52 protein-coding genes and 1 pseudogene (1 of these 53 running past the window's edge) are annotated in these 57,671 nt (G+C 53.4%); 36 read left to right on the top strand and 17 right to left on the bottom strand.

Annotation, left to right across the window (positions count from 1 at the left end; translation table 11 throughout):
• The 14 genes from mnmG to glmS form a co-directional block, all read left to right on the top strand.
• A protein-coding gene (mnmG, locus tag NA389_RS20945) for a tRNA uridine-5-carboxymethylaminomethyl(34) synthesis enzyme MnmG (RefSeq protein WP_079917071.1) crosses the window boundary here: on the top strand, nucleotides 1-43 show its end. The gene continues 1,847 nt to the left of window position 1, outside the view; the window shows 43 of its 1,890 coding nt (coding positions 1,848-1,890); its start codon lies beyond the left edge, outside the window; its stop codon occupies nucleotides 41-43.
• Nucleotides 44-145: 102 nt separating this feature from the next.
• On the top strand, nucleotides 146-769 hold the full coding sequence (rsmG, locus tag NA389_RS20940) for a 16S rRNA (guanine(527)-N(7))-methyltransferase RsmG (RefSeq protein WP_001519938.1): 624 nt from the start codon (nucleotides 146-148) through the stop codon (nucleotides 767-769).
• 615 nt (nucleotides 770-1,384) lie between these two features.
• On the top strand, nucleotides 1,385-1,765 hold the full coding sequence (gene atpI / locus NA389_RS20935; RefSeq protein ID WP_000116685.1) for a F0F1 ATP synthase subunit I: 381 nt from the start codon (nucleotides 1,385-1,387) through the stop codon (nucleotides 1,763-1,765).
• A gap of 8 nt (nucleotides 1,766-1,773) precedes the next feature.
• Entirely contained in the window at nucleotides 1,774-2,589 is an 816-nt protein-coding gene (atpB, locus tag NA389_RS20930; protein WP_000135632.1) for a F0F1 ATP synthase subunit A, read from the top strand.
• Between the two features lie 46 nt (nucleotides 2,590-2,635).
• On the top strand, nucleotides 2,636-2,875 hold the full coding sequence (atpE, locus tag NA389_RS20925; protein WP_000429386.1) for a F0F1 ATP synthase subunit C: 240 nt from the start codon (nucleotides 2,636-2,638) through the stop codon (nucleotides 2,873-2,875).
• A 59-nt stretch (nucleotides 2,876-2,934) separates the two neighbouring features.
• Complete coding sequence (gene atpF / locus NA389_RS20920; protein ID WP_001052212.1) at nucleotides 2,935-3,405, top strand: F0F1 ATP synthase subunit B; 471 nt, start codon at nucleotides 2,935-2,937, stop codon at nucleotides 3,403-3,405.
• Between the two features lie 14 nt (nucleotides 3,406-3,419).
• The gene (atpH, locus tag NA389_RS20915; RefSeq protein WP_001288957.1) at nucleotides 3,420-3,953 is read left to right on the top strand and encodes a F0F1 ATP synthase subunit delta; all 534 of its coding nucleotides are present in this window, start codon (nucleotides 3,420-3,422) and stop codon (nucleotides 3,951-3,953) included.
• Between the two features lie 12 nt (nucleotides 3,954-3,965).
• Nucleotides 3,966-5,507 (top strand): F0F1 ATP synthase subunit alpha, encoded by a 1,542-nt coding sequence (gene atpA / locus NA389_RS20910; RefSeq protein ID WP_001176751.1) that lies wholly within the window; start codon nucleotides 3,966-3,968, stop codon nucleotides 5,505-5,507.
• 50 nt (nucleotides 5,508-5,557) lie between these two features.
• Nucleotides 5,558-6,421, top strand: coding sequence for a F0F1 ATP synthase subunit gamma (gene atpG / locus NA389_RS20905; protein WP_000896506.1), 864 nt, complete (start codon nucleotides 5,558-5,560; stop codon nucleotides 6,419-6,421).
• Between the two features lie 26 nt (nucleotides 6,422-6,447).
• A complete protein-coding gene (gene atpD, locus NA389_RS20900) occupies nucleotides 6,448-7,830 on the top strand; it encodes a F0F1 ATP synthase subunit beta (RefSeq protein WP_000190499.1) in 1,383 nt (460 codons plus the stop codon).
• A gap of 20 nt (nucleotides 7,831-7,850) precedes the next feature.
• Nucleotides 7,851-8,270, top strand: coding sequence for a F0F1 ATP synthase subunit epsilon (locus NA389_RS20895; protein WP_001251971.1), 420 nt, complete (start codon nucleotides 7,851-7,853; stop codon nucleotides 8,268-8,270).
• Between the two features lie 229 nt (nucleotides 8,271-8,499).
• Complete coding sequence (locus tag NA389_RS20890) at nucleotides 8,500-9,198, top strand: Bax inhibitor-1/YccA family protein (RefSeq protein ID WP_000009907.1); 699 nt, start codon at nucleotides 8,500-8,502, stop codon at nucleotides 9,196-9,198.
• 320 nt (nucleotides 9,199-9,518) lie between these two features.
• Complete coding sequence (gene glmU / locus NA389_RS20885; RefSeq protein WP_000934839.1) at nucleotides 9,519-10,889, top strand: bifunctional UDP-N-acetylglucosamine diphosphorylase/glucosamine-1-phosphate N-acetyltransferase GlmU; 1,371 nt, start codon at nucleotides 9,519-9,521, stop codon at nucleotides 10,887-10,889.
• A 188-nt stretch (nucleotides 10,890-11,077) separates the two neighbouring features.
• Nucleotides 11,078-12,907 (top strand): glutamine--fructose-6-phosphate transaminase (isomerizing), encoded by a 1,830-nt coding sequence (gene glmS / locus NA389_RS20880; protein ID WP_000334059.1) that lies wholly within the window; start codon nucleotides 11,078-11,080, stop codon nucleotides 12,905-12,907.
• 150 nt (nucleotides 12,908-13,057) lie between these two features.
• Here glmS and NA389_RS20875 read toward each other — a convergent pair whose 3' ends face one another.
• Entirely contained in the window at nucleotides 13,058-14,815 is a 1,758-nt protein-coding gene (locus NA389_RS20875) for an SgrR family transcriptional regulator (RefSeq protein ID WP_000213178.1), read from the bottom strand.
• 94 nt (nucleotides 14,816-14,909) lie between these two features.
• Here NA389_RS20875 and NA389_RS20870 point away from each other — a divergent pair, with 94 nt between their 5' ends.
• From NA389_RS20870 to phoU, 7 genes are all read left to right on the top strand, one after another.
• Complete coding sequence (locus tag NA389_RS20870; protein ID WP_000166707.1) at nucleotides 14,910-15,728, top strand: shikimate 5-dehydrogenase; 819 nt, start codon at nucleotides 14,910-14,912, stop codon at nucleotides 15,726-15,728.
• A gap of 48 nt (nucleotides 15,729-15,776) precedes the next feature.
• Nucleotides 15,777-17,150, top strand: coding sequence for a fructose-specific PTS transporter subunit EIIC (locus NA389_RS20865; protein ID WP_000162540.1), 1,374 nt, complete (start codon nucleotides 15,777-15,779; stop codon nucleotides 17,148-17,150).
• Between the two features lie 165 nt (nucleotides 17,151-17,315).
• Entirely contained in the window at nucleotides 17,316-18,356 is a 1,041-nt protein-coding gene (pstS, locus tag NA389_RS20860; RefSeq protein ID WP_000867131.1) for a phosphate ABC transporter substrate-binding protein PstS, read from the top strand.
• Nucleotides 18,357-18,491: 135 nt separating this feature from the next.
• Nucleotides 18,492-19,451 (top strand): phosphate ABC transporter permease PstC, encoded by a 960-nt coding sequence (pstC, locus tag NA389_RS20855; RefSeq protein WP_000741630.1) that lies wholly within the window; start codon nucleotides 18,492-18,494, stop codon nucleotides 19,449-19,451.
• The gene (pstA, locus tag NA389_RS20850; RefSeq protein WP_000212196.1) at nucleotides 19,451-20,341 is read left to right on the top strand and encodes a phosphate ABC transporter permease PstA; all 891 of its coding nucleotides are present in this window, start codon (nucleotides 19,451-19,453) and stop codon (nucleotides 20,339-20,341) included. The genes pstC and pstA overlap by 1 nt, the downstream gene beginning before the upstream one ends.
• 110 nt (nucleotides 20,342-20,451) lie before the next feature.
• Entirely contained in the window at nucleotides 20,452-21,225 is a 774-nt protein-coding gene (gene pstB, locus NA389_RS20845; protein ID WP_000063118.1) for a phosphate ABC transporter ATP-binding protein PstB, read from the top strand.
• A 14-nt stretch (nucleotides 21,226-21,239) separates the two neighbouring features.
• Nucleotides 21,240-21,965: a phosphate signaling complex protein PhoU gene (gene phoU / locus NA389_RS20840; protein WP_000377800.1), complete on the top strand. Its 726-nt coding sequence runs from the start codon at nucleotides 21,240-21,242 to the stop codon at nucleotides 21,963-21,965.
• A gap of 94 nt (nucleotides 21,966-22,059) precedes the next feature.
• Here phoU and yieH read toward each other — a convergent pair whose 3' ends face one another.
• Nucleotides 22,060-22,725 (bottom strand): 6-phosphogluconate phosphatase, encoded by a 666-nt coding sequence (yieH, locus tag NA389_RS20835; protein ID WP_000078085.1) that lies wholly within the window; start codon nucleotides 22,723-22,725, stop codon nucleotides 22,060-22,062.
• 168 nt (nucleotides 22,726-22,893) lie between these two features.
• Here yieH and adeP point away from each other — a divergent pair, with 168 nt between their 5' ends.
• Complete coding sequence (gene adeP / locus NA389_RS20830) at nucleotides 22,894-24,231, top strand: adenine permease AdeP (RefSeq protein ID WP_001521829.1); 1,338 nt, start codon at nucleotides 22,894-22,896, stop codon at nucleotides 24,229-24,231.
• Between the two features lie 44 nt (nucleotides 24,232-24,275).
• Here adeP and NA389_RS20825 read toward each other — a convergent pair whose 3' ends face one another.
• From NA389_RS20825 to NA389_RS20780, 10 genes are all read right to left on the bottom strand, one after another.
• Nucleotides 24,276-24,842 carry an NADPH-dependent FMN reductase gene (locus NA389_RS20825; RefSeq protein ID WP_000005226.1) on the bottom strand — a complete coding sequence of 189 codons (567 nt, stop codon included), beginning with the start codon at nucleotides 24,840-24,842 and terminating at the stop codon, nucleotides 24,276-24,278.
• A 16-nt stretch (nucleotides 24,843-24,858) separates the two neighbouring features.
• Nucleotides 24,859-25,614: a 4'-phosphopantetheinyl transferase family protein gene (locus NA389_RS20820; RefSeq protein WP_000190678.1), complete on the bottom strand. Its 756-nt coding sequence runs from the start codon at nucleotides 25,612-25,614 to the stop codon at nucleotides 24,859-24,861.
• A 157-nt stretch (nucleotides 25,615-25,771) separates the two neighbouring features.
• Complete coding sequence (yidZ, locus tag NA389_RS20815; RefSeq protein WP_000749365.1) at nucleotides 25,772-26,731, bottom strand: HTH-type transcriptional regulator YidZ; 960 nt, start codon at nucleotides 26,729-26,731, stop codon at nucleotides 25,772-25,774.
• Nucleotides 26,700-27,887 (bottom strand): MFS transporter, encoded by a 1,188-nt coding sequence (locus tag NA389_RS20810; protein WP_000819620.1) that lies wholly within the window; start codon nucleotides 27,885-27,887, stop codon nucleotides 26,700-26,702. The genes yidZ and NA389_RS20810 overlap by 32 nt, the downstream gene beginning before the upstream one ends.
• Before the next feature lie 182 nt (nucleotides 27,888-28,069).
• On the bottom strand, nucleotides 28,070-29,434 hold the full coding sequence (gene mnmE / locus NA389_RS20805; RefSeq protein ID WP_000019072.1) for a tRNA uridine-5-carboxymethylaminomethyl(34) synthesis GTPase MnmE: 1,365 nt from the start codon (nucleotides 29,432-29,434) through the stop codon (nucleotides 28,070-28,072).
• 141 nt (nucleotides 29,435-29,575) lie between these two features.
• Nucleotides 29,576-31,222: a membrane protein insertase YidC gene (gene yidC, locus NA389_RS20800; RefSeq protein ID WP_000378283.1), complete on the bottom strand. Its 1,647-nt coding sequence runs from the start codon at nucleotides 31,220-31,222 to the stop codon at nucleotides 29,576-29,578.
• A gap of 2 nt (nucleotides 31,223-31,224) precedes the next feature.
• Nucleotides 31,225-31,482, bottom strand: coding sequence for a membrane protein insertion efficiency factor YidD (gene yidD, locus NA389_RS20795; RefSeq protein WP_001307474.1), 258 nt, complete (start codon nucleotides 31,480-31,482; stop codon nucleotides 31,225-31,227).
• Nucleotides 31,446-31,805: a ribonuclease P protein component gene (gene rnpA, locus NA389_RS20790; protein ID WP_000239725.1), complete on the bottom strand. Its 360-nt coding sequence runs from the start codon at nucleotides 31,803-31,805 to the stop codon at nucleotides 31,446-31,448. The genes yidD and rnpA overlap by 37 nt, the downstream gene beginning before the upstream one ends.
• A 16-nt stretch (nucleotides 31,806-31,821) precedes the next feature.
• A complete protein-coding gene (gene rpmH, locus NA389_RS20785) occupies nucleotides 31,822-31,962 on the bottom strand; it encodes a 50S ribosomal protein L34 (protein WP_000831330.1) in 141 nt (46 codons plus the stop codon).
• Between the two features lie 228 nt (nucleotides 31,963-32,190).
• Nucleotides 32,191-32,283: a hypothetical protein gene (locus NA389_RS20780; protein ID WP_418142141.1), complete on the bottom strand. Its 93-nt coding sequence runs from the start codon at nucleotides 32,281-32,283 to the stop codon at nucleotides 32,191-32,193.
• 339 nt (nucleotides 32,284-32,622) lie between these two features.
• On the opposite strand from NA389_RS20780, the gene dnaA reads away from it, so the two are divergent.
• From dnaA to gyrB, 4 genes are all read left to right on the top strand, one after another.
• The gene (gene dnaA, locus NA389_RS20775; protein WP_000059093.1) at nucleotides 32,623-34,023 is read left to right on the top strand and encodes a chromosomal replication initiator protein DnaA; all 1,401 of its coding nucleotides are present in this window, start codon (nucleotides 32,623-32,625) and stop codon (nucleotides 34,021-34,023) included.
• Between the two features lie 4 nt (nucleotides 34,024-34,027).
• Entirely contained in the window at nucleotides 34,028-35,128 is a 1,101-nt protein-coding gene (gene dnaN / locus NA389_RS20770; RefSeq protein ID WP_000673474.1) for a DNA polymerase III subunit beta, read from the top strand.
• A 147-nt stretch (nucleotides 35,129-35,275) separates the two neighbouring features.
• Nucleotides 35,276-36,349, top strand: a complete 1,074-nt coding sequence (recF, locus tag NA389_RS20765; protein ID WP_000060081.1) for a DNA replication/repair protein RecF — start codon at nucleotides 35,276-35,278, stop codon at nucleotides 36,347-36,349.
• Nucleotides 36,350-36,377: 28 nt separating this feature from the next.
• Nucleotides 36,378-38,792 carry a DNA topoisomerase (ATP-hydrolyzing) subunit B gene (gene gyrB, locus NA389_RS20760; protein WP_000072047.1) on the top strand — a complete coding sequence of 805 codons (2,415 nt, stop codon included), beginning with the start codon at nucleotides 36,378-36,380 and terminating at the stop codon, nucleotides 38,790-38,792.
• An 18-nt stretch (nucleotides 38,793-38,810) separates the two neighbouring features.
• Here the strand turns inward: gyrB and NA389_RS20755 are convergent, their stop codons facing one another.
• The 3 genes from NA389_RS20755 to NA389_RS20745 all read right to left on the bottom strand — a co-directional run bounded on the left by NA389_RS20755 (nucleotide 38,811) and on the right by NA389_RS20745 (nucleotide 42,291).
• A complete protein-coding gene (locus tag NA389_RS20755; protein ID WP_001054603.1) occupies nucleotides 38,811-39,707 on the bottom strand; it encodes a LysR family transcriptional regulator in 897 nt (298 codons plus the stop codon).
• A 114-nt stretch (nucleotides 39,708-39,821) separates the two neighbouring features.
• Nucleotides 39,822-41,015 carry a mandelate racemase/muconate lactonizing enzyme family protein gene (locus NA389_RS20750; RefSeq protein WP_000975837.1) on the bottom strand — a complete coding sequence of 398 codons (1,194 nt, stop codon included), beginning with the start codon at nucleotides 41,013-41,015 and terminating at the stop codon, nucleotides 39,822-39,824.
• Between the two features lie 13 nt (nucleotides 41,016-41,028).
• A complete protein-coding gene (locus tag NA389_RS20745; protein ID WP_000061255.1) occupies nucleotides 41,029-42,291 on the bottom strand; it encodes an MFS transporter in 1,263 nt (420 codons plus the stop codon).
• Between the two features lie 305 nt (nucleotides 42,292-42,596).
• Between NA389_RS20745 and yidA the strand changes: the two genes are divergently transcribed.
• From yidA to NA389_RS20725, 4 genes are all read left to right on the top strand, one after another.
• A complete protein-coding gene (gene yidA, locus NA389_RS20740) occupies nucleotides 42,597-43,409 on the top strand; it encodes a sugar-phosphatase (protein WP_000985571.1) in 813 nt (270 codons plus the stop codon).
• A gap of 201 nt (nucleotides 43,410-43,610) precedes the next feature.
• Nucleotides 43,611-44,633 carry a hypothetical protein gene (locus tag NA389_RS20735; protein WP_000747395.1) on the top strand — a complete coding sequence of 341 codons (1,023 nt, stop codon included), beginning with the start codon at nucleotides 43,611-43,613 and terminating at the stop codon, nucleotides 44,631-44,633.
• Nucleotides 44,630-45,769 (top strand): BamA/TamA family outer membrane protein, encoded by a 1,140-nt coding sequence (locus tag NA389_RS20730; RefSeq protein ID WP_001078029.1) that lies wholly within the window; start codon nucleotides 44,630-44,632, stop codon nucleotides 45,767-45,769. The genes NA389_RS20735 and NA389_RS20730 overlap by 4 nt, the downstream gene beginning before the upstream one ends.
• Nucleotides 45,766-46,893 (top strand): DUF4056 domain-containing protein, encoded by a 1,128-nt coding sequence (locus NA389_RS20725; protein WP_001258176.1) that lies wholly within the window; start codon nucleotides 45,766-45,768, stop codon nucleotides 46,891-46,893. Before NA389_RS20730 ends, NA389_RS20725 begins: the two co-directional genes overlap by 4 nt.
• 104 nt (nucleotides 46,894-46,997) lie before the next feature.
• Here NA389_RS20725 and torS read toward each other — a convergent pair whose 3' ends face one another.
• Nucleotides 46,998-49,733 carry a TMAO reductase system sensor histidine kinase/response regulator TorS gene (torS, locus tag NA389_RS20720; RefSeq protein WP_000106951.1) on the bottom strand — a complete coding sequence of 912 codons (2,736 nt, stop codon included), beginning with the start codon at nucleotides 49,731-49,733 and terminating at the stop codon, nucleotides 46,998-47,000.
• A 79-nt stretch (nucleotides 49,734-49,812) separates the two neighbouring features.
• Here torS and torT point away from each other — a divergent pair, with 79 nt between their 5' ends.
• A complete protein-coding gene (gene torT / locus NA389_RS20715; RefSeq protein ID WP_001202031.1) occupies nucleotides 49,813-50,853 on the top strand; it encodes a TMAO reductase system periplasmic protein TorT in 1,041 nt (346 codons plus the stop codon).
• Here torT and torR read toward each other — a convergent pair.
• Entirely contained in the window at nucleotides 50,826-51,518 is a 693-nt protein-coding gene (torR, locus tag NA389_RS20710) for a two-component system response regulator TorR (protein WP_001562512.1), read from the bottom strand. The genes torT and torR overlap by 28 nt on opposite strands.
• 129 nt (nucleotides 51,519-51,647) lie before the next feature.
• On the opposite strand from torR, the gene torC reads away from it, so the two are divergent.
• The 5 genes and pseudogenes from torC to NA389_RS20685 form a co-directional block, all read left to right on the top strand.
• Nucleotides 51,648-52,832, top strand: a complete 1,185-nt coding sequence (torC, locus tag NA389_RS20705; RefSeq protein ID WP_001230254.1) for a pentaheme c-type cytochrome TorC — start codon at nucleotides 51,648-51,650, stop codon at nucleotides 52,830-52,832.
• A complete protein-coding gene (torA, locus tag NA389_RS20700) occupies nucleotides 52,822-55,374 on the top strand; it encodes a trimethylamine-N-oxide reductase TorA (protein ID WP_000790676.1) in 2,553 nt (850 codons plus the stop codon). Before torC ends, torA begins: the two co-directional genes overlap by 11 nt.
• Entirely contained in the window at nucleotides 55,367-55,999 is a 633-nt protein-coding gene (torD, locus tag NA389_RS20695; RefSeq protein WP_000595421.1) for a molecular chaperone TorD, read from the top strand. The genes torA and torD overlap by 8 nt, the downstream gene beginning before the upstream one ends.
• A 189-nt stretch (nucleotides 56,000-56,188) precedes the next feature.
• Complete coding sequence (locus tag NA389_RS20690) at nucleotides 56,189-57,589, top strand: cytochrome-c peroxidase (RefSeq protein ID WP_000724469.1); 1,401 nt, start codon at nucleotides 56,189-56,191, stop codon at nucleotides 57,587-57,589.
• A gap of 5 nt (nucleotides 57,590-57,594) precedes the next feature.
• Nucleotides 57,595-57,671 (top strand): annotated as a pseudogene (locus NA389_RS20685) (cytochrome c biogenesis heme-transporting ATPase CcmA); the annotation flags it as partial.

Raw genomic sequence — 57,671 nt, 5'->3', positions numbered from 1 at the left:
GGTATGGCTGAAAAAACAAGGTATGCTGCGTCGTAGCGCTTGATAACACTAATTTGGCGGGGGCGCTTCGCTTGCCCGCCCTACAAATTTGTAGGCCCGATAAGCGAAAGCGCATCGGGCATTTGATTATTAACAGGTAATGACCGTGCTCAACAAACTCTCTCGTCTGCTGGCTGATGCCGGTATTTCTCTTACCGATCACCAGAAAACGCTGCTGGTCGCCTACGTTGATATGCTGCATAAATGGAACAAAGCATACAACCTGACGTCAGTGCGGGATCCCAACGAAATGTTGGTACGCCATATTCTCGACAGCATAGTCGTTGCGCCGTATCTTCAGGGACAGCGTTTTATCGATGTAGGAACAGGACCGGGGCTGCCGGGCATCCCGCTGGCTATTGTTCTCCCTGACGCGCATTTCACCTTACTCGACAGCCTGGGCAAGCGGGTACGTTTTCTGCGTCAGGTCCAGCACGAACTGAAACTGGAAAACATCACGCCGGTTCAAAGCCGCGTTGAAGCCTATCCCTCCGAACCGCCGTTTGATGGCGTTATCAGCCGCGCTTTCGCATCGTTGAATGATATGGTGAGCTGGTGTCACCATCTGCCGGGAGAGAAAGGGCGTTTTTATGCCTTAAAAGGGCAATTGCCAGGGGATGAAATTGCCTCACTACCTGACAATTTTAGCGTCGAATCTGTTGAAAAATTACGCGTTCCGCAACTGGAAGGCGAGCGGCATCTGGTGATTATTAAGTCAAACAAAGTTTAATTTTTATCAAAAAAAATAGAAAAAAAACGACGCGGCTTGTGTTAAAAATCGACAGGTATAACGCATTTCAGCGTTGTTGCATTTAACTCTGGATTTACGGTTTCGTTTCAACATGACAACGTCGCTTCTTTTGTTAAAACAGAGAGTAATCAACTTTGTAAATATCAGTCTGCTAAAAATCGAATCGAAAAATCACTTTTGCTTGTTAAATTTTTATTATAAATGTCAATGGGGCGTTTTTAAGGTGTAAGCTGGTATTTTTAAAACAGTACCTGGTTTTACGCTTAAATATCAAAAAGATGAAAAGGCATGAATTGACACGTAAATGAATTGCGTAAGCATGAATATGTTTAATGTGTGATCTGGTGCACGCTTTATCGCCAGTGTTTTCGCGCTATTTGCAGTTTTGTACGATCGTTCACACTTTGGCTAAAAGTTAAAAATGCGGGCCAGAGAAAAATATTTAAACATTTATTCACCTTTTGGCTACTTATTGTTTGAAATCACGGGTGCGCACCGTATAATTTGACCGCTTTTTGATGCTTGACTCTAAGTCTTAAAGAACGTTTTATACGACACGCGGCATACCTCGAAGTGAGCAGGAGTAAAAACGTGATGTCTGTGTCGCTCGTGAGTCGAAACGTTGCTCGTAAGCTTCTGTTCATTCAGTTTCTGGCGGTAATAGCAAGTGGATTGCTGTTTTGCCTCAAAGACCCCTTCTGGGGCATCTCCGCAGTATGTGGGGGATTGGCAGTGGCACTGCCTAATATGTTGTTTATGATATTTGCCTGGCGTCACCAGGCGCATACACCTGCTAAGGGCCGCGTGTCCTGGACTTTCGCCTTCGGTGAAGCCTTCAAGGTGTTAGCGATGCTGGTTTTACTGGTGGTGGCGTTGGCGGTTTTAAAGGCGGTGTTTTTGCCGCTGATCGTTACGTGGGTTTTGGTGCTGGTGGTTCAGATACTGGCGCCGGCTGTAATTAACAACAAAGGGTAAAAGGCATCATGGCTTCAGAAAATATGACGCCGCAGGAATACATAGGACACCATCTGAATAACCTTCAGCTGGACCTGCGTACTTTCTCGCTGGTGGATCCGCAGAACCCCCCAGCCACCTTCTGGACGCTCAATATTGACTCCATGTTCTTCTCGGTGGTGCTGGGTCTGTTGTTTCTGGTGATGTTCCGTAGCGTTGCTAAAAAAGCGACCAGCGGCGTGCCAGGCAAGTTTCAGACCGCGATTGAGCTGATAGTCGGCTTTGTGCATGGCAGCGTCAAAGACATGTACCATGGCAAAAGCAAGCTGATTGCGCCGCTGGCCCTGACGATTTTCGTCTGGGTATTCCTTATGAACCTGATGGACTTACTGCCTATCGACCTGCTGCCGTATATCGCTGAGCATTGGCTGGGTCTGCCAGCAACGCGCGTGGTGCCGTCTGCTGACGTCAACATCACCCTGTCGATGGCGCTGGGCGTATTCATCCTTATTCTGTTCTACAGCATCAAAATGAAAGGCATCGGCGGCTTCGCTAAAGAGTTGACGCTGCAGCCGTTCAATCACTGGGCGTTCATTCCTGTCAACTTAATCCTTGAAGGGGTAAGTCTGCTGTCCAAACCGGTTTCTCTCGGTCTGCGACTGTTCGGCAACATGTATGCCGGTGAGCTGATTTTCATTCTGATTGCTGGTCTGTTGCCGTGGTGGTCACAGTGGATTCTGAATGTGCCGTGGGCCATTTTCCACATCCTGATTATTACGCTGCAAGCCTTCATTTTCATGGTTCTGACGATTGTCTATCTGTCGATGGCGTCCGAAGAGCATTAATTTACCAACACTACTACGTTTTAACTGAAACAAACTGGAGACTGTCATGGAAAACCTGAATATGGATCTGCTGTACATGGCTGCCGCTGTGATGATGGGTCTGGCGGCAATCGGTGCTGCGATCGGTATCGGCATCCTCGGGGGTAAATTCCTGGAAGGCGCGGCGCGTCAACCTGATCTGATTCCTCTGCTGCGTACTCAGTTCTTTATCGTTATGGGTCTGGTGGATGCTATCCCGATGATCGCTGTAGGTCTGGGTCTGTACGTGATGTTCGCTGTCGCGTAGTAAGCGTTGCTTGAATTAAGAGCAATATCAGAAGGTTAACTAGATAGAGGCATTGTGCTGTGAATCTTAACGCAACAATCCTCGGCCAGGCCATCGCGTTTATTCTCTTTGTCTGGTTTTGCATGAAGTACGTATGGCCGCCGTTAATGGCAGCCATCGAGAAACGTCAGAAAGAAATTGCTGACGGTCTCGCTTCTGCTGAACGAGCACATAAGGATCTTGACCTTGCAAAGGCCAGCGCGACCGACCAGCTGAAAAAAGCGAAAGCGGAAGCTCAGGTAATCATCGAGCAGGCAAACAAACGCCGCGCTCAGATCCTGGACGAAGCCAAAACTGAAGCAGAGCAGGAACGTACTAAAATCGTGGCGCAGGCGCAGGCGGAAATTGAAGCCGAGCGTAAACGCGCCCGTGAAGAGCTGCGTAAGCAAGTTGCTATCCTGGCTGTTGCTGGCGCCGAGAAGATCATCGAACGTTCCGTGGATGAAGCTGCTAACAGCGACATCGTGGATAAACTTGTCGCTGAACTGTAAGGAGGGAGGGGCTGATGTCTGAATTTGTTACGGTAGCTCGCCCCTACGCCAAAGCAGCTTTTGACTTTGCCGTTGAACACCAAAGTGTAGAGCGCTGGCAGGATATGCTGGCGTTTGCCGCCGAGGTAACCAAGAACGAACAAATGGCAGAGCTTCTCTCTGGCGCGCTGGCGCCGGAAACGCTCGCTGAGTCGTTTATCGCAGTCTGCGGTGAGCAGTTAGACGAAAACGGTCAGAACCTGATTCGGGTGATGGCTGAAAATAATCGTCTGAACGCGCTCCCGGATGTTCTGGAGCAGTTTATTCATCTGCGTGCCGCCAGTGAAGCTACCTCCGAGGTAGAAGTTACGTCGGCAACCGCATTGAGTGAAGAGCAGCTTTCGAAAATCAGCGCCGCGATGGAAAAACGTCTGTCACGCAAAGTGAAGCTGAATTGCAAAATCGATAAGTCTGTAATGGCAGGCGTTATCATCCGGGCGGGTGATATGGTCATTGATGGCAGCGTACGCGGCCGTCTTGAGCGCCTTGCAGACGTCTTGCAGTCTTAAGGGGACTGGAGCATGCAACTGAATTCCACCGAAATCAGCGAACTGATCAAGCAGCGCATTGCTCAGTTCAATGTGGTGAGCGAAGCTCACAACGAAGGTACTATTGTTTCTGTCAGTGACGGTGTTATCCGCATTCACGGCCTGGCCGATTGTATGCAGGGTGAAATGATCTCCCTGCCGGGTAACCGTTACGCTATCGCACTGAACCTGGAGCGCGACTCCGTGGGTGCGGTAGTCATGGGTCCATACGCTGACCTTGCCGAAGGCATGAAGGTTAAATGTACGGGTCGTATTCTGGAAGTTCCGGTTGGCCGCGGCCTGCTGGGACGTGTGGTAAACACCCTGGGTGCGCCAATCGACGGTAAAGGTCCGGTTGATAATGACGGCTTCTCTGCCGTTGAAGCGATTGCGCCGGGCGTTATCGATCGTCAGTCTGTCGATCAGCCGGTGCAGACCGGCTATAAAGCCGTTGACTCCATGATCCCAATCGGTCGTGGTCAGCGTGAACTGATCATCGGTGACCGTCAGACCGGTAAAACCGCGCTGGCTATCGACGCCATCATCAACCAGCGCGATTCCGGCATTAAATGTATCTATGTCGCTATCGGCCAGAAAGCGTCCACCATTTCTAACGTGGTACGTAAACTGGAAGAACACGGCGCGCTGGCTAACACCATTGTTGTGGTGGCGACCGCGTCCGAATCCGCTGCTCTGCAATATCTGGCGCCGTATGCCGGTTGCGCAATGGGCGAATACTTCCGCGACCGCGGCGAAGATGCGCTGATCATTTACGATGACCTGTCTAAACAGGCTGTTGCTTACCGTCAGATCTCCCTGCTGCTCCGTCGTCCGCCAGGACGTGAAGCATTCCCGGGCGACGTATTCTACCTCCACTCTCGTCTGCTGGAGCGTGCTGCGCGTGTTAACGCCGACTACGTCGAAGCCTTCACCAAAGGTGAAGTGAAAGGGAAAACCGGCTCTCTGACCGCGCTGCCGATTATCGAAACGCAGGCAGGTGACGTTTCCGCGTTCGTTCCGACCAACGTAATTTCGATTACCGATGGTCAGATCTTCCTGGAATCTAACCTGTTTAACGCCGGTATTCGTCCTGCGGTTAACCCGGGTATCTCGGTATCCCGTGTAGGTGGTGCAGCCCAGACCAAGATCATGAAAAAACTGTCCGGTGGTATTCGTACCGCGCTGGCGCAGTATCGTGAACTGGCGGCGTTCTCTCAGTTTGCATCCGACCTTGACGATGCCACCCGTAAACAGCTTGACCACGGTCAGAAAGTGACCGAACTGCTGAAACAGAAACAGTATGCGCCGATGTCCGTCGCGCAGCAGTCTCTGGTTCTGTTCGCAGCAGAACGTGGTTATCTGGCGGATGTCGAACTGGCGAAAATCGGTAGCTTCGAAGCCGCACTGCTGGCTTACGTCGACCGTGATCACGCTCCGCTGATGCAAGAGATCAACCAGTCCGGTGGCTATAACGACGAAATCGAAGGCAAGCTGAAAGGCATCCTCGATTCCTTCAAAGCAACCCAGTCCTGGTAACGTCTGGCGGCTTGCCTTAGGGCAGGCCGTAAGGCATTGAGGAGAAGCTCATGGCCGGCGCAAAAGAGATACGTAGTAAGATCGCAAGCGTCCAGAACACGCAGAAGATCACTAAAGCGATGGAGATGGTCGCCGCTTCCAAAATGCGTAAATCGCAGGATCGCATGGCGGCCAGCCGTCCTTATGCAGAGACCATGCGCAAAGTGATTGGTCACCTTGCGAACGGTAATCTGGAATATAAGCACCCCTACCTGGAAGAGCGCGACGTTAAACGCGTGGGCTACCTGGTAGTGTCGACCGACCGTGGTTTGTGCGGTGGCTTGAACATTAACCTGTTCAAAAAGCTGCTGGCGGATATGAAGGCATGGTCCGATAAAGGCGTTCAGTGCGAACTCGCAATGATCGGCTCTAAGGGCGTGTCATTCTTTAATTCCGTAGGCGGCAACGTTGTCGCTCAGGTGACAGGTATGGGGGATAACCCTTCTCTGTCCGAACTGATCGGTCCGGTTAAAGTGATGTTGCAGGCCTACGACGAAGGCCGTCTGGACAAGCTTTACATTGTCAGCAACAAATTTATTAACACCATGTCTCAGGTGCCGACGATCACTCAACTGCTGCCGCTGCCGGCGTCAGAAGATGATGATCTGAAGCGTAAAGCCTGGGATTACCTGTATGAACCAGACCCGAAAGCGCTGCTGGATACTCTCCTGCGTCGTTATGTGGAGTCTCAGGTTTATCAGGGCGTGGTAGAAAACCTGGCCAGCGAGCAGGCCGCACGAATGGTGGCGATGAAAGCCGCAACCGATAATGGCGGCAGCCTGATTAAAGAGCTGCAGTTGGTATACAACAAAGCTCGTCAGGCCAGCATTACTCAGGAACTCACCGAGATCGTCTCGGGGGCCGCCGCGGTTTAACCAGGTTATTTCGTAGAGGATTTAAGATGGCTACTGGAAAGATTGTCCAGGTAATCGGCGCCGTGGTCGACGTCGAGTTCCCTCAGGATGCCGTACCACGCGTGTACGATGCCCTTGAGGTGCAGAATGGTAATGAGAAGCTGGTGCTGGAAGTTCAGCAGCAGCTTGGCGGCGGTATCGTGCGTACCATCGCGATGGGGTCTTCTGACGGTCTGCGTCGCGGTCTGGATGTAAAAGATCTCGAACACCCGATCGAAGTCCCGGTAGGTAAAGCCACGCTGGGTCGTATCATGAACGTCCTAGGCGAACCGGTCGACATGAAAGGCGAGATCGGCGAAGAAGAGCGTTGGGCGATTCACCGCGCAGCGCCTTCCTACGAAGAGTTGTCAAACTCTCAGGAACTGCTGGAAACCGGTATCAAAGTTATCGACCTGATGTGTCCGTTCGCGAAGGGCGGTAAAGTCGGTCTGTTCGGTGGTGCGGGTGTAGGTAAAACCGTAAACATGATGGAGCTTATCCGTAACATCGCGATCGAGCACTCCGGTTACTCTGTGTTTGCGGGCGTAGGTGAACGTACTCGTGAGGGTAACGACTTCTACCACGAAATGACCGACTCCAACGTTATCGATAAAGTATCCCTGGTGTATGGCCAGATGAACGAGCCGCCGGGAAACCGTCTGCGTGTTGCACTGACCGGCCTGACCATGGCGGAGAAATTCCGTGACGAAGGTCGTGACGTACTGCTGTTCGTCGATAACATCTATCGTTACACCCTGGCCGGTACGGAAGTATCCGCACTGCTGGGCCGTATGCCTTCCGCGGTAGGTTACCAGCCGACTCTGGCGGAAGAGATGGGCGTTCTGCAGGAACGTATCACCTCCACCAAAACCGGTTCTATCACCTCCGTACAGGCGGTATACGTACCGGCGGATGACTTGACTGACCCGTCTCCAGCCACCACCTTTGCGCACTTAGATGCAACCGTGGTACTGAGCCGTCAGATCGCATCTCTGGGTATCTACCCGGCCGTTGACCCGCTGGACTCCACCAGCCGTCAGCTGGATCCGCTGGTTGTTGGTCAGGAACACTACGACACCGCGCGTGGCGTTCAGTCCATCCTGCAGCGTTATCAGGAACTGAAAGACATCATCGCCATCCTCGGTATGGATGAACTGTCTGAAGAAGATAAACTGGTGGTAGCTCGCGCGCGTAAAATTCAGCGCTTCCTGTCCCAGCCGTTCTTCGTGGCGGAAGTATTTACCGGTTCTCCGGGCAAATACGTCTCCCTGAAAGACACCATCCGTGGCTTTAAAGGCATCATGGAAGGCGAATACGATCACCTGCCGGAGCAGGCGTTCTACATGGTCGGTTCCATCGACGAAGCCGTGGAAAAAGCCAAAAAACTTTAACGCCTTAATCGGAGGGTGATATGGCAATGACTTACCACCTGGATGTCGTCAGCGCGGAGCAACAAATGTTCTCCGGTCTGGTCGAGAAAATCCAGGTTACGGGTAGCGAAGGCGAACTGGGGATTTACCCGGGGCACGCGCCGCTGCTCACCGCCATTAAGCCTGGTATGATTCGCATCGTTAAGCAGCACGGTCATGAAGAGTTTATCTATCTGTCCGGCGGCATTCTGGAAGTGCAGCCTGGCAGCGTGACCGTTCTGGCGGATACCGCGATTCGCGGTCAGGATCTCGACGAAGCGCGAGCCCTGGAAGCGAAGCGTAAAGCCGAAGAGCACATTAAGAGCTCGCACGGTGACGTGGATTACGCTCAGGCGTCTGCGGAACTGGCCAAAGCGATCGCTAAACTGCGCGTTATCGAGTTGACCAAAAAAGCGATGTAACACCGGCTTGAAAGCATAAAACCAGTCTGATTGCGGACTGGTTTTTTTTTATCCTCTCAATTTTTATTCGATAAACTAGCAACGACAAAAACAAGCGGCTGAAGGCGATGCGTTTTCAGCGACAGCGCTGTTTTCATTAAATCCTTCTTTCTGGCATTTGCATCTGCACATTGTGCGAAGAAGGAAGGAATGGATGCGTTTTTATTGCATAAAATGAGGGATTATTACTATGTCATTTCAGCCATCCTTTGCGGGTCCACAACCCGACTCAAGGATTGATCGTACTACCTTTATTCGTCGCGCTTATCTTCATCTCGCCGTCGCCATCGTCGGTTTTATCGTGTTGAGCGCAGCGTGGAGTTTTATAGGGGTCGGGGAGTATGCGCTTGATGTGCTGCTGGCTGGTGGAAGATATAGCTGGTTGGTTGTTCTCGGCGCTTTTATGCTGGTGGGAATGCTGGCGACCCGTCTGGCGGATAATGCGGGGACTAATCAAACGCAACTTATCGGGCTGGGGATTTATGTGTTGGCAGAATCCCTGATTTTTGCCCCCCTGTTAACGCTGGCGGCTTATATTAATCCGTCGAGCATTGGCGCGGCGGCAATAACGACCCTGTTGCTGGTTGGCGGTCTGACGTTTACCGCTTTTTCCATAAAAAAAGACTTTTCTTTTCTGCGCTCGTTTCTGACTATGGCTGGGTTCATTGCTTTTGGCGCGATTATTGCCAGCGTCATCTGCGGCTTCTCGCTGGGTGTCTGGTTTTCTGCGCTAATGGTACTGCTGTGCGCCGGGTTTATACTTTACGATACTTCTAACATTATTCACCATTACCCTACCGATCGCCCTGCTGGCGCGGCATTACATCTGTTCGCTTCTATCGCGACCATGTTCTGGTATATTTTGCGGATTTTTATGTCGCGTAATTAAGTAAAAAAATACGCGCAACGGAAAACCAGCGGCCTCTGTCGCTGGTTTTTGCTTTTCTGGCTCCCCTGCGCTTTATTACGTTATCTTCTTTATTTATGGAGTAAAAAAACAGCAAAAACATCGGGCTACGTTGCCAATACGCGGGTGTTTTTACTTTTCAGGAGACAAGAGGCGCGGTAATGAACGAAAATGATTCATTAGCAGGCGGGGATGTTATCCCGGTGAGCGTTTTATCCTTCTTCCATTTTACGATGAAAAAAATGTAGTATTTTCAACGTGAAACAGTATAAATTCGTTCTCAAATTACAGTCAGGACGCGTATGTTAAATAGTGCTATGAGCGTAGTGATCCTTGCCGCAGGTAAAGGCACGCGCATGTATTCCGATATTCCTAAAGTGCTGCACACGCTGGCGGGTAAACCCATGGTGCAGCATGTCATTGATGCAGCAACTAAATTAGGGGCCGCACAGGTTCATCTGGTCTATGGCCATGGTGGCGAGTTGTTAAAAAAGACCCTGAAAGATGACAAGCTGAACTGGGTGCTTCAGGCGGAACAGTTGGGAACAGGTCACGCAATGCAGCAGGCCGCGCCCTTCTTTAGCGACGATGAAGATATTTTAATGCTTTACGGCGACGTGCCGCTGATTTCGGTTGAAACCTTACAGCGCCTGTGCGATGCCAAACCGCAGGGTGGTATTGGGTTATTAACCGTGAAGCTGGACGATCCGAGCGGCTATGGCCGTATTACGCGTGAAAACGGTAAAGTGACCGGCATCGTTGAACATAAAGACGCCACTGATGAACAGCGTCAGATCCAGGAAATTAATACCGGTATTCTGATCGCCAACGGCGCGGACCTGAAACGCTGGTTGTCTAAGCTGACTAACAATAATGCGCAGGGTGAATATTACATCACAGATATCATTGCGCTGGCTTATCAGGAAGGACGGGAAATCGCCGCGGTGCATCCGGCTCGCATCAGCGAAACGGACGGCGTGAATAACCGTCTACAGCTTTCTCGTCTGGAGCGTATTTATCAGGCCGAACAGGCGGAGAAACTGCTGTTATCCGGCGTTATGTTGCGCGATCCGGCTCGTTTTGATCTGCGCGGTAATCTGGCTCACGGGCTTGATGTGGAAATTGACGCTAACGTTATCATCGAAGGTAACGTGACGCTCGGTCACCGCGTGAAGATCGGCGCGGGGTGCATTATTAAAAACAGCGTTATTGGCGATGACTGCGAAATTAGCCCATACAGCGTGGTGGAAGATGCGCATCTGGAAGCGGCCTGCACCATCGGTCCGTTTGCTCGCCTGCGTCCCGGCGCGGAGCTGTTAGCGGGCGCTCATGTCGGCAATTTCGTTGAAATGAAAAAAGCGCGTCTGGGTAAAGGTTCTAAAGCCGGTCATCTGACCTATCTGGGCGATGCGGAAATTGGCGACAACGTGAATATCGGCGCGGGGACCATCACCTGTAACTATGATGGCGCGAACAAATTCAAAACGGTTATTGGCGACGATGTGTTTGTCGGCTCCGATACCCAACTGGTGGCGCCGGTTACTGTTGGTAAAGGGGCTACCATCGCCGCAGGGACTACCGTCACTCGTAATGTAGCCGACAATGAACTGGTATTAAGCCGCGTGCCGCAGGTACATAAGCAAGGCTGGCAGCGTCCGGTGAAGAAAAAGTGATTTTGTAAGCCGGATAAGCGTCAGTGCCATCCGGCAGACCGGAGATGAGAGGATAAAATAATCCTCCGCTCCATGAGCAGTACTTATAAAAATAACCCCACTCTCTACAAGGCTCGGGGCGCCCGCAACGACGGGCATACAGGTCAGCGACAACGCATGGCGTAATGCCATAATCAGGAAATAAAACTATGTGTGGAATTGTTGGCGCTATCGCGCAGCGTGATGTAGCTGAAATCCTTCTCGAAGGTTTACGTCGTCTGGAATACCGCGGATATGACTCTGCCGGTCTGGCCGTGGTTGATGCAGAAGGTCATATGACCCGTCTGCGTCGCCTCGGTAAAGTCCAGATGCTGGCTCAGGCAGCGGAAGAACATCCTCTGCATGGCGGCACCGGTATTGCTCACACGCGTTGGGCGACGCACGGTGAACCTTCAGAAGCTAACGCGCATCCGCATGTTTCTGAACACATTGTGGTGGTGCATAACGGCATCATCGAAAACCATGAACCGCTGCGTGAAGCATTAAAAGCGCGTGGCTATACCTTCGTTTCTGAAACCGACACCGAAGTGATTGCACACCTGGTAAACTGGGAACTGAAACAGGGAGGTACTCTGCGTGAGGCTGTTCTACGTGCTATCCCGCAACTGCGTGGTGCGTACGGTACAGTGATCATGGATACCCGTCACCCGGATACCCTACTGGCGGCACGTTCTGGCAGCCCGCTGGTGATTGGCCTGGGTATGGGCGAAAACTTTATCGCTTCTGACCAGCTGGCGCTGTTGCCAGTGACTCGTCGCTTTATCTTCCTTGAAGAGGGCGATATCGCTGAAATCACTCGCCGTTCGGTAAATATCTTCGATAACACCGGCGCGGAAGTAAAACGTCAGGATATCGAATCTAATCTGCAATATGACGCGGGCGATAAAGGTATTTACCGCCACTACATGCAGAAAGAAATCTACGAACAGCCGAACGCGATCAAAAACACCCTTACCGGGCGCATCAGCCACGGTCAGGTGGATTTAAGCGAGCTGGGACCGAACGCCGACGAACTGCTGTCAAAGGTTGAGCATATTCAGATCCTCGCCTGCGGTACGTCTTACAACTCCGGTATGGTTTCCCGTTACTGGTTTGAATCGCTGGCAGGTATTCCGTGCGACGTTGAAATCGCCTCTGAATTCCGCTATCGCAAATCTGCCGTGCGTCGTAACAGCCTGATGATTACCCTGTCACAGTCTGGCGAAACGGCAGATACCCTGGCTGGCCTGCGTCTGTCGAAAGAGCTGGGATATTTGGGCTCTCTGGCCATTTGTAACGTGCCGGGATCTTCGCTGGTGCGTGAATCCGATCTGGCGCTGATGACCAACGCGGGTACGGAAATTGGCGTAGCATCTACCAAAGCCTTCACCACCCAGTTAACCGTGCTGTTGATGCTGGTGGCGAAACTGGCGCGTCTGAAAGGTCTGGATGCGTCCATTGAGCATGATATCGTTCATGGCCTACAGGCGCTGCCGAGCCGTATTGAGCAGATGCTGTCGCAGGACAAACGTATCGAAGCCCTGGCGGAAGATTTCTCTGACAAACACCATGCGCTGTTCCTGGGGCGTGGCGATCAATATCCGATTGCGCTCGAAGGCGCGCTGAAGCTGAAAGAGATCTCTTACATTCACGCGGAAGCCTATGCTGCAGGCGAGCTGAAACACGGGCCGTTGGCGCTGATTGACGCCGATATGCCGGTGATTGTGGTGGCGCCGAACAACGAACTGCTGGAGAAACTGAAATCCAACATCGAAGAAGTTCGCGCTCGTGGCGGTCAGTTGTACGTCTTCGCCGACCAGGATGCGGGTTTCGTCAGCAGCGACAACATGCACATCATTGAGATGCCGCATGTGGAAGAGGTCATTGCGCCTATCTTCTACACCGTTCCGCTGCAACTGCTGGCGTATCACGTGGCGCTGATTAAAGGCACCGACGTTGACCAGCCGCGTAACCTGGCGAAATCGGTTACCGTAGAGTAAGTACAAATGTAGTACCAGGCAGAAGGCCGTCGATAGACGGCCTTTTTTTGTGCGCCGTGACAGGCGCTGTTCTTTCTCTATGGTGGCTGAAGAGCGACTAAGAGGTGCTACGCCTGCCTGCGCTACGGGCACCCGGTCACATTCTCTTCTTTAAGGCCCTGGCTCAATCCAGGTGGATCGGAAATCAAACCACCCCAGGTTATTCAGGTGGATCCCCCTGGCCCGGTCGGGGCCTTTGAGTCGCATCCAGTGGTGAAAAAGCGGTTGTAGCCAGCCTGAACGGGTGGTTTCCCTGACCAGTTGTTCCGCGCTGATTGTTTCGGCATGCCACTGGGTTTCCCATTGGGCCAGCAGCGCATCATCCCCACCGCTGATGGCGTGGCGCAGTAAAGGGGAGCCCAGCAGCCATGTACCGACGTTCCACTCTTCGGGAATGGGGAAATTGACCGTCCCCAGCCAGAGATCCACATTGGCTTTGCCATTCGCCCAGTCATCATAATTCAGCTCCACGCCCTCAAGTAAAATGCCCTGCTGGCGCATGATCTCTTGCATGATATCCAGGAGCATCGGAAATTCAGGGTGCTGATCGTGATAGGCCAGACGCAGTTTTGCGTAGGGCGACGACGAGATAAAAGGTGAACAGGCTGGGCCCGCCTCAATAGTATGAAACCAGGAGGACAGTAGGCTGCCGCCCGGTACCCAGAAGGGGCGAATTGCCTCACTCAGATGCTGGAGTAAGGCGTAAGGGCTGAGTGTTTCCCGCAGCCAGCGGCGATGTTCGGCGGTATGCCAGTGCGGGGAGCGGCTGTCGCATAATAAAAAATATCCTCCACGCTCAAGAAACATCTCGCGCAGGTTGTCAGAAGGTTTGCCCGCTACCTGGCTAAGCCGTCCGGAAACGTAATCCTCATCGCTCAGGCTGGAGCTGAGCCAGGCTGCCGTGTCGTTATCCGACAGCGATTCCGCCAGGTTGTCTGTCTCCGTTAAATTCGGCCAGATAAAGACCTCCACTTCATCCAGCAGCCCGCGCAGACCGAAATAGTGGTCAAAGGCCTTCATTTGCAGATGAAAGCCATTGTTTTCCACCACCTCATAAGGGCCAGTCCCCACAGGGTGTGCCGGGAAATCAGCGCGTTGTGTATGGTCAGGCGGTAGGATCATGGCATCAATATGGCTGAGCAGCAGCGGCAGTCGGTTATCCGGGTGCGCCAGCGTAATTTCAAGGCTCAGCGGCCCGGTGGCCTGAATGGTCTGCAAGTGCGAGAACAACGGCAGCTTAGCGCTGCGGGTCAGTGAAGCGATAACCGCGTCGATCGTCAGCTCCTGACCATCATGCCAGAGGACGGCGGGGCGCAGATAAAAACGCCAGCGCAGTGGATCAATCTGCCGCCAGTGGTGGGCAAGATCGGCTTCGACTTCACCTTTTTCCTCATTTATGCGCGTCAGGCCGCTAAAAATCTGCCTGACCAGATGCTGTTCAGATCGACGCAGCGGCGTGCCGGGGCACAGCGACGGCATTGTCCGGTAATAGGGGATGCACAGCCGCTGATAGTCTGCCCGCACGCTATAGCCCAGCTTTGAACGCAGCAGTTGCGCCACCTGGTGCTTATTTTTACCCAGCAGCTGAATGGCCTGATCAACATGACCAGACTCCAGTAACTGCTCCGCCTTTTCGCTTAACAGCTGTTCTGGTTTATAGCGCAGGTGAAGCCGGGCGCGATGCCCACGTCCGGCCTGTGATTTCCAGATGAGCCACTTTGCCTCCTGCATCTGAAGCAACAGATTACGCATATGCCGCCGGGTGCAGAACAACACATCCGCCAGCTCCTGTAGCGTCACGCTAACGGGCTTGTCGCCATAGCGCTGGAGTAGCTTTAAGTATTTTTGTTCAGTGTGCCGGGTTGTCATAAAAGGTGAAATTTTCCGAACGGGAATGAGCAATTTTTAATATCCCCTTTTTAGCCGATGATTTTCTCTATCGCAACTTCTATGAGGATTCATCATGACAAAGCGCATTAATAAAGACACTCAGGTCTGCATGTCCCTGGCGGCACGCCCAAGTAACTTCGGTACACGCTTTCACAACTATCTGTACGAAGCGCTGGATCTCAATTATCTCTACAAAGCCTTTTCGCCGACCGATCTTACGCAGGCCATTAGCGGCGTGCGCGGTCTGGGGATCCGTGGGTGCGCGATCTCTATGCCATTTAAAGAAGCCTGCATTCCGCTGGTGGATGAACTGGATGCTTCCGCTCAGGCCATTCACTCAGTTAATACCATTGTGAATACCAATGGCCATCTGAAGGCGTACAACACCGATTACATTGCAATAGCTCGCTTGCTGGCGAATTACAAGGTCTCTCCCGACCTGGTGTTTGCTTTGCGTGGCAGCGGTGGTATGGCAAAGGCGGTGGCCTGCGCGCTGAAGGATGCGGGGTTTACCCGTGGTTATATTGTCGCGATTGATGAAGCGTCAGGTAAACAACTGGCCGAACTCTATGGCTATGAATGGCGCCCGGATACCGACGGTATTGAAGCCGATTTGTTAATTAACGCCACGCCTATCGGAATGGCTGGCGGTAATGATGCCGACAAACTCTCTTATTCCGAACAAGAAGTGGATAAGGCGAGCGTTATCTTTGATGTGGTGGCGCTACCGCCCGTCACGCCGCTAATCCGCTACGCCCGTGAATGCGGTAAAACCGTGATTACCGGTTCCGAAGTGTTTGCTATTCAGGCCGTGGAGCAATTTGTCCTTTATACCGGGATTCGCCCGGATGACGCACTGTTCCAGAAAGCCGCGGCCTGGTCACGTCTGTAACATTTTTTCCCGCTTTTTCTTTAAATTAAAAGAACAGGGTACCCTACTATGACTAAAAAAATTGTTGCTGTGACGGCCTGTCCGACGGGCGTCGCCCATACCTTTATGGCGGCAGAAGCGTTGGAAATTGAAGCCCGCAAGCGTTGTGACTGGATCAAGGTTGAAACCCGCGGTTCCGTCGGGGCGAAGAACACGCTGACTGCGGAAGAGATAGCGCAAGCGGATGTGGTGATTATCGCGGCGGATATTGAACTGGATATGTCAGGCTTTGTTGGCAAAAGACTCTATCGCACCAGTACCGGCGCGGCGCTAAAAAAGAGTGCGCAGGAAATGGATAATGCTTTCAATAGCGCCGAGGTCTATCAGGGGAGTGCCGGGCGCTCTTCTTCAGCTGGTAAAACAGAGCTACCCGGCGTTTATAAGCATTTAATGACCGGCGTATCCCATATGCTTCCTTTGGTGGTGGCGGGAGGGTTGTGTATCGCGCTCTCTTTTGTCTTCGGTATCCAGGCCTTCAATGAGCCGGGCACGCTGGCGGCTGCGTTATTTCAAATCGGCGGTAAGGCGGCCTTTGCGCTGATGGTGCCGGTACTGGCTGGGTTTATTGCCTTCTCAATTGCCGATCGTCCGGGTCTGGCCCCGGGGCTTATTGGCGGGATGTTGGCCAGCCTGTGCGGCGCTGGTTTCCTGGGTGGGATTGTGGCCGGTTTTCTGGCCGGTTACAGCGTACGGTTTCTGGCGCAAAATATTAAGCTGCCGGCGTCGATGGAAGCGCTTAAACCTGTGCTGGTTCTGCCGCTACTGTCTACGCTGATTACCGGCCTAATCATGATTTACGTGGTGGGTGGCCCCGTTTCTGCGGTGATGGAAGGGTTGACGACGTTCCTGGGGAATATGACCTCTACGAATGCTATCTTGCTGGGAATGTTGCTGGGCGCAATGCAAGGTTTTGACCTTGGCGGGCCGGTGAATAAAGCTGCGTATACCTTCGGCGTCGGTTTACTGGCTTCTCATTCTTATATGCCAATGGCGGCCATTATGGCGGCAGGGATGGTACCGGCATTAGGAATGGGCGTCGCAACCTGGGCGGCCAGAGCGAAATTCAATGCCGCTGAGCATGAAGCGGGTAACGCATCCTTTATCCTGGGGCTGTGCTTTATCTCTGAAGGGGCGATTCCCTTCGCCGCGCGTGACCCGATGCGCGTCATCCCTTCCACGATGGTCGGTGGCGCAATCGCCGGGGGACTATCCATGTATTTCGGTTGTACACTGATGGCGCCACACGGCGGCCTCTTTGTCCTGGCGATCCCACATGCGGTAGAACATGTGATGCAATATCTGCTCTCTATTGCCCTGGGCACTATTGCCTGCGGCCTGATGTACGCGCTGTTGAAACCGTCTGCGGTTGCGCAAACAGTCTAATTCATCTCCCCCTGCAGGCTGGTCTGGTGTCTCCCCGGGCCAGCTTTTTTATTTCCATTGTCATCAAACCGTCATAATCAAGACATATAACTGTCATCAATTTGTCCTATTTTGCTCATCGTAGCAACTCAAACAATGATTTACCGAAACCGTGCAGGAGACATTATGAAAGTTATGCGTACCACTGTCGCAACTGTTGTCGCCGCGACCTTATCGATGAGCGCGTTCTCTGCCTTTGCAGCAGCAAGCCTGACAGGTGCCGGTGCAACGTTTCCTGCGCCGGTGTATGCCAAATGGGCGGATACCTACCAGAAAGAAACCGGTAACAAAGTTAATTACCAGGGGATAGGCTCTTCCGGCGGCGTGAAACAAATCACCGCGAATACCGTTGATTTTGGCGCTTCCGATGCGCCGCTGTCTGACGAAAAACTGAATCAGGAAGGCCTGTTCCAGTTTCCGACTGTGATCGGCGGCGTGGTGCTGGCGGTGAATATTCCAGGCCTCAAATCCGGCGAACTGGTGCTGGATGGTAAAACGCTGGGTGACATCTACCTCGGTAAAATCAAGAAGTGGGATGATGAAGCCATCACCAAATTGAACCCAGGCGTGAAGCTGCCTTCTCAGAACATCGCTGTGGTGCGTCGCGCTGACGGTTCCGGTACCTCCTTCGTGTTCACCAGTTACCTGGCGAAAGTCAACGACGAGTGGAAATCGAAAGTGGGCGCGGGTTCTACCGTGAACTGGCCAACCGGCCTGGGCGGTAAAGGTAACGACGGCATCGCGGCATTTGTACAGCGTCTGCCAGGCGCTATTGGCTACGTTGAGTATGCGTATGCCAAGCAGAACAACCTGGCCTACACCAAACTGGTTTCTGCCGACGGCAAACCGGTAAGCCCGACGGAAGAGAGCTTCTCTAATGCGGCGAAAGGCGCAGACTGGAGCAAAACCTTCGCGCAGGATCTGACCAACCAGAAAGGTGACGATGTGTGGCCAATCACCTCCACCACCTTTATCCTGGTCCACAAAGCGCAGAAGAAACCTGAGCAGGGTGCTGAAGTGTTGAAGTTCTTCGACTGGGCCTACAAAAATGGCGCTAAGCAGGCGAATGATCTGGACTACGCCAGCCTGCCGGATAACGTTGTTGAGCAGGTTCGTACCGCCTGGAAGACCAGTATAAAAGACAGCAACGGTAAGGCGCTGTATTAATTAACGAATTGGCGGATGGCGCTACGCTTATCCGCCCTACGGTTTCGACCGTAGGCCCACGTTGTAGGCCGGATAAGCGTAGCGCCATCCGGCAGGGGCAACGTCGTAAAACGCGTTTAATGGAAAGAGTAATTTATGGCTGCAACCAAGCCTGCTTTTAACCCGCCGGGTAAAAAAGGCGACATGATTTTCAGCGCGCTGGTAAAACTGGCTGCGCTGATTGTGCTATTGATGTTGGGCGGTATTATCGTCTCATTGATCATCTCCTCCTGGCCAAGTATCCAGAAATTTGGTTTCTCATTTCTTTGGACTAAGGAGTGGGACGCGCCAAACGATATCTACGGCGCGCTGGTGCCCATTTACGGCACGCTGGTGACCTCCTTTATCGCCCTGCTGATCGCCGTTCCGGTCAGTTTCGGCATTGCCCTGTTTTTAACCGAGCTGGCGCCAGGCTGGCTAAAACGTCCGCTCGGCATCGCCATTGAGCTGCTGGCGGCGATCCCCAGTATCGTGTACGGCATGTGGGGGCTGTTTATCTTCGCGCCGCTGTTTGCGACGTACTTCCAGGAGCCGGTCGGCAATATTCTTTCCAACATTCCGTTTGTCGGCGCGCTGTTCTCCGGCCCGGCGTTTGGTATCGGCATTCTGGCGGCGGGCGTCATCCTCGCCATCATGATCATCCCCTACATTGCGGCGGTTATGCGCGACGTCTTCGAGCAAACGCCGGTAATGATGAAAGAGTCCGCTTACGGTATCGGCTGCACTACCTGGGAAGTTATCTGGCGCATCGTGCTACCGTTCACCAAAAATGGCGTGATCGGCGGCATTATGCTGGGGCTGGGCCGTGCTCTGGGTGAAACGATGGCGGTCACTTTTATCATCGGCAACACCTACCAGCTCGACAGCGCGTCGCTGTATATGCCGGGCAACAGCATCACTTCCGCGCTGGCGAACGAATTCGCTGAGGCGGAATCGGGTCTGCACGTGGCAGCGTTGATGGAACTGGGGCTGATTCTGTTTGTGATCACCTTTATCGTCCTGGCGGCGTCTAAGTTCATGATTATGCGTCTGGCGAAGAACGAGGGAGCACGTTAATGGCTACGCTTGATATGCAGAACACCGCGCAGCTCGCGGAATCCCGTCGCAAGATGCAGGCGCGTCGCCGCATGAAGAACCGTATCGCACTAACGCTCTCAATGGCGACGATGGCATTTGGCCTGTTCTGGCTGATCTGGATTTTGATGTCCACCATCACGCGCGGCATTGATGGTATGTCGCTGGCGCTGTTTACCGAAATGACACCGCCGCCGAACACCGCGGGCGGCGGGCTGGCGAACGCCCTGGCAGGGAGTGGATTATTGATTCTCTGGGCTACCGTATTGGGTACCCCGCTGGGGATTATGGCCGGGATCTATCTGGCGGAATATGGCCGTAAATCCTGGCTGGCGGAAATCATTCGTTTTATTAACGACATTCTGCTTTCCGCGCCGTCAATTGTTGTGGGGCTGTTTGTTTACACCATCGTGGTGGCGCAGATGCAGCACTTCTCCGGTTGGGCAGGGGTGATTGCGCTGGCGCTGTTGCAGGTACCGATCGTTATCCGTACCACTGAAAACATGCTCAAGCTGGTGCCGGATAGCCTGCGTGAAGCCGCTTATGCGCTGGGTACGCCGAAGTGGAAGATGATCTCCGCGATTACGCTGAAAGCCTCTATCTCCGGCATTATGACCGGTATTCTGCTGGCCATTGCCCGTATCGCCGGGGAAACGGCGCCATTGTTGTTTACCGCGCTCTCGAACCAGTTCTGGAGCACCGACATGATGCAGCCGATCGCCAACCTGCCGGTGACCATCTTTAAATTCGCGATGAGCCCGTTTGCCGAATGGCAACAATTAGCCTGGGCGGGCGTGCTGATTATTACCCTGTGCGTACTGCTGCTGAATATTCTGGCGCGCGTGATTTTCGCCAAGAAGAAACACGGTTAAGTTTAATACCTTGCCGGATGGCGGCGTAAACGCCTTATCCGGCCTACGGTTGACATATATGTAGGCCTGATAAGCGAAGCGCCATCAGGCATGATGAGGAAAAGAGTGAAATGAGTATGGTTGAAACTGCCCCGAGTAAGATTCAGGTTCGTGATTTGAACTTCTACTACGGCAAATTCCATGCCCTGAAGAACATTAATCTGGATATCGCGAAGAATCAGGTAACGGCATTTATCGGGCCATCCGGCTGCGGTAAATCAACGCTACTGCGTACCTTCAATAAAATGTATTCGCTTTATCCGGAGCAGCGCGCGGAAGGTGAAATTCTGCTGGATGGCGACAATATTCTCACCAACACCCAGGATATCGCGCTGCTGCGCGCAAAAGTGGGGATGGTATTCCAGAAGCCGACGCCGTTCCCGATGTCCATCTATGACAATATCGCCTTTGGCGTGCGTCTGTTTGAGAAGCTGTCTCGTGCCGATATGGACGAGCGCGTGCAGTGGGCGTTGACCAAAGCCGCATTATGGAACGAAACCAAAGATAAATTGCACCAGAGCGGGTACTCTCTCTCCGGTGGTCAGCAGCAGCGTCTGTGCATTGCGCGCGGTATCGCCATTCGCCCGGAAGTGTTGCTGCTGGATGAGCCATGTTCAGCTCTGGACCCGATCTCTACCGGGCGTATTGAAGAGCTGATCACCGAGCTGAAACAGGATTACACCGTGGTGATCGTGACCCACAACATGCAGCAGGCGGCACGTTGTTCCGATCATACGGCGTTTATGTACCTGGGCGAGTTGATTGAGTTCAGCAACACGGACGATCTGTTCACCAAGCCCGCGAAGAAACAAACAGAAGACTATATCACCGGTCGTTACGGTTAATTCAGGAGTGCGTAATGGACAGTCTGAACCTTAATAAACATATTTCCGGCCAGTTCAATGCCGAACTGGAAAGCATCCGCACTCAGGTAATGACCATGGGCGGCATGGTGGAGCAGCAGCTTTCTGACGCTATCACCGCCATGCACAACCAGGACAGCGAGCTGGCGAAGCGCGTGGTAGAAGGCGATCATCAGGTTAATATGATGGAAGTCGCCATCGATGAAGCCTGTGTGCGTATTATCGCCAAGCGCCAGCCGACGGCGAGCGATCTGCGTCTGGTAATGGCGATTATCAAAACCATCGCCGAACTGGAGCGCATTGGCGACGTGGCGGATAAAATCTGCCGTACCGCGCTGGAGAAATTCTCCCAGCAGCACCAGCCGCTGTTGGTGAGTCTGGAGTCACTGGGCCGCCACACCGTGCAGATGCTGCACGACGTGCTGGATGCGTTCGCGCGCATGGATCTCGACGAAGCGGTGCGTATCTACCGTGAAGACAAGAAAGTTGACCAGGAGTACGAAGGAATCGTGCGTCAGCTGATGACCTACATGATGGAAGACTCGCGCACCATTCCCAGCGTGCTGACCGCGCTGTTCTGCGCGCGCTCTATCGAGCGTATCGGTGACCGTTGCCAGAATATCTGCGAATACATCTTCTACTTCGTGAAGGGGCAGGATTTCCGTCACGTGGGCGGCGATGAGCTGGATAAGCTGCTGGCGGGGAAAGATCCGAAAGAGTAAATCTCATTCTTTTGCCCGGTGGCGCTGCGCTTACCGGGCCTACAGGTACAGATGCTGTAGGCCGGATAAGCGTCAGCGCCATCCGGCATTTCAGTTAACGCGTAATCTCCCACCTGCGCGCTTTCCACAATCCCGGCAACTGCGCCAAATCGGTAAACGTCGTCACGTTAGGGTGATCGATCGGCTTGTTATGCGGATCGGCGCAGAAATAAAACACTTCCATTCCCGCTGCAATTCCTGACTGCGCGCCTGCGCTGGAATCATCCACCAGAATACACTTCTCAACATTGACCTTCATGGCGTTCGCCGCATGGAGCATCAGCGCCGGATCGGGCTTCCAGCGTTGAATATCGTAACCGCTAAACAGCAAATCAGGAAAATGATGCAACATGCCCAGTTTACCCAGCGAATGCTGCATCTTACTGACCGGCCCGTTGGATACCACGCACATGGGCGTCTTAATGCTCTCCAGCAGGGTATTTGCGCCCGCGATCGCTTCCAGTTCGGTATCGAACAGGCGCGCAACCTTGGCGCGATACACGGGTTCCAGCTCCGCCTTTGCCAGCGCAACGCCATGCTCTTTACTGATGGTATCGATAATTTCGTAGAGCTTTACGCCTTTAAAGCGTCTGAATACTTCCGTGAGCTCAAGCGTAATGCCGAACTGCCGGAACATAGTGACATAGGCGCGCGAGCAAATCACTTCACTGTCGACCAGCGTGCCGTCACAGTCAAAAAACACCGCTTCGATTTGGGACATGTCATTTCCATTTTAACAAGTTTAACGTTTACGTAATGCTGAATGAGGGGACGCAATCGTTGCCGTACTAACAAATTGAGTGAAAAAAATTACCACACAACTGCGCCAGGTGTCGCATTTTGGTATAGGATAACGGCGAATTTTCCCTCCTTTCTCCGGAAATTGATAATGAGTCAACAACACACCACCCAGGCTTCTGGTCAGGGTATGCTGGAACGCGTGTTTAAACTGCGCGAACATGGCACGACGGCACGAACCGAAGTGATCGCCGGTTTTACCACTTTCCTGACGATGGTTTATATCGTTTTTGTTAACCCGCAAATTCTGGGCGTAGCTGGCATGGACACCAGCGCCGTCTTTGTGACCACCTGTCTGATTGCAGCCTTTGGCAGTATTCTGATGGGCCTGTTCGCTAACCTGCCGGTGGCGCTGGCGCCCGCGATGGGGCTGAATGCGTTCTTTGCCTTCGTGGTTGTTCAGGCAATGGGACTGCCGTGGCAGGTAGGCATGGGCGCCATTTTCTGGGGCGCTGTTGGTCTTTTATTGCTGACTATCTTCCGCGTGCGTTACTGGATGATCGCCAACATTCCGGTCAGCCTGCGCGTGGGCATCACCAGCGGCATCGGCCTGTTTATCGGCATGATGGGGCTAAAAAACGCCGGCGTGATTGTCGCCAATCCAGAAACGCTGGTCAGCATCGGCAACCTGACCTCGCACAGCGTGCTGCTGGGGGTTCTCGGATTCTTTATTATTGCGATTCTCGCTTCGCGCAACATTCATGCGGCGGTGCTGGTGTCCATCATCGTCACGACGCTGCTTGGCTGGATGATGGGCGATGTGCACTACAACGGCATTGTCTCCGCGCCGCCAAGCGTCACCAGCGTGGTCGGGCATGTCGATTTGGCAGGCTCGTTCAATCTTGGCCTGGCGGGGGTTATTTTCTCCTTCATGCTGGTAAACCTGTTTGACTCCTCCGGTACGCTGATTGGCGTGACCGATAAAGCCGGCCTGGCGGATGCGAAAGGCAAATTCCCGCGCATGAAGCAGGCGCTGTTTGTTGATAGTATCTCTTCCGTCACTGGCGCATTTGTCGGAACCTCTTCTGTGACCGCTTATATTGAATCGTCTTCCGGCGTTTCGGTGGGCGGTCGCACCGGTTTGACGGCAGTAGTGGTCGGTATTTTGTTCCTGCTGGTTATCTTCCTGTCGCCGCTGGCGGGCATGGTGCCGCCTTACGCGGCGGCGGGCGCGCTGATTTACGTCGGCGTGCTGATGACCTCCAGCCTGGCGCGGGTAAACTGGCAGGATTTAACCGAATCGGTCCCGGCGTTTATTACGGCGGTAATGATGCCGTTTAGCTTCTCGATCACCGAAGGTATCGCGCTGGGCTTTATCTCTTACTGCGTGATGAAAATCGGTACCGGTCGCCTGCGCGACCTTAGCCCGTGCGTAGTGATTGTCGCGCTGTTATTCGTGCTGAAGATTGTGTTTATTGACGCACACTAATGAAATGAACCCTCGCCCCATCGGGGGGAGGGTTTTTAAATAACTTACGCTTTAAAGCGCTGAATATACTCGCCAAATGCGGTCAACTGACCGGTCAAATGATCTAACGTTCCCTGCTCAATCACTTCGCCCAGTTGCGGGTCGACTTTATTCTGAATCACGCCGCCCATAAATTCCGGTTTATTCATCACCATCGCATCAAGGAACACCAGAATCTGGCGCAGATGATACTGGCAGCGCGCGCCGCCAATCGCCCCCATTGAACTGGTCTGGATAAGAACGGGCTTACCTGCCAGCGGCTGCTCAGGCAGACGGGATAGCCAGTCGATGGCATTCTTCAGGCCGCCGGGAACGGAATAGTTATATTCCGGCGTCACAATGACGACGCCGTCAGCGTTGCGAATCTGCTCCGCCAGCGCCTCTACGCTGGCTGGAAATCCCTCTTCCTGCTGGATATCGGCGTCATACAGCGGAATATCCCCGATCGAAGGCAGCGGCGATACCGTCATTCCTGCCGGCGCGACTTTAGGCAGAGTACGCGCCACCATCCCGTTAAAGGAACCTTTGCGTAAACTTCCCAGCAATGTAACCACATTCAGCGTTTCAGACATACGTGCCCCTTTTTCATTATGAACGATTAAGCGTATACGATTTGGCGGCGGGGAGTTGGGCGAATCGCATCAGACGTCCGGTTGGCTCATTGGCGCGCGTCTGGATATCGGGCAGGCTTTTCCAGCCCAGTTTGCCATCGAACTCCCACACTTTTAATTTTTCTATCGCTGGCGTAACGGTTACGGACCATACCAGCACATCTTCCGCATCGCACACGGCTTCAAGCTGCGTGACATGCGCGCACTTCAGGCGTCCGGCAACGGGTAAAAGTTGCAGCTCCCGCGGATCGTCATTCATGACATCGCCGGTGAGTTTTAACACGCTCTGGCGCAATGTGATGAGTTGCGCTCGCGCTTCGTTGGGATCGTTTTGATTGGCTACCCATAAGTTTTCATTACGGGAGAAAGGGTGGCGTTCGAGCGAATGCGGATGGTGAAAGCCGCGGGAGGTGCGCTGTAATTCCATATCCAGCCCGCACTCTCCTTCGGTGGTCAACGCCACGCCAACCATATTTCCGGCGTAGGAGATAGAAAAACCTGGCAGATTTTTGTCACGAAACGCGGGTTTACCTTTCGCCTGAATAATGATTTCCGGCAGCTCGCTAATTCCGTACAGCATAAACATCAGTTCGGCAAGAAGGCCTCTGGAGGCGAGAAAACGCGTTCGTCGGTGAGCAGGCAGGTTTCTGGCTTCAATATGGCAAGACGAAGAGAGACGAATTGAAACCAACTGTCCTTCCGTAAGTATCCCTCTGGCAAAGTGAGTCGCCATTTTTCGCTCCGTGATTAATGGGCCGTGATAATGACGAGAGTAACATTAACGTAAATTATGGACAGGTTTTACGCGCTAAAAATTCAATTTCAGAACGTTCTTTAATCAGACGGTGACATTTCTGGTAAGAGGAAGGTTAATTTATCAACGCAGGTGGTCAGATAAGGCGACGGCAGAGCGTGTTGATAGCCTGTCGTAGCCACACAATCTTGGGATTATGACTATTACGTTTGTGCCATAATAGGGTAAACGGCACCATCAGCTTTTCCCGCTGTTGCGCATCAAAAGGCAGGGGGCGCGCCACTAACGGTAGCTGGTGGAGCTGATTGTAGTGCTGGCAATAGCGCGGCGCGGTTGCTATCAGGGTGTGATCCGGCTGGGCGGCCATAAAGAGCGACTGCTCGAACCCCGGCAGGCTCAACGCGATATGACGTTTGCGTCCCATTTCTTGCAGGACATCATCCAGCGCCCAGGTATCGCTTTGCTCCCAGCAAATACTGATATGCGGGTAGCGCAGAAATGTGTCCAGATCCCACGCTTCGCGCAGCGCCGGATGATCTTCCCGCAGCCAGACCCACGGCAAATCGCTAAACAACACCTCAAAATCAATCGCGAGCGGCAACAGACTGAGCAATTCTCGCGAGCGGGGATGGCTTTCGCGTCCGGTAAATCCGATATCGACTTCCCCACGCGTAATCGCCTCCAGCGAGTCATAATCCCAGTTGCGAACCTTAATGGTAGCCTGCGGATAGCGCTGATAAATCTGCTGCGACAGTGAATTAAACATAATCATCATCAGCGGCGACTCTGCCGCCAACTCAAATTTTAAACCGCGCGGCGTTTGATGATGCGGCTTATCAAGCAGTTGGTTCCCCATCTGCATCCAGTCCGCCAGACTTTGCTCCATACTGACCATCAGCGGCGTCGGCGCCAGGCCCAGCGGCGTATTGACGAACAGCGGATCGTCAAACCATGCCCGGAGTTTCGCCAGCGATTTGCTGACCGCAGAGGGCGTTACGTTCATCCGTTTTGCAGCTTTAGTGACGCTGCGCTCCTGCATGAGTAACTGTAGGCATAACAGCAGATTAAGATCGAGATTGGTAAGGGATTTCTTCATGCTCGGCTACGGACCTGTTGGGCGTGACGGAGAAGATCAGCAGAATACTCACTATGCTACAACCAATCAGAATCCCGATCAGCATATTCATCGCGCTGATACCGAGTATTGCCGCCAGCCAAATCCACAGTGATGAACCGCAAACCTGCGCGATACCCAGCGTGGAACTGGCCACTCCGGCGCGCAGCGAAAACGGCCCCAGCGCCTGGCTCATCGCGACGCCAAAACCAACCGAGAATCCGGCGCAGATAAGCGTCAGGCCAAAGAGCGTGACGGTATTGGTATGAGCAAGGCTTAACGTCACGCCAGCCGTCAAAAACAGCCCCTGTGAGACGAGCATTAAGGTTCGCGGCTTAAATAACCCAAGCGCAAAAGGGGTAGAAAAAGAGACGACCATGCTGACGCCTGCGGTGAGCGCCATGGTAATGGCATAGTCGCCACGGCTAAATCCCATCACCTCCATCAGCAGCACTGGAGAGGTATTGACGAAGGTCAGGATCACCGACACGCTAAGGGTGGTGATCGCCAGTCGACTGACGAAAAAACGGTTAATCAGCGACTCGGCGGCGGGCGACGATCGTGATAAATCGCGTGGAGCCAGCCTTGCCGGGCGCGTCTCGCGCAGGATAAACAGTGATAACAGGCCCACAATAATGCCCATCGCGGACATCGTATAGAACAGACTTTGCCAGGGGAAACGAAGCATAATCAAATGCCCCATCACCGGGGCGAGTACCGGCACAATACAGGTAATCCCATTCAATAATGACAGCACTTTCGCCCGACGATGCTCGTCGAGCGTGTCGCGCAGAATGGCGAACGCCACCACATAACAGCCGCCTGCTCCTACCCCCTGAAGAAAACGCCCACTCAGAAATAGCGAGCCTTCCGACGCCCATGAACAAAGCAGTGAGGCCATCATAAAGACGAGCGCGCCGACGATCGCGACCGGCTTGCGGCCTGACTGGTCGGCTATCTTCCCGGCAAACAGCATGGCCGTCGCCATTCCGGCCAGGTAAACGGAGAAGGCGATATGCAACTGCGCCTCGCTGGCGTTCAGATCGGCGGCTATACGCGGTAAACCGACCAGATACATATCAATACCGGCAGGATAGAGTAAAACCAGGGCAAAACTACACAGTAGAAAACGTTTCATAGCGGCCTCACGAAAAGTGTGGCGCTAAGAATACGGGGCGACGTTGCGCGAGACGAGTTGCCATTTGGACAACAGTGATTTCCTCATGGGAAATTATTGTTGCCGGATAGCGGCGTAAACGCCTTATCCGGCCTACGGGTTCTGTAGGCCCGGTAAGCATCGTGCCACCGGGCAACACAACGTTATTTGCCGATACAGAAGCTGGAGAAAATCCGTCCCAGCAGGTCGTCGGAGGTAAACTCGCCGGTAATCTCACTTAAGCTTTGCTGCGCCAGGCGCAATTCTTCCGCCAGCAGTTCCCCCGCCCATGCGCCTAATAACTGCGCTTTACCCTGCTCAAGATGTTCAGCGGCTTCCGCCAGCGCCTGTAGGTGACGGCGACGGGCCAGGAAGCCGCCTTCCATATTGGTCTCAAACCCCATGCTTTGCTTGAGGTGGTTACGTAACACGTCAACACCTTCGCCGGTACGCGCCGAGAGGCGAACCAGTGAGTGACCATTTACTTCACTAATACCCAGCGTTTCGCCGGTGATATCCGCCTTGTTACGTACCACGGTAATCGGTAGATTTTTGGGCAGACGGGCGATAAAGTCCGGCCAGATGTCGGCAGGGTCCACGGCGTCCGTCGTGGTGCCATCCACCATAAACAGCACGCGATCGGCCTGTTCAATCTCCTGCCAGGCGCGTTCGATGCCGATACGCTCAACTTCGTCGCTGGCGTCGCGCAGTCCGGCGGTATCGATGATATGCAGCGGCATCCCGTCGATGTGAATATGCTCGCGCAACACGTCGCGCGTGGTACCGGCGATATCGGTGACAATGGCAGCTTCACGGCCTGCCAGCGCATTCAGCAGGCTGGATTTCCCGGCATTCGGGCGTCCGGCAATCACTACCTTCATCCCTTCGCGCAGCAGGCTACCCTGGTGCGCTTCGGTGCGCACGGCGTCAAGATCGGCGATGACGCCATTGAGCTGCGCTTCGATTTTGCCGTCAGAGAGAAAGTCGATCTCCTCATCCGGAAAATCAATAGCCGCTTCGACGTAGATTCGCAGGTGAGTAAGTGCTTCCACAAGGTGGTTAACGCGGGCGGAAAATGCCCCCTGTAACGAGTTTAGCGCCGAACGCGCCGCCTGTTCGGAACTGGCATCGATCAGGTCGGCAATGGCTTCCGCCTGGGCTAAATCGAGCTTATCGTTGAGGAACGCTCGCTCGGAGAACTCGCCCGGTCGGGCAATGCGCACGCCTGGAAGCGTCAGGATACGTTTTAACAGCAGGTCCAGGATCACCGGACCGCCGTGCCCTTGTAGCTCCAGCACATCTTCACCGGTGAAGGAGTTCGGGCCGGGGAACCACAGCGCAATACCCTGATCCAGCGCGCTGCCGTCAACGTCTTTAAACGGCAGGTAGTCGGCATAGCGCGGCTTCGGCAGCTTGCCCAGCACCTCTTGCGCAACGTCGCGCGCCTTCAGACCAGAGATACGCAGGATACCCACGCCACCGCGTCCCGGTGGGGTTGCCTGGGCGACGATAGTGTCGTTATGGCTCATGGTTAGTCTCAACTTTGTTGCAATAAAAAAAGGCGGTCATATGACCGCCTTTTGATTGTAGGCCTGATAAGCGTTAGCGCCATCAGGCTGACCGGCGCGCCTTGCCGGATGGCGGCTTCGCCTTATCCGGCCTACACCGAATCAGGATTTTTTCTTCTCGCGGCTATGCAGGCCACGCTTCTCCAGACCACGGTAAATCAGCTGCTGCTGAATGATGGTGACCAGGTTGCTGACGATATAGTACAGCACCAGACCTGACGGGAACCACAGGAAGAACACCGTAAAGATGACCGGCATAAAGGTCATGATCTTCTGCTGCATCGGATCGGTCACGGTGGTCGGCGACATCTTCTGAATGAAGAACATCGTTACGCCCATCAGGATCGGCAGAATGTAGTACGGGTCCTGTGCGGACAGGTCATGAATCCACAGCGCGAACGGCGCATGACGCAGTTCAATGGAACCCATCAGCATGTAGTACAACGCCAGGAAGATAGGCATCTGGATGATCAGCGGGAAGCAGCCGCCCAGTGGGTTAACCTTCTCCGCTTTGTACAGGGCCATCATCTCCTGGCTTTGGCGCTGTTTATCATCGCCAAGACGTTCGCGCATCGCCTGAATTTTCGGCTGCAGCATACGCATCTTCGCCATTGACGTGTACTGCGCTTTGGTCAGCGGGTACATGATACCGCGAACGATAAAGGTAATGATGATAATGGAGAAGCCCCAGTTGCCCACAAAGCTGTGGATCCACTTCAGCAACTTGAACAGTGGCTGAGAGATGAACCACAACCAGCCGTAGTCCACGGTCAAATCCAGGTGCGGTGCAACAGCCGCCATTTTATCCTGAATTTCCGGGCCGACCCACAGGGTGCTGGTCATCGCGCCAGTCTGGCCTGGCTGTACCAGTACCGGCTGCGCTTTATAGCCGATAGCGACAATGCCGTTACCCAGATTGGCGGTGTAGAAATTGTTGGTGCCGTCGTTACGCGGAATCCATGCGGTGGCGAAATACTGCTGCAACATTGCCACCCAACCGCCTTTGGAGCTGACGTTGAGGTTTTCGTTATCGGCAATGGTGTCGAATTTGTATTTCTCATACTTCTCATCCGGCGTGGAGTACGCTGCGCCGCGGAACGTATGCAGCGCAAAGTTGCTGCTGCCGGTGTCGCGATGAGGAGGCAGGTTGACGGATTGTTTTAACTGACCAAAGGTGGAGACTTCCAGCGGTTTTTCGCCGGTGTTCTGCACGCTATAGTTCACGTTAACCGCATAATCGCCACGCTTAAAGACAAACGTTTTGGTAAACGTGTTGCCTGCGGCGTCAGTATAAGTCATCGGAACCTGCAGTTCGTTCTGACCGTCGGCCAGTACAAACGCCTCTTTCTCGACGTTGTACAGCGGACGCGGGCCGTTCGCCGGGTTATCCGGGCCGTCGCGGCCTGTCAGGCCGCTTTGCGCCTGATAGATAAACTGCGGGGTGGTTTCCAGCAGCTGGAACGGTTCGTTGGAACCCAGTTCTTTCGGGTAAGCCGGGAGCAAGGCCTGCTCGACATCACCACCACGGGTGTTGATAGTCAAATCAAGCACATCGGTTTTCACCGTAATCATTTTCCCCTGGCCACTGGCTGGTACGCCCTGGTCGGCGGCGCTACCCGCTGCGGTAGTCGTTGTCTGCGTGGTCTGTTGAGTCTGAGGTTGCGGATTTTTATCCTGCTCCCAGGCTTGCCAGATCATGAAAGACACGAACAGCAAAGCGATGACTAAAAGATTGCGTTGCGAATCCATCGTTAGTGTTCTCTGGTATCAAATGGTCCGGGCGGGACGGGATCGTCACCACCAGGGTGTAAAGGGTGGCATTTTAATACGCGTTTCACCGTCAACCAACTGCCTTTTATCACTCCAAACCTGCGCAATGCCTCAATTCCGTAGCTTGAGCACGTTGGCGTGAAACGACAATGCGGCCCAAGCAGCGGACTGATCAGGCGTTGATAGACCCGAATAAGGGCTATCAGGACCCGCGAGCCAGGCGACAGTGGCGGCGCCATAATTTTTCCAACGCTTCCGAGAGAGCACGGTTATCGAGGTCGGCAACCCCTTTTTTCGCCACCACCACGAAATCCATTGCAGGAAGTTCATGCTGGCGCAGACGGAAGCTTTCACGCGTCAGACGTTTAATCCGGTTGCGTTCATGCGCACGTCGAACATTTTTCTTGGCGACGGTAAGACCGATACGGGGATGCCCCAGCGAATTCAGGCGGCCGAGGATGGTGATTTGCGGCGTGCCAGCCCGTTGAGGTTGCTGGAAGACGAATGTGAAATGAGCGGGAGTTAACAAACGTAACTCCCTGGGAAATGCGAGCTTAACCACTCAGGGGTTAGCTTTATTACTTGGAAACGGTCAGACGAGCGCGGCCTTTAGCACGACGACGTGCCAGAACCTGACGACCATTTTTAGTAGCCATACGAGCACGGAAGCCGTGAGAACGGTTGCGCTTCAGTACAGACGGTTGAAAAGTGCGTTTCATGGCGATTTCTACCTAAACTTGAATAAATTCACTGACTTTTGCGTATACCCGAACAAACTTTGAACGACTTACGCCACAGTGTGGGTGATTAAAGAGGCCGGATTGTAATAATTGTACACTCCGGAGTCAATTCTCTTTCCTTATTTTCCCGCGATTTTCCACGCCTTTTTGTGCGGAAAATAAGCAGCGTTGACGCCATATGACGGGCATTGCGCGACGGGTGGAGAATTATACGGACTGCCAGGTAAAGCGCAAGGATCGCCCTGGATCTTTATGCGATCTTTTAGGCGTCTGCTCACCTTTACCTATTAATTTTTTCAATATGCGCGCGAAAGCGTACAGGAGTTCCCCAGGATCGATTACACTTATCCTTTCCTGGAAAGTCCTGTGGATAAATCGGGAAGAATCTGTGAGAAACAGAAGATCTCTTGCTCAGTTTAGGCTATGATCCGCGGTCCTGATCGTTTCAAACGATCCTGGTCAGGCATGAACACGAAATCTTTCAGACTGCGTGAAGTCGCGATCGTTTGAAAGATCCGTGAAAACCGCAGACAGCGGTTCGTGCGTCACCCTTCATGCAGGGTCTTATCGACGTGCGCCAACAATCATTAATGTATCAGCCTTTGTCATTTATCGACTTTTGTTCGAGTGGAGTCCGCCGTGTCACTTTCGCTTTGGCAGCAGTGTCTTGCCCGATTGCAGGATGAGTTACCAGCCACAGAATTCAGTATGTGGATACGCCCGTTGCAGGCGGAACTGAGCGATAACACGCTGGCTTTGTATGCGCCAAACCGTTTTGTGCTCGATTGGGTAAGAGATAAGTACCTCAACAATATCAATGGGTTACTCAACACATTCTGCGGCGCGGATGCCCCACAACTGCGTTTTGAAGTGGGAACAAAGCCCGTTACGCAAACGCTAAAAACGCCTGTGCATAACGTTGTCGCGCCTGCGCAGACAACGACGGCGCAGCCGCAGCGCGTAGCGCCTGCGGCCCGTTCGGGCTGGGACAACGTACCAGCGCCGGCGGAGCCGACCTACCGCTCCAACGTCAATGTTAAACATACATTTGATAACTTCGTCGAAGGTAAATCCAACCAACTGGCGCGCGCGGCGGCACGTCAGGTGGCGGATAATCCTGGCGGCGCCTATAACCCGTTATTCCTCTATGGCGGCACCGGTCTGGGTAAAACTCACCTGCTGCACGCGGTGGGTAACGGCATTATGGCGCGCAAACCCAACGCGAAAGTCGTGTATATGCACTCCGAGCGCTTTGTGCAGGACATGGTAAAAGCCCTGCAAAATAACGCCATCGAAGAGTTTAAACGCTACTACCGCTCCGTTGACGCATTGCTGATCGACGATATTCAATTCTTCGCCAATAAAGAACGATCCCAGGAAGAGTTTTTCCATACCTTTAACGCTCTGCTGGAAGGCAATCAGCAGATCATTTTGACGTCGGATCGCTATCCGAAAGAGATCAACGGCGTTGAGGATCGTCTCAAGTCCCGCTTTGGTTGGGGGCTAACAGTGGCGATCGAACCGCCAGAACTGGAAACCCGCGTGGCGATCCTGATGAAAAAAGCGGACGAAAATGATATTCGTCTGCCAGGCGAGGTCGCGTTCTTTATCGCCAAGCGTCTACGCTCTAACGTGCGTGAGCTGGAAGGCGCGCTGAACCGGGTGATCGCCAATGCCAACTTTACCGGCCGGGCGATTACTATCGACTTTGTGCGCGAAGCGCTGCGCGATTTACTGGCGTTGCAGGAAAAACTGGTCACCATCGACAATATTCAGAAGACGGTGGCGGAGTATTACAAAATCAAAATTGCGGATCTGCTTTCTAAGCGTCGATCTCGCTCGGTAGCACGTCCGCGCCAGATGGCTATGGCGCTGGCAAAAGAGCTCACCAACCACAGTCTGCCGGAAATCGGCGATGCGTTTGGCGGGCGCGACCACACTACCGTACTTCATGCCTGTCGTAAAATTGAGCAACTGCGTGAAGAAAGCCACGATATCAAAGAAGATTTTTCGAATTTAATCAGAACATTGTCGTCGTGATCCTATGAAATTTACCGTTGAACGTGAACATTTATTAAAACCGCTTCAGCAGGTCAGCGGCCCGCTGGGCGGTCGTCCTACGCTGCCGATTCTCGGTAACCTGCTCCTCCAGGTAGCGGACGGTACGCTTTCTCTGACCGGCACCGATCTTGAAATGGAGATGGTCGCGCGCGTTACGCTTTCTCAGCCGCATGAGCCGGGTGCTACTACCGTGCCGGCGCGGAAATTCTTTGATATCTGCCGCGGCCTGCCGGAGGGCGCGGAGATTGCCGTTCAGTTGGAAGGCGATCGGATGCTGGTGCGTTCTGGCCGTAGCCGCTTCTCGCTGTCTACGCTGCCTGCCGCCGATTTCCCGAATCTTGACGACTGGCAAAGCGAAGTTGAATTTACGCTGCCGCAGGCCACGATGAAGCGCCTGATTGAAGCGACCCAGTTTTCGATGGCTCATCAGGATGTGCGCTACTACTTAAACGGTATGCTGTTTGAAACGGAAGGCAGCGAACTGCGCACTGTTGCGACTGACGGCCACCGTCTGGCGGTGTGCTCAATGCCGCTGGAGGCGTCTTTACCCAGCCACTCGGTGATTGTGCCGCGTAAAGGCGTGATTGAACTGATGCGTATGCTTGACGGTGGCGAAAACCCGTTGCGCGTGCAGATCGGCAGTAATAATATCCGCGCGCACGTCGGCGACTTTATCTTTACCTCGAAGCTGGTGGATGGTCGCTTCCCGGATTACCGTCGCGTTCTGCCGAAGAATCCGGATAAACATCTGGAAGCGGGCTGCGATATCCTCAAGCAGGCGTTTGCCCGCGCGGCAATCCTCTCGAATGAGAAATTCCGCGGCGTGCGTCTGTATGTCAGTGAGAATCAGCTCAAAATCACCGCCAATAACCCGGAACAGGAAGAAGCGGAAGAGATTCTGGACGTGAGCTACGGCGGGACGGAGATGGAAATCGGCTTTAACGTCAGTTACGTGCTGGACGTGCTCAATGCGCTGAAGTGCGAAACCGTGCGCATTATGCTGACGGATTCCGTATCCAGCGTACAGATTGAGGATGCGGCGTCACAGTCGGCTGCCTATGTTGTTATGCCAATGAGGCTGTAGAATCTGAAAAGGGGCTGGTTTACTTGCCATTTCGCCTCCCGGCAGTGCTCGAAATGCTCACGTACTTCGTGTACGCTCCGCTTTCTGCGCGCTGGCGGTAGACGAACTGGCTGCGACACACACGCCCCTGGACGAATGTACTAATATATGTCACTGACGCGCCTTTTAATCAAAGACTTCCGCAACATAGAAAATGCGGATCTCGCTTTATCCCCCGGCTTTAACTTCCTGGTTGGCGCCAACGGTAGCGGCAAAACCAGCGTGCTGGAAGCTATCTATACGCTTGGCCACGGTCGGGCGTTTCGCAGTTTGCAGCCTGGCCGCGTGATTCGTCATGAGCAGGAAGCGTTTGTTCTCCACGGGCGATTACAGGGCGAAGAGCGTGAGACGTCGATTGGCTTAACCAAAGATAAGCAGGGCGACAGCAAAGTCCGTATCGACGGTACCGACGGTCACAAGATCGCGGAGCTGGCGCATTTAATGCCGATGCAGTTGATTACGCCGGAGGGGTTTACTTTACTCAACGGCGGCCCCAAATACAGAAGAGCGTTCCTTGACTGGGGATGCTTTCACAACGAAGCCGGATTCTTCACCGCCTGGAGTAACCTGAAACGATTGCTGAAACAGCGTAATGCTGCGCTGCGCCAGGTGAGTCGTTATGAGCAATTGCGCCCGTGGGATAAAGAGCTGATCCCGTTGGCGGAACAAATTAGTACCTGGCGGGCGGAGTACAGTAGCGCTATCGCACAGGACATGGCGGATACCTGTCAGCAGTTTTTACCTGAATTTTCCCTGACGTTCTCTTTCCAGCGCGGCTGGGAGAAAGAGACAGACTATGCGGACGTGCTGGAGCGAAGCTTTGAGCGTGACCGTATGTTGACCTACACCGCGCACGGGCCGCATAAAGCGGACTTTCGCATTCGCGCTGACGGCGCGCCGGTGGAAGATACCCTGTCGCGCGGGCAGCTAAAGTTATTGATGTGCGCCTTACGTCTGGCGCAGGGCGAGTTCCTCACCCGCGAAAGCGGGCGGCGCTGCCTGTACCTGATAGATGATTTTGCCTCTGAACTTGACGATGCGCGTCGCGGACTGCTGGCCAGCCGCTTAAAAGCCACGCAATCGCAGGTCTTTGTCAGCGCAATTAGCGCTGAACACGTTATAGACATGTCGGATGAAAATTCGAAGATGTTTACCGTGGAAAAGGGTAAAATAACGGATTAACCCAAGATTAAATGAGCGAGAAACGTTGATGTCGAATTCTTATGACTCCTCCAGTATCAAAGTCCTGAAAGGGCTGGATGCGGTGCGTAAGCGCCCGGGTATGTATATCGGCGACACGGATGACGGCACCGGTCTGCACCACATGGTATTCGAGGTGGTAGATAACGCTATCGACGAAGCGCTCGCAGGTCACTGTAAAGATATCGTCGTGACTATTCACGCCGATAACTCCGTGTCCGTAACGGATGATGGCCGTGGCATTCCGACCGGGATTCACCCGGAAGAAGGCGTCTCGGCGGCGGAAGTGATCATGACCGTTCTGCACGCGGGCGGTAAATTTGACGATAACTCCTATAAAGTCTCCGGTGGTCTGCACGGCGTGGGCGTCTCGGTAGTCAACGCTCTGTCGCAAAAACTGGAACTGGTTATCCAGCGAGATGGCAAAATTCACCGTCAGATCTACGAGCACGGCGTGCCGCAGGCACCCCTGGCCGTCACTGGCGATACCGATAAAACCGGTACGATGGTACGTTTCTGGCCGAGCCACGAAACCTTCACCAACGTCACTGAATTTGAATATGAGATCCTGGCGAAACGCCTGCGTGAACTGTCATTCCTGAACTCAGGCGTCTCCATCCGCCTGCGCGACAAGCGCGATGGCAAAGAAGATCATTTCCACTACGAAGGCGGCATCAAGGCGTTTGTTGAATATCTCAACAAGAATAAAACGCCGATCCACCCGAATATCTTCTACTTCTCCACCGAAAAAGACGGTATCGGCGTGGAAGTAGCGCTGCAGTGGAACGATGGTTTCCAGGAAAACATCTACTGCTTTACCAACAACATTCCGCAGCGCGACGGCGGTACTCACCTGGCAGGCTTCCGTGCGGCGATGACCCGCACGCTGAACGCCTACATGGACAAAGAAGGCTACAGCAAAAAAGCCAAAGTCAGCGCCACCGGCGACGATGCCCGTGAAGGTCTGATTGCGGTGGTTTCCGTGAAGGTGCCGGACCCGAAATTCTCCTCGCAGACCAAAGATAAGCTGGTCTCTTCCGAGGTGAAATCGGCGGTAGAACAGCAGATGAACGAATTGCTGAGCGAATACCTGCTGGAAAACCCATCTGACGCGAAAATTGTCGTCGGCAAAATTATCGACGCCGCGCGTGCGCGTGAAGCGGCGCGTCGCGCCCGTGAAATGACCCGTCGTAAAGGCGCGCTGGACTTAGCGGGCCTGCCGGGCAAACTGGCTGACTGCCAGGAACGCGACCCGGCGCTGTCCGAACTGTACCTGGTGGAAGGGGACTCCGCGGGCGGCTCTGCGAAGCAGGGGCGTAACCGCAAGAACCAGGCGATTCTGCCGCTGAAGGGTAAAATCCTTAACGTCGAGAAAGCGCGCTTCGACAAGATGCTCTCCTCTCAGGAAGTGGCGACGCTGATTACCGCGCTGGGCTGCGGTATCGGTCGTGACGAGTACAACCCGGACAAGCTGCGCTATCACAGCATCATCATCATGACCGATGCGGACGTCGACGGCTCGCACATCCGTACGCTGCTGTTGACCTTCTTCTATCGTCAGATGCCGGAAATCGTTGAACGCGGCCACGTCTACATTGCGCAGCCGCCGCTGTACAAAGTGAAGAAAGGCAAGCAGGAACAGTACATTAAAGACGACGAAGCGATGGATCAGTACCAGATTTCCATCGCGCTTGACGGTGCGACTCTGCACGCGAACGCTCATGCGCCGGCGCTATCCGGCGAAGCGTTAGAAAAACTGGTCTCTGAATATAACGCCACGCAGAAAATGATTGGTCGTATGGAGCGTCGCTTCCCGAAAGCGCTGCTCAAAGAGCTGGTATATCAGCCAACTCTGACCGAAGCCGATCTTTCTGATGAGCAGACTGTAACGCGCTGGGTGAATGCGCTGATTACCGAGCTGAACGAGAAAGAGCAGCACGGCAGTCAGTGGAAGTTCGATGTTCATACTAATACGGAACAGAATCTGTTCGAGCCTATCGTTCGCGTGCGTACGCATGGCGTGGATACCGATTATCCGTTGGATCACGAGTTTGTGACCGGCGCGGAATATCGTCGTATCTGCACGCTGGGCGAGAAGCTGCGCGGTCTGATTGAAGAGGATGCGTTTATTGAACGCGGCGAGCGTCGCCAGCCGGTAACCAGCTTCGAGCAGGCGCTGGAGTGGCTGGTGAAAGAATCACGTCGCGGTCTGGCTATCCAGCGTTATAAAGGTCTGGGTGAAATGAACCCGGATCAGCTGTGGGAAACCACCATGGACCCGGAAAGCCGCCGTATGCTGCGCGTGACCGTCAAAGATGCGATTGCTGCCGACCAGCTGTTCACCACGCTGATGGGTGATGCCGTTGAGCCGCGTCGTGCCTTTATCGAAGAGAACGCCCTGAAAGCGGCGAATATCGATATTTAACCTGCCTTAATCCCCGGCCTACCGCTGGTTGGCCGGGGCATCATGATGTTCATCGACATAGCTAAATAAAAAATCTCTAAAGCGCTGTGTGGCGGGCGTTTGTGCGCGCCACGCATGGAAATAAAGGTTCATATTGCGCCGCAGCGGAGGCGTGAGCGAACAGGTCGCTAATTGGTAGCTTTTGGCGTAATGGCGGGAAAAGGTTCCGGCGATCACCACGCCTTCACACTGCGCCGCCAGCGACATGGCGGTCGCCATATGTTCCACCGTCATTTTGGGCTTAATGCGCACGCCAGCGGTCGCGGAGATCATCGGAACGGATTCGTTGCCAACGGCGATCAGCTCTTCGCTTTGAATCTCTTCCCAGCGAACCGTTTTTTTATGCAGCCGATAGTCCGGATGGCAGTACAGGGCGATTTCCGTTGTGAACAGCGTTTGTTTGTCGATTTCCGGTTCCAGCGGCCGCTCCGGGCCGATACCAAAATCGGCTTCTCCCAACATAATGCTTTTTTGTAATTGCGACATGGGCTTATCAATAAGCTGTACGTGGGTATGCGGATGCTGCCGCTTAAAGGCATGGATGATTTGCGGTAGAAAAGCACAGGCGATCAGCGGCGCGCCGGCCACCCGTACCAGGGATTTTTTGATCTCTTTCAGGTCGCGGGCATAATTTTCGGCCCGTTGAAACTCTTCAACCACCCGCATAGCGGAGGGCAAAAATTTTTCTCCGTCGGGCGACAGCTTCACCACGCGCGAAGTGCGGTCGAAAAGGGAAACCTCCATCTGGCTTTCCATTTCGTTGATTAAACCGCTAACAGCTCCCTGCGTGATGCACAGATATTTGCTGGCGGCGGTAAAACTACGCAAATCCGCGACGGCCAGAAACGCGCGAAATTGCCGGATAGTTAAATTCATTTGCCACCTGTGTTACCCCTTTACAGAGAGGATTTTATCTCAGGCTGGATAAGGTCGTGTTGATACGACTCGCAAATACAGGGGGTCTGCCTGCGGCGCAGGCAGACAGTTGGCTTATTTTACGGTGATGGTTGGTGATTTTTTCATGGTTTCCTCGGTCAGCTCCTGGCCGATACCAGGAAGCTCCGGGACTTCGTACATGCCGTTCTTGGGTAGATAGTTGTATTTACAGGTCTGTGTATTCGGTTCCAGCAGCGCATACCGGTGCAGTTCGTGGATGACGAAGTTGGGGATTGCGGTTTCCATATGCAGCGCCACCGCCGTGGAAATCGGCCCGCCGCAAACGTGGATTTGCACCGTTTTGTCGTAAACGTGCGCCATATCGCAGATTTTCTTCACTTCGGTGATGCCGCCGCAGGTGCAGATATCGGGCTGAATAACGCTCAGGCTGCCGTTTTCCAGGAAAGGACGGTATCCCCAGCGCCAGTAAATGCGTTCGCCAGCCGCCAGTGGAATATTAACTTTATCAGCCACTTGTTTCATTTGTCCGGGGTTTAATGGCATGACTGGTTCTTCGTAGTAGAAAATACCCAGTTCTTCTATCATGCGACCAAACTGAATTGCGGATGTAGTATCCGTAAAGGCGTGCATTTCGGCGATGATATCCACGTCCGGGCCGACCGCATCACGAATGGCGGCCATACGGTCGTAGCCCAGACGCAGGATTTTATCGGTGAGAGGCCCGTTGAGGTTTTGCTGGTTCCAGTTGCCGTGGCGATCCATTGCGACGGTATCCACTTTTATTGCGTCATAGCCTTCGCTGACGGCGGTCAGCGCCGCCTGTGCATACTGCTCCGGCTCGGTCAGCATATCTTTATCGCTGCCGTCCCCCCAACCAAACTGTAGCTGACTGGCGTAGGTTCTGATTTTCTCGCGGCTTTTGCCGCCAAGCATTTTATACAGCGGTACGCCCCACGCTTTGCCTTTGATATCCCACAGCGCGATATCGATGCCGCTCATCGCCGCGGAAAAGATGCCGCCGCCGCCCTGCCCCCAGAAGGTTTTTTTGAGCATCTTTTCCCAGATAGCTTCGTTATTCATCGGGTCCATGCCGATGATAATGGCGGCTAAATCTTTTGCCATGCCGATGCCCGCAGAGGCGCCGACGCCGTAAGCCAGCCCGACTTCGCCAAAACCGGAAATGCCTTCGTCGGTATTAATTTTTACCACCACCGGACGCCATTTGCTGGTGGCGGACGCAAAATCGTTCGCCACATCAATAATATCAACGCTGGTAATTTTCATCATTTACTCCTCGTAATTAATATTTTTTAATCGTTAAGATTAATGCCGATACCACGGCGATAGCGCTGATAAAAACCAGGCATAGTAAGCCGCCGGTATAAGTTCCAGTGATAGAAATAAATAAGCCGATAAATACGGGAGATAATGAAGAGAGTCCATTGGCGACGCCGTTCATTACGCCGCTGGCGGCGGAAATAGATTTTCCGGGTATCATTCCCTGTAATAACGTCCAGGCAACGGGCGTACCCATCGTACAGAAAGCAACAGCAAAGGAGAGGAGTACCGCTGACATATATTTATGTTCGGTTATGGTACCGAAATAGATACTGACGCCAGCGAAAAACATTAATACCATTAATATGGGGGCGCTGCGTCCTATTTTATCGACGAAGATCCCCGCAGCGGCTTTAGAAAATATTGACAGGACAAAGGGAAGCGACGCCAGCCAGCCCATTTCCGCCCAGCTAAATCCCCTGGCTGATTTAAGATAGGTCGGCAGCCAGGTAATCATCCCCCAGTACAGGCATTGCAGGCACAGGTACCACAGCACCAGCAACCAGTAGCAATAGTTGGTGATCACCGGTTTGACCCGCAACATAAAACTTTCGCTGTTGCCTGCGCTTTCCGTTTCCTGCCCGGCTTTGATATAAGCCAGTTCCTGCTCGCTGATACTTTTATGTTGTTCTGGTTTATCAGCAACATATCGCCAGAGTAGCCAGAGTGGGATTAACCCAAGAGCGGCGCATAAAAAGAAGTTGGAGCGCCAGCCGTGGGTGCCTATCCACCAGGTGAAAAAAGGCATCGCAATGGCGGGTGCCACCGACTGGCCGACGATCCACGCCGCGTTTGCTCTGCCGCGCTCCTGCTTCGGGAACCAGTTTTTAATAAATACGCTTTGCAGTGGATAATAAAATCCCTCTCCGATGCCCAGTAATATACGGCAAATAATAATTAGAGCGAATGATGTGGCGACTCCGCCAATCATTAAAGCGATAGTCCAGATCAGAATACAAAGCATCATTGCTTTTCTGGGGCCGAGATAATCGCCAAGCGGTGATAATACAACGTTAGCGATACCATAAGCGGCCAGAAAGACGGTCATCATCATGCCGATTTGCAAGGGCATACCTTCAATACCCATATAGGCTAAGAAGGGTTCATTCGCGGCTAATACCGAAACATTAACGCGATCGAGATAAGCAATAAATATTCCAATAAACAGACAGGCAACGATTAAAAATCTTTTCCTGGTTGGGGGGGCGGTAAGGGCCATCGACATTAGCGATCTCCTTCTCATCGGATAAGGTTATTTTAAAATATAAGTTTTTGTTGATTTTTACTGATTAAGAGCCAATCCCATTAGGCTCTAAGTGATGATGTCCAAAGTAGCAATACACATTCTTTTAGAAAAACGGTATTTTCTGTTTGATTAATGAGGTTATCTAATACATCAGGATGGGAGAATACGGCCTGAAAAGGGGAATCCCGTTTGTGAATCTTATCCCCCTTTCTCTTGGATTCTTTACTGTTTTTTGAGCGGAATCGCGTTAGCATGAGTCAGGACTCATTTAATGCGGGGATTTCATGGCTATCAAACTTATTGCTATCGACATGGATGGCACCCTTCTGCTGCCCGATCACACCATTTCTCCGGCGGTTAAAAACGCGATTGCCGCTGCGCGTGAAAAAGGGGTAAACGTGGTGCTGACCACAGGCCGTCCGTATGCGGGTGTGCACAGTTACCTGAAAGAACTTCACATGGAACAGCCCGGTGATTATTGCATCACCTATAACGGGGCGCTGGTGCAGAAAGCAGGGGATGGCAGTACGGTTGCGCAAACGGCGCTCAGCTATGATGACTACCGTTACCTGGAAAAACTGTCCCGTGAGGTGGGTTCTCACTTCCACGCATTAGACCGAAATACGCTTTATACCGCTAACCGCGATATCAGCTACTACACGGTGCATGAGTCGTATGTGGCGACCATTCCGCTGGTATTTTGTGAAGCGGAGAAGATGGACCCGAACACCCAGTTCCTGAAAGTTATGATGATCGATGAGCCTGCCGTTCTCGACCGGGCGATTGCGCGTATACCGGCAGAGGTGAAGGAAAAGTACACCGTGCTGAAAAGTGCGCCGTATTTCCTTGAAATCCTCGATAAACGGGTTAATAAAGGCACTGGCGTAAAATCACTGGCCGAGGCGCTGGGTATTAAGCCAGAGGAGGTGATGGCGATTGGCGATCAGGAAAACGACATTGCGATGATCGAATACGCCGGTATGGGCGTGGCAATGGACAACGCCATTCCGTCGGTCAAAGAGGTGGCTAACTTTGTGACTAAATCGAACCTTGAAGATGGTGTTGCCTGGGCGATTGAACAACATGTTCTGTCCTGATTCACTCCGGCCCGATCGCCGTCGGGCCGATAGTTCCACCCATGAAGCTAATGTGTTGCAACAAAGACGTTGTAGAAAATAGTTTTTTATTTCAAAAGATTAATTCGCACAGAAATCCCGCCCACCAGGCGACGATTACTATATTCTCCTTCCTCCTTTCGATCCGGCGGCGCTTCTCGCCAGAATAAACGCTTCATCATTATGAAAAAACGCTCCCTTTTGCTGTTGGCGCTGCCCGCTATGGCTTTTTCTACCTGGGCGGCTACCAGCCCCCCGGCGAACCTGTCGCTTGTTTATAGCTATCAGGATGACGTCCCATCTGCTGCCACACCGCCAGTCGCGACAACGCCGGTGGCAAAGCCTGCCAGTACATCAGTGTTGCCTTTTCTGGGTGATGAAGCCCGAAAGCGTGGCTATGAGCTTCCCGAGCCATTTGGCCTCAATATTAACTACATGAATATTGGGCAGAATATTAACGTTGATAGCATCAACTTTAATGGCCTGGCTTTAGGTCCCAACGGGGGAATTCCATTAGATAACGTATTTAAAATTAACGTCGGTCATACCCGTGAAAAGAGCAAGACCGAAACGGTCAAGCTGGATGCCTGGCTGCTGCCATTTATGAATGTGTACGGCCTGGTGGGCTATACCGATGGTCATTCCGTTTCGCAAATTGGTGTTGGGTTGATGACGAAAAATGGCCACGTTTTTCATCCCGCCGATCTGCAAAACCTCAAATTTAAACTCGACTTTAAAGGCACTACCTATGGCATCGGCACCACGCTGGTCGGCGGCGTAGGTAACTGGTTTACCGCTGTTGATGCTAACTACACCCAGACACAGTTCGATATTCTTGATGGCAGCATCGACGCCTTTACCGTCTCACCTCGCGTTGGTTACCGTTTTACCACCCCGGGTATAGATAAGATGCATCTGCCGTCGGGCAAGCTAAACGTCTGGGTCGGCAGCATGTATCAGGATGTGCAGCAGGAGTTTAAAGGCAGCCTCGACGACCTGACCATGCCGTCAGCGACGCTACAAAGGCTGGTGAGTATGGCTAACTATAACAATAACGGCCGCTTTGACGTCAAACAGCATCTACAATCACCGTGGAACATGCTGCTGGGCGCTCAGTATGAAATAACCCGCCATTTCAACGTTACCACCGAGTTTGGCTTTGCCGAGCGCAATAGCTTCTTTGTGGCCGGTGAGTACCGCTTTTGAATCGCTGTCATTACCGACTGTTGCTTTGCGTCGTCGGTGTGCTGTCCGGCGTGGCGCAGGCGGCGCTGCCCAGCCGCAGCCAGGTGGACGGCTGGCTACAACAAATGGGGGATAGCGATACTTACGATGCCGCCAAAGGCGTCAACTGGGGAGTAATGCCCGGGCCATTTTATACCCCTGAACTGGGGCTGGGCATCGGCACCGCCATCGTCGGTATGTATCGCCCCGATCCTGCCGATAAGGTTAGCCAGGTATCCACGCTGTCGCTGAGCAGCTATTTCAGCTCCACAGGCGCTTTTGGCGTAAGCCTGCAAAATTACGCTTTTTTCGCGCAAGATCGCTGGCGTTTCTTCCTCACTGGCGCATTGAGCGACACGCCCACTTACTATTGGGGACAGGGTTTTGCCGCTGGTGATAAAGACAGCCATAAGCAGGCCTATACTGCGCAGGTGCTGGATCTGCAACCCATGCTGTATCGTCGGCTTGTTAACAATATCTATCTTGGCGTTGGCTGGACGCTGGATGTACAGCACGCCGCGCAAATTGATGAGACCGATCCGCCCAAAATTCAAAGTACAGCGCAGGGCTGTTCTTCACTGAGTAACGGCGGTAGCGTTGAGATTAGCTGGGATGATCGTGATTTTATACCTAACCCACGCAAAGGGCAGTATGCCACCCTTCGCTATACCCACTTCGCACCGGACGTCGGTAGCGATACGCGGTTTGATGAATACCAACTGCACTATAGTCGTTACCATGCCGTCAATGATAAAGACGTGCTGGCCTGGGAAGCTGACGGTGCCTTTACCCAGGGCGACGTGCCGTGGAATATGCTGCCGCTGCTGGGCAGTAACCATCGTATGCGCGGCTATTATGAAGGGCGCTATCGCGATAAAAATGCTATCAGCGGTCAGCTGGAATATCGCCATAAGCTGAGCTGGCGGCATGGCGTTGTCGGTTGGGTGGGCGCGGGCACCATGGGATCGTCTTTGCACCATCTGGATGACGGGCGATGGCTGCCTTCTGCGGGCGTGGGCTATCGCTTTGAGTTCAAGCCGCGCGTCAACGTGCGGCTGGATTACGGCGTGGGCAAAGCTAGCAGCGGTTTTTATTTTCAGGTAGGAGAAGCATTTTGAGGTCCGTCGTTCGGGTTATCTTTCTGGCGCTGCTGTTTCTGGCGGGGAGCGCCCGCGCCGCCTTACCACTGACGCTCTATCTGTCCACTCACCCAACGCCTGCTGCCAGTGAAGCCTGGCCGACGATGCCGCCGCAGCCGCTGCCAAAGGGGTTGCGGCCGTGTTGTGCTTTTGGTTACGACCTGCATGCCGAGCTGCTGGGACTGCCGGTTCCGTTCTATCAGTTAAATAACGTCGTGACGGTGGACTCGCTGGGGCATCATCAGTACAACGACCATCTGTACTCGGGCGTGGCAAACCTGATTGGCCTTAGCGGTGAGAATAACGGTATTGTGTATACCTTGCGTGGCGGATTCATCGACACCGCACATGTGCGGGATACCGCTGATATGACAGTGTATATCTTCAGCCAACTACTACCAAAGCTGGGGCAGGCTTTTACGCTGAATCTGGGCGAGGAGCTGGCCGAACGGCGTCTGGTTTTTACTGCTTTTACCCCTCCGGTCGATGCACGCGAGCGTTACACGCTGGCCGCCTGGCTGTCGGCGCATCTGGCGTTCCAGGTGGCGGAGTGGCACGAAATCGCCCAATGGTACGGTTTCGAGTCTGTTCGCGGATTTTCTGAGGGAGTATCGGCCTTTTCGCCGGAAGATCTCTATTCTAACCTCGCGGGTGCCCGTCTGGCGGCGTCTTTAATTGTCGGCGGCCAGACGAAAACGCAAGAGATGTACAACACGGCGATGGAAACCGCGCTGCGGCAAGCGCTGACGCAGCTGGCAGCGCAGCCGGCGCAGATCACCCGTTTTCAGTTTGATATGCTTGATGGCCGTTGGTGGAACAGCCAGCGGCGGGTACCGGAAAAATATCTGGTGCTGCATCGTAATTATCAGATGGGCGATGACCGCCTGCCGACCGCTATTCCTGGCGAGATAATGCCGCTATTGCCGCTGAGCTTGCCCCATTGCTGGCGCGGTATCCAGCTTAGCACGCTGGCGCAACTACAATTGTGGCCCAGCGAGGATATGGCGCAGCTACCGCCTCCCGCGCACTATTACAGCGAAAAAGATTTTGCCGCCCTGGCGGAGCAGGCACGGCTACAGGACGAAAAAACACAGAATCATTAAACAGGCAGTAGCCGTAGGCTATTTCCCTCTTATACCCTCGGCGTACTGTTTTATGTCCTGATCACTGGCGATGTGAAACGCGTCGTTTGGCGAGCCGGAAGCTATTATGGCGAAGGATGATCGGCTATCCATGCGTCGAGCGCCGTCACTCCCTGCGTCACGATAGTTTTAATATCTATATCGCTAAGCGGTTGCAATTCCAGCTCCCGACAGGCTTCGGTTGCCTGCGTCATCCCCAGGCTGGCGCAGCCGCTTTTTAATTTATGCGCCAGCCGCTTAATGTTAACGTCGTCATTCATGGCGCGCGCCGCCTCGATCTCCTCGACTAAAGGCAGCGCGCTGTCTTTGAATAAGGCGACCCATTGCCGGAGCTTTTCCGGGCCGACAGACGCCATATCGCCGGCAAGCTGATGTTCATTCAGCATCGCCCGCGCGTTGTGAGATTTGCCCTGTAAATAGTGCGCTATCATACGGTAAAGCTCCTCGCGGGGAACGGGCTTTTGAATAATCCCGCAGAAAAGACCGGCGGTACGCTGACGAAGATTATCGTCTATCACATGCGCGCTAAAACCAATGCGTTTCACGGCGGGATACTGACTCATCAACTGCTGCGCCAGGGTTAAGCCGTCATAATCCGGTAAATCAAAATCCACCAGCGCCACATCAAAGGACTCGCCTTCAGCTAAAGAGCGTAGCGCGTCATTCGCGCTTTCAGCTACTGAGACCTTCACCCCTTTACCCGTGAGCATTTCAGCGGTAATACGCTGCGTCAGCATATTATCTTCAATCAGCAACAGGCGTAGTCCGTTAAGATTTATCGGTTCCCTGAACGCATTTTTGCTTGCGGGTTTGGGGTGGCGAACCGGCAGTTGTAAGCGAAAACAACTGCCAACATGAAGCGTACTGGTGACGGTTAGCGTCCCGCCCATCGCCTCTGCCAGGCTGGCGCTGATAGCCAGCCCCAGGCCCGTCCCGCCCCGGCGTCCTGTCGCCTGCACAAACGGTTTGAAAATAGCCGTCAGCTTCGCTTCAGGAATACCGCATCCGGTATCTTCAACCTCAATAAACCAGCTCTGATCGTCGCAAAACGTGCGTAGCACTATGCTGCCGCGATCGGTAAATTTCGCCGCATTACTTAAAAGATTAATCACAATTTGACGTATCCGGCGTGGATCGCCTTGTAGCGTGGAGGGGAGTTGCTCGCTAAAGTCGGCGATGAGCGCCACCTGCACGCGGCTGTGCATTAAATGCAGCGCGCTATTCAACAATTGTCGCGGTTCAAACGGTTCCTCGCTAATAGAAACGTTGGTGCCGCCTACTTCAATCGCCGAGTAATCAAGAATATCGTTAAGAATCGCCAGTAGCGATTCGCCTGAATCATTAATGGCCTGTAAATCGTCGTGGTAGTTTGCCATGAGCGGTTTATCGGCCAGCAATTGTACCGTACCGAGAATGCCGTAAAGCGGCGTGCGAATTTCATGGCTCATGGCGGCAAGGAACGTCGATTTCGCCTCGTTGGCCTTTTCCGCTTCGGCGCGCGCCTGCCGGTGTTCCAGCACCAGCGCATGAAGCTCCGCCGTTTGCGAACGCACCTGTTCCGCCAAATCCTCACGATGGCGGTTTAATTTGCGCACGTTGGCGCGAAACGCTTCCATCAGACGGCTGATGGTATCCAGTTCGCTGACGCCAGCCGCCTCCGGAAACGGTGAGTCAATATCGCCCTCCAGTAGCCGCTGTAAGGCCTGCGTTTGTTGCGCCAGCGGGCGGGATACGGAACGGTAAACCACTCGCCAAAGAATAAAACTTAATGAGCACAGCGCCAGGATACCTAAGATCACTAACCCTATTTGCCCACGCTGACTGGCGTGTGTAAGGCGCACTAACCCTGCCTCGTTTCGTTTTTCGATGGCGTTCACCAACTGTGACACTTCCGTACTGAAGCGGGTAAACTGAAAGAGGTTATTGGCCATAAGCGTTTGAAGCTGGTCGCGGATGGCGTTTTCCTTACGAAACAGGGTAACCAGTGTGGTGTACTGATTTATTTTCTCCAGCGCGTCGGCGATTTGGGCGCGAACGGTAGGATCTTCTATACGCTGCTGGCGGCGGGATAAAATTTTAACCAACTGATTAAGTTTTTCATCGGTGTCCTCGGCATCGCTCAGCCCTTGCGCGTCTTTTAAGGTCACAATGAGCTGCTTAAACCGCAGGGCATTGACCCGCAGCTCATTCATCTGATTCACATACTCAAGGTCGATATCAATCAGTCGGTCAAGCGCGCGTTCAGCCTGATCCCCTTTACCGCTTTCGATAAGATCGTAAATACCGGCCTGGGTGGCGCCCGCAGATGTCGCGGCATTATTGGCCTGACCGTGAGCCTGGGCGGCAATGCTTTCCGCCGCCTCCGCAATCTGGCGGCTTAACTGCTGTTGCTGTGCGCGCAGCGTGAGAATTTCACCGACCAGCGTTCCCTGCTGCCCAAGCGTTTGCGCAATCTCTTTTTCTTGCCGGGCGATGGCCGAGGTATTAAATCCCTGCTCGCTTAATGCCTGCAAAAGATGGTTAATTTTAAGGCTTTGCGCTTTCAGCATCTTCCCCTGCGCCAGCCAAACGCCCTCACTGTCGGCATTGGTCAGATTTTGCGCGGAAAAGAGCTCGTAAGCGCTGGCTTCGCTTAACTGCCTGGCCATATTCATCGTGGGGAGCAGCGCTTGCGTATTGGTTTGCTCCACCTGACTAATGACGCGCAGGCTTATCCAGCCGATCACGGTGCTGAGCAGGGTGAGTGCCGCCATCAGGGCGAAGGCCAGCCATAATCTGCGGGTCAGTGAAGGCGTTGACATTTATGCGCCGCGGGTGAAATGGGTTGAGTTGCCGCCGGAAAAACCATTAGGATAAAACCTTGTTGCTGGTGGGGCTATCATGCGCGCGCTTATTTCGTTCTTTTTTTTGATAATCATCGTCTCGAATGTAGAAACGGCGTTAGCCGAAACCGGGCTGCTACACTGGACGCGCGCCGATCGGGCGATTCCCTGGCGGCAAACGTCAGTCAATGCGAGTAAACCCTGGAAACTGTGCGCATTATACCCCAGCCTGAAAGATTCTTACTGGTTGTCCGTCAACTACGGGATGCAAAAAGCGGCCAAATTGTATGGCGTTGATTTAAAAGTGCTGGAAGCGAATGGCTATCGGCAACTGGCGACGCAACAACAGCAAATGATGCAGTGCCGGGAGTGGGGTGCCGACGCTATTCTGCTTGGCAGCAGTACCGATCGTTTCCCGGAGCTGGAACGGTATGCCGGTAATGTGCCGGTTATTGAACTGGTGAACATGATTCACGATGCCAGCGTCGCAACCCGCGTTGGTCTGCCGTGGTTTCAGATGGGGTATCTGCCGGGACGTTTCCTGGTGCAGTGGAGCAAAGGAAAAGCGCTTAACGTTTTACTCTTCCCGGGGCCGGAAGAAGCCGGCGGCAGTCAGGAGATGGTGGCGGGTTTTCGTCAGGCAATTAAAGGCAGCGCCATCAACATTGTGGATATCGCCTGGGGCGATAACGACATTGAAGTGCAGCGAAACTTACTCCAGGAAATGCTGGAGCGTCATCCGGACGCCAATGTGGTCGCCGGGTCGGCGATAGCGGCGGAGGCGGCGATGGGCGAAGGGCGAAATTTGACGACTCCGCTCACGATCGTCTCATTTTATCTGACGCATCAGGTTTATCGCGGTTTAAAACGCGGCCATATCCTGATGGCGCTCAGCGATCAGATGGCCTGGCAGGGAGAATTAGCGATAACGCAGTCGATTAAGGTCTTACAGGGGCAACCGGTGCCTGAAAATATCAGCCCGCCGGTGCTTATTTTGACGCATAACAACGCCGACAGCGCGCGCGTTCGCCGTTCGCTATCGCCTCCGGGATTTCGGCCCGTCTATCTGTATCAATACACCTCCGAGGCTAAAAAGTAGCCTTCGCCATGCTGTGTGACCAGCAGTTCCGGTGTAATTTTATGACGTAAGCGGCGAACCAGGACATCAATCGTGCGGAGATCCGGGGTCTCTACGCGGCGGGCGGAAAGCATTCGCAGCAGGCGTTCACGATGCAGCACTTTGCCTGGGTTGGTCACAAAGGCCAGCAGTAACTCGTACTCCGCGCGCGTAAGCTTAATGGCTTCACCGTTGTGCTCCAGCGTGTGATTCATCACGTTCAGGCAGTAACCGGAAAACATATAGCAGTTTTCACTGGCATTTTGCGGCGTGGGGCGGGCCAGATCGATGCGCCACAAAAGATTTTTCACCCGTACTACCAGCTCGCGCAGTTCCAGCGGCTTGGTGACGTAGTCGTCCGCGCCCATCTCCAGTCCGACGATGCGGTCTATTTGGTCGCAACGCCCCGTCACCAGAATAATGCCCACCGTGGAACGTTCGCGTAGCGCCCTGGTCAGCATCAACCCGTTTTCATCGGGGAGGTTGATATCCAGCAGGATCAGCGAAACGTGCTCATGCTCCATGATGTCGCGCAGGCCCGCGCCGCTGTCGGTCACCGAAACGCGATATCCCTCCTGCTCAAAATAGGCCTGTAATCTGGCCTGAGTAACAGGTTCATCCTCAACAATAACAATGTGATGTGACATCCTGCGCGCGGTCTCTTTCTGTTCATATCTGTTCATATATTGCCGTATCCCGTTCATCCTGACCAGTGACGCTGTTCATATTTGCGGAATAAGATCTGCGCATTAAACCATATAATTACAGGGGCTATTATGCGAAAACTCTGGAGAGCGCTACTCAGGCCAAGCGCCCGTTGGTCGATACTGGCGCTGGTCATTGTCGGGATTGTGATCGGTGTTGCGCTGATCGTGTTACCTCACGTCGGTATCAAACTGACCAGTACGACAGAGTTTTGCGTCAGCTGCCATAGTATGCAGCCGGTGTATCAGGAATATAAACAGTCCGTACATTTCCAGAACGCTTCCGGCGTACGCGCGGAATGCCACGATTGCCATATCCCCCCTGATATTCCAGGCATGGTGAAACGTAAGCTGGAAGCCAGCAACGATCTTTACCAGACATTTATCGCCCACTCGATTGATACCCCGGAAAAATTTGAAGCCAAACGCGCCGAGCTTGCCGAGCGTGAATGGGCGCGCATGAAAGAGAACAACTCCGCGACCTGTCGTTCCTGCCATAACTACGATGCGATGGATCACGCGAAACAGAACCCGGAAGCGGCGCGGCAAATGAAAATCGCCGCGAAAGAAAATCAGTCCTGCATCGACTGCCATAAAGGGATTGCCCACCAGCTACCGGATATGAGCAGCGGTTTCCGCAAACAGTTTGATGAACTGCGCGCCAGCGCCAGTACGCATAATGACGGCGATACGCTCTATTCGCTGGATATCAAGCCGATTTACGCCGCTAAAGGCGATAAAGAACCGGCAGGTTCGCTGTTACCTGCTTCTGAAGTGAAAGTCCTTAAACGGGACGGTGACTGGCTGCAAGTGCAAATCGAAGGCTGGACGGAGACGGACGGTCGCCAGCGCGTGCTGACGCAGTTGCCCGGTAAACGTATTTTTGTCGCCTCGATTCGTGGCGATGTGCAACAGCATGTGAAAACGCTGGAAGAGACCACCGTCGCGGCGACCAATACTCAGTGGAGCAAATTACAGGCAACCGCGTGGATGCAAAAAGGCGACATGGTAAATGACATTAAACCGATTTGGGCCTATGCCGACTCCCTCTATAACGGCACCTGTAATCAGTGTCACGGCGCGCCGGACAAAGCGCACTTTGACGCTAACGGCTGGATCGGCACGCTCAACGGCATGATCGGTTTCACCAGTCTGGATAAGCGTGAAGAACGTACCTTGTTGAAATATCTCCAGATGAATGCGTCTGATACCACCAACACGCCGCACAGCGATAAGGGAGAACACAATGAAAAATAAGGACTCGTTACACGTCTCTCGTCGACGTTTTCTGGCGCAGCTTGGCGGTTTGACGGTGGCAGGAATGCTGGGGCCGTCACTGCTGACGCCCCGTAGCGCCCGCGCAGCGGATGCCGTTGCGCCAGGCGCCGCGACGAAAGAGGGTATCCTTACTGGTTCTCACTGGGGGGCGATTCGCGCCACGGTGGTTGAGGGTCGATTTGTGGCGGCAAAACCGTTTGAACAGGATAAATACCCGTCCAAAATGATCGCCGGCCTGCCCGATCACGTCCACAACGCGGCGCGTATCCGTTATCCGATGGTGCGTGTCGACTGGATGCGCAAAGGTCATCAAAGCGACACCTCGCAGCGCGGCGATAATCGTTTTGTGCGCGTCTCCTGGGATGAAGCGCTGGATCTGTTCTATCAGGAACTGGAGCGGGTGCAAAAAAACTACGGGCCGAGCGCGTTACTGACGGCGAGCGGCTGGCAATCTACCGGCATGTTCCATAACGCCTCCGGGATGCTGGCGCGCGCGATTGCGCTACATGGCAATAGCGTTAGCACGGGAGGGGACTATTCGACCGGCGCGGCGCAGGTGATTCTGCCGCGCGTGGTGGGTTCAATGGAAGTGTACGAGCAGCAAACGTCATGGCCTCTGGTTTTACAGAACAGTAAAACGATTGTGCTATGGGGTTCTGATATGGTGAAAAACCAGCAGGCAAACTGGTGGTGCCCGGATCACGATGTCTATCAGTACTATGAACAATTAAAAGAGAAGGTTGCCAGTGGTGCTATCTCGGTCATCAGCATCGACCCGGTTGTTACCTCCACGCACGATTATCTGGGGCGCGATAAGGTCAAACATATCGCCATTAACCCGCAGACGGATGTCCCGTTACAACTGGCGCTGGCGCATACCCTGTACAGCGAGAAACTGTACGATAAAAATTTCCTCGATAACTACTGCGTCGGTTTTGACCAGTTCCTCCCCTATTTGCTGGGCGAGAAAGATGGACAGCCCAAAGATGCCGCCTGGGCGGAAAAACTGTGCGGTATTGACGCCGACACCATCCGCGCGTTGGCGCGGCAGATGGCGGGCGACAGAACGCAAATCATCGCTGGCTGGTGCGTACAACGTATGCAGCATGGCGAACAGTGGTCATGGATGGTCGTCGTGCTGGCGGCAATGCTGGGACAGATTGGTTTACCGGGCGGCGGCTTTGGTTTTGGCTGGCACTACAACGGCGCCGGGACGCCTGGCCGTAAAGGGATCATTTTAAGCGGCTTTTCCGGTTCGACGACCGTTCCGCCAGTACACGACAGCACGGATTACAAAGGCTACAGCAGCACCATTCCTATTGCACGTTTTATGGATGCCATTCTTGAACCGGGCAAGGTCATTAACTGGAACGGCAAATCGGTTAAATTACCGCCGCTGAAGATGTGCGTGTTCGCCGGGACCAACCCGTTCCACCGACACCAACAAATTAACCGCATAATTGAAGGCTGGCGCAAGCTGGAAACGGTCATCGCTATTGATAACCAGTGGACGTCGACCTGCCGTTTTGCGGATATCGTTTTGCCGGCTACCACCCAATTTGAGCGTAACGACCTCGATCAGTTCGGCAACCACTCTAACCGCGGCATTATCGCCATGAAACAGGTGGTGTCGCCGCAGTTTGAAGCGCGTAACGACTTTGATATTTTCCGCGATCTCTGCCGACGCTTTAACCGTGAAGCGGCATTCACGGAAGGTCTTGATGAAATGGGCTGGCTGAAACGCATCTGGCAGGAAGGGAGCCAGCAGGGAAAAGGTCGCGGTATCCACTTACCGACTTTCGAGGTGTTCTGGAATCAACAGGAGTACATCGAGTTTGATCATCCGCAGATGTTTGTGCGCCATCAGGCTTTCCGTGAAGATCCGGACCTGGAGCCGTTGGGCACGCCAAGCGGTTTGATCGAGATTTACTCCAAAACGATCGCCGACATGCAATACGACGATTGTCAGGGCCATCCCATGTGGTTCGAAAAAATCGAACGCTCGCATGGCGGGCCGGGATCGCAGCGCTGGCCGCTGCACTTACAATCCGTCCACCCTGATTTCCGTCTGCATTCCCAACTGTGCGAGTCGGAAGCGCTGCGTCAGCAATATGCCGTTGGCGGCAAGGAGCCGGTCTTTATTAACCCACAGGATGCCAGCGCGCGCGGGATCCGCAACGGTGACATCGTGCGGGTATTCAATGCACGCGGGCAGGTACTGGCGGGGGCGGTAGTTTCCGATCGCTATGCGCCGGGCGTGGCGCGAATTCATGAAGGCGCCTGGTACGATCCTGATAAAGGCGGCGACATCAATGCGTTGTGTAAGTACGGCAACCCTAACGTATTAACGCTGGATATCGGTACATCACAGCTCGCGCAGGCGACCAGCGCGCATACGACGCTGGTGGAAATTGAAAAATATACCGGCCCTATTAATAACGTCACGGCGTTTAACGGTCCGGTCGAGATGGTCGCGCAGTGTGAATATGTACCCGCATCGCAGGGGAATCCGCATGATTAAGCAGCCAGCGCTTGCTCAGGAACAGTACGCCTGCGTATATGCATGGCTGGCGTTACTCTTTTTCCGGGAAGTGGATGATGAAGGGTTAATACAATTACAGTCCGCGGAGATCGCGGACTGGCTGGCGCTGTTAAAGCGTCAGCCTGCGCTGGCGGCGTCGGTGGCGTTACTCGAACAAAAAATTGCCGCGCTTAGCCTGCGCCAGGATGCGCAGCTGGAGCTGGCCGCAGATTTTTGCGGATTGTTCCTGATGACGGATAAAAAATCGGCGTTGCCCTACGCCTCGCAATACCCGCAGCAGGAACCCGGCATGATTAAACATTTATTGCTTGAAGCCGGGATGGAAGTCAACGACGATTTTAAAGAGCCGACCGACCACCTGGCGATTTATCTGGAATTACTCAGCCATTTACATTTTTCATTGGGTGAATCGTTCCAACAACGGAGAATGAATAAATTACGCCAGAAAACATTGTCGTCATTACTGGAATGGCTTCCGGAATTTACAAATAATTGCCTTAAGCATGATCCATATGGCTTTTATGCTGCGTTAAGTCAATTATTGTTGGCTATCGTTCGTTTTGATGACGGAAAAGAGGATTTATCCATTGTTGCGGCTGAATAAACCCTGTGACGGGCATCGCAAAATAAATATTACGATAGTCGGGGGTTATCATATCTATAGGTTTAGCCAATTGTAATTATTGATACCAATCAATATCCATGATGGGTTTGTATTTAGTATTGACGGGCCTCATGAGTAAAAAAATAAAATTTAATTAATCATGCCGCAATACCCCATAAGGATAGTGATATGAAAAAAATTACCCTCTATGCGACAACGGTTATCACCGTTGGGCTGTTATGTTATTTAGGTTTGTCCGGGTATGTATGGTATTACGACAAACAGCGCAGTAAAAAAAGCGATGTGCAGGCCTCGGTTGTGGGTGAAAATAATAAAATACTGGGTTATTTCAGGGAGAAAGGATGTGATTATTGTCATACGCCTTCCGCTGAATTACCTTTTTATTCCTCTTTTCCGGTGGCAAAGCAGCTAATGGATTACGATATCCAGCTCGGCTACAAATCGTTTAACCTGGAGGCGGTACGGGCCGCCCTGATTGCGGATACGCCGGTGCCGCAAAGCGAACTGAATAAAATTGAATGGGTTATGCAACATCAGACTATGCCGCCAACCCGCTATGTCGCGCTGCACTGGGCGGGGGGCGTCAGCGATAAAGAGCGTACTGACATCCTGAACTGGATAGCCGATCAACGTGAACGCAACTATGCCAGCGCCGATACCGACGCCGCGCACCGGAATGAACCCGTTCAGCCTATTCCGCGCAATATTCCCGTCGATGCGAAAAAAGTCGACTTAGGTTTCCGTCTTTATCATGATGAACGTTTATCCGGCGACAGCACAATATCCTGTGCGCATTGTCACGCGTTAAATGCGGGCGGTGTCGATGGCAGAAAAACCTCAATTGGCGTTGGCGGTGCGGTAGGACCAATAAATGCGCCGACGGTATTCAACTCCGTATTTAATATCGAACAATTTTGGGATGGTCGTGCTGCAACTCTGCAGGAGCAAGCAGGCGGACCGCCGTTAAATCCTATTGAAATGGCTTCTAAATCCTGGGATGAAATTATTAGCAAGCTTGATAAAGATCCTGTCCTGAAAAAAGATTTCCAGGCGGTTTATCCGCAAGGATTTACCGGGGAAAATATTACTGATGCGATCGCCGAATTCGAAAAAACGTTGATAACGCCGGATTCCGCCTTTGATAAATGGCTACGTGGAGATGAAAATGCGCTGACCGCGCAACAGAAACACGGTTATCAATTATTTAAAGAGAATAAATGTGCAACCTGTCACGGCGGTATCATTTTAGGCGGGCGCTCTTTTGAACCATTGGGATTAAAGCGAGACTTTAATTTTGGCGAAATTACCGCAGCGGATATTGGTCGTATGAACGTCACCAAAGAGGTTCGCGATAAATTACGGCAAAAAGTCCCGGGCTTACGCAACGTCGCGTTAACGGCACCTTATTTCCATCGGGGCGACGTACCGACGCTGGATGGCGCGGTAAAACTGATGCTGCGTTACCAGGTTGGCACCGATCTGCCGCAAAACGATATTGACGATATCGTCGCCTTCCTGGAAAGCCTGACCGGTGTTTATACGCCATATCAACCTGAATATGCGCAATGACAATGATGCTTGAAGCCAGAGATCTGTACTGCGAGCGGGACGAGAGGACGCTGTTTCGCGGGCTGTCGTTCACCGTGGACGC

The organism is Salmonella sp. NW645, assembly GCF_051703725.1.
Taxonomy (GTDB): Bacteria; Pseudomonadota; Gammaproteobacteria; order Enterobacterales; family Enterobacteriaceae; genus Salmonella; species Salmonella enterica.
Note: the sequence above shows the minus strand (reverse complement) of the source record. Positions and strands in the feature narration are given on the sequence as shown.

What these genes read in the sequence shown, in the direction of transcription:
- yidA (WP_000985571.1), top strand. Translation starts at nt 42,597, where the DNA reads ATGGCTATCAAACTTATTGCTATCGACATGGATGGCACCCTTCTGCTG.
- atpA (WP_001176751.1), top strand. Translation starts at nt 3,966, where the DNA reads ATGCAACTGAATTCCACCGAAATCAGCGAACTGATCAAGCAGCGCATT.
- glmU (WP_000934839.1), top strand. Translation starts at nt 9,519, where the DNA reads ATGTTAAATAGTGCTATGAGCGTAGTGATCCTTGCCGCAGGTAAAGGC.
- NA389_RS20895 (WP_001251971.1), top strand. Translation starts at nt 7,851, where the DNA reads ATGGCAATGACTTACCACCTGGATGTCGTCAGCGCGGAGCAACAAATG.
- torA (WP_000790676.1), top strand. Translation starts at nt 52,822, where the DNA reads ATGAAAAATAAGGACTCGTTACACGTCTCTCGTCGACGTTTTCTGGCG.
- NA389_RS20735 (WP_000747395.1), top strand. Translation starts at nt 43,611, where the DNA reads ATGAAAAAACGCTCCCTTTTGCTGTTGGCGCTGCCCGCTATGGCTTTT.
- glmS (WP_000334059.1), top strand. Translation starts at nt 11,078, where the DNA reads ATGTGTGGAATTGTTGGCGCTATCGCGCAGCGTGATGTAGCTGAAATC.
- NA389_RS20870 (WP_000166707.1), top strand. Translation starts at nt 14,910, where the DNA reads ATGACAAAGCGCATTAATAAAGACACTCAGGTCTGCATGTCCCTGGCG.
- NA389_RS20750 (WP_000975837.1), bottom strand. Translation starts at nt 41,015, where the DNA reads ATGATGAAAATTACCAGCGTTGATATTATTGATGTGGCGAACGATTTT.
- NA389_RS20875 (WP_000213178.1), bottom strand. Translation starts at nt 14,815, where the DNA reads ATGACAACCCGGCACACTGAACAAAAATACTTAAAGCTACTCCAGCGC.
- recF (WP_000060081.1), top strand. Translation starts at nt 35,276, where the DNA reads ATGTCACTGACGCGCCTTTTAATCAAAGACTTCCGCAACATAGAAAAT.
- NA389_RS20890 (WP_000009907.1), top strand. Translation starts at nt 8,500, where the DNA reads ATGTCATTTCAGCCATCCTTTGCGGGTCCACAACCCGACTCAAGGATT.
- pstB (WP_000063118.1), top strand. Translation starts at nt 20,452, where the DNA reads ATGAGTATGGTTGAAACTGCCCCGAGTAAGATTCAGGTTCGTGATTTG.
- torD (WP_000595421.1), top strand. Translation starts at nt 55,367, where the DNA reads ATGATTAAGCAGCCAGCGCTTGCTCAGGAACAGTACGCCTGCGTATAT.
- NA389_RS20820 (WP_000190678.1), bottom strand. Translation starts at nt 25,614, where the DNA reads ATGGCGACTCACTTTGCCAGAGGGATACTTACGGAAGGACAGTTGGTT.
- atpD (WP_000190499.1), top strand. Translation starts at nt 6,448, where the DNA reads ATGGCTACTGGAAAGATTGTCCAGGTAATCGGCGCCGTGGTCGACGTC.
- atpH (WP_001288957.1), top strand. Translation starts at nt 3,420, where the DNA reads ATGTCTGAATTTGTTACGGTAGCTCGCCCCTACGCCAAAGCAGCTTTT.
- gyrB (WP_000072047.1), top strand. Translation starts at nt 36,378, where the DNA reads ATGTCGAATTCTTATGACTCCTCCAGTATCAAAGTCCTGAAAGGGCTG.
- atpG (WP_000896506.1), top strand. Translation starts at nt 5,558, where the DNA reads ATGGCCGGCGCAAAAGAGATACGTAGTAAGATCGCAAGCGTCCAGAAC.
- torS (WP_000106951.1), bottom strand. Translation starts at nt 49,733, where the DNA reads ATGTCAACGCCTTCACTGACCCGCAGATTATGGCTGGCCTTCGCCCTG.
- adeP (WP_001521829.1), top strand. Translation starts at nt 22,894, where the DNA reads ATGAGTCAACAACACACCACCCAGGCTTCTGGTCAGGGTATGCTGGAA.
- phoU (WP_000377800.1), top strand. Translation starts at nt 21,240, where the DNA reads ATGGACAGTCTGAACCTTAATAAACATATTTCCGGCCAGTTCAATGCC.
- torC (WP_001230254.1), top strand. Translation starts at nt 51,648, where the DNA reads ATGCGAAAACTCTGGAGAGCGCTACTCAGGCCAAGCGCCCGTTGGTCG.
- pstC (WP_000741630.1), top strand. Translation starts at nt 18,492, where the DNA reads ATGGCTGCAACCAAGCCTGCTTTTAACCCGCCGGGTAAAAAAGGCGAC.
- NA389_RS20690 (WP_000724469.1), top strand. Translation starts at nt 56,189, where the DNA reads ATGAAAAAAATTACCCTCTATGCGACAACGGTTATCACCGTTGGGCTG.
- yidD (WP_001307474.1), bottom strand. Translation starts at nt 31,482, where the DNA reads ATGGCGCCGCCACTGTCGCCTGGCTCGCGGGTCCTGATAGCCCTTATT.
- yieH (WP_000078085.1), bottom strand. Translation starts at nt 22,725, where the DNA reads ATGTCCCAAATCGAAGCGGTGTTTTTTGACTGTGACGGCACGCTGGTC.
- mnmE (WP_000019072.1), bottom strand. Translation starts at nt 29,434, where the DNA reads ATGAGCCATAACGACACTATCGTCGCCCAGGCAACCCCACCGGGACGC.
- pstS (WP_000867131.1), top strand. Translation starts at nt 17,316, where the DNA reads ATGAAAGTTATGCGTACCACTGTCGCAACTGTTGTCGCCGCGACCTTA.
- NA389_RS20825 (WP_000005226.1), bottom strand. Translation starts at nt 24,842, where the DNA reads ATGTCTGAAACGCTGAATGTGGTTACATTGCTGGGAAGTTTACGCAAA.
- rpmH (WP_000831330.1), bottom strand. Translation starts at nt 31,962, where the DNA reads ATGAAACGCACTTTTCAACCGTCTGTACTGAAGCGCAACCGTTCTCAC.
- NA389_RS20745 (WP_000061255.1), bottom strand. Translation starts at nt 42,291, where the DNA reads ATGTCGATGGCCCTTACCGCCCCCCCAACCAGGAAAAGATTTTTAATC.
- torT (WP_001202031.1), top strand. Translation starts at nt 49,813, where the DNA reads ATGCGCGCGCTTATTTCGTTCTTTTTTTTGATAATCATCGTCTCGAAT.
- yidC (WP_000378283.1), bottom strand. Translation starts at nt 31,222, where the DNA reads ATGGATTCGCAACGCAATCTTTTAGTCATCGCTTTGCTGTTCGTGTCT.
- torR (WP_001562512.1), bottom strand. Translation starts at nt 51,518, where the DNA reads ATGTCACATCACATTGTTATTGTTGAGGATGAACCTGTTACTCAGGCC.
- atpE (WP_000429386.1), top strand. Translation starts at nt 2,636, where the DNA reads ATGGAAAACCTGAATATGGATCTGCTGTACATGGCTGCCGCTGTGATG.
- pstA (WP_000212196.1), top strand. Translation starts at nt 19,451, where the DNA reads ATGGCTACGCTTGATATGCAGAACACCGCGCAGCTCGCGGAATCCCGT.
- NA389_RS20810 (WP_000819620.1), bottom strand. Translation starts at nt 27,887, where the DNA reads ATGAAACGTTTTCTACTGTGTAGTTTTGCCCTGGTTTTACTCTATCCT.
- yidZ (WP_000749365.1), bottom strand. Translation starts at nt 26,731, where the DNA reads ATGAAGAAATCCCTTACCAATCTCGATCTTAATCTGCTGTTATGCCTA.
- NA389_RS20865 (WP_000162540.1), top strand. Translation starts at nt 15,777, where the DNA reads ATGACTAAAAAAATTGTTGCTGTGACGGCCTGTCCGACGGGCGTCGCC.
- NA389_RS20755 (WP_001054603.1), bottom strand. Translation starts at nt 39,707, where the DNA reads ATGAATTTAACTATCCGGCAATTTCGCGCGTTTCTGGCCGTCGCGGAT.
- atpB (WP_000135632.1), top strand. Translation starts at nt 1,774, where the DNA reads ATGGCTTCAGAAAATATGACGCCGCAGGAATACATAGGACACCATCTG.
- dnaN (WP_000673474.1), top strand. Translation starts at nt 34,028, where the DNA reads ATGAAATTTACCGTTGAACGTGAACATTTATTAAAACCGCTTCAGCAG.
- atpI (WP_000116685.1), top strand. Translation starts at nt 1,385, where the DNA reads ATGTCTGTGTCGCTCGTGAGTCGAAACGTTGCTCGTAAGCTTCTGTTC.